Raw genomic sequence first — 56,207 nt, 5'->3', positions numbered from 1 at the left:
GCTCGGCGTGTGCACCGTCATCGGCGTGCTCGTGTTCGGCGCGATGTTCGTCGCCATGTTCCGCTTCCGCAAATCGCGCGGCGCGGTGGCCGAGAAGTGGTCGCACAACACCATGCTCGAAGTGGTCTGGACCACCATTCCGGTGATCATCCTGATCGTGCTGGCCTGGATGTCCACCGGCGGCCTGGTCTCCTTCGCCGACACCACCGGCTCGCAGATGACCGTCAAGGTCACCGGCTACCAGTGGAAGTGGCGCTATGACTACGTCGACTACCAGGGTAAGGCGATCGACGGCGTCGGCTTCATGTCCAAGCTCGACGACCAGAGCAACGAGACCCGCCAGCTCGATTCGGGCCTTGATCCGAAGTCGGTCAAGGTCGGTGACGAGAACACCTACCTGCTCAACGTCGACAAGCCGCTGGTGCTGCCGGTCGACACCAAGGTGCGCTTCGTGATCACCGCCGGCGACGTCATCCATTCCTGGTGGGTGCCGGCGCTGGGCTGGAAGATCGACGCCATCCCGGGCATCGTCAACGCGGCCTGGACCAACATCAAGGTGCCGGGCACCTACCGCGGCCAGTGTGCCGAGCTGTGCGGCCAGGACCACGGCTTCATGCCGATCGTGGTGAAGGCGGTCTCCAAGGCCGAGTTCGCCCAGTGGCTGGCGCAGCAGGAGGCCGCCGGCAAGGCGCCGCCGGCTACCCCCGCGACACCGGCCGTTCCGGCACCGGCGTCGACCGCCGCTGCCCCGGCATCCGCTTCGACCACGGCCGCCCCGGCAGCCAAGACGCCGGGCAAGCAGGGCTGAGGCCCATCCAGCCCATCCGCTTTTCAAGTATTCGCATTAGGTAGAGGTGCAAGGCCATGGCCCACGCAGCCACCCACGATCACCACGACGAGCATCACGGCGCGCCGTCGAACTTCTTCACGCGCTGGTTCATGTCCACGAACCACAAGGACATCGGCACGCTGTACCTGGTCTTCTCGCTGCTGATGTTCTTCATCGGCGGCAGCTTCGCGATGGTGATCCGCGCGGAGCTGTTCAAGCCGGGCATGCAGCTGGTGCAGCCGTACTTCTTCAACGAGATGACCACCATGCACGCGCTGGTGATGATCTTCGGCGCGATCATGCCGGCCTTCGTGGGCCTGGGTAACTGGATGATCCCGTTGATGGTCGGCGCGCCGGACATGGCGCTGCCCCGCATGAACAATCTCTCGTTCTGGATCCTGCCGTTCGCCTTCGCGCTGATGCTGTCGACCCTGTTCATGCAGGGTGGCGGCCCGGCCGGCGGCTGGACCATGTACCCGCCGCTGTCGCTGCAGAGCGATTCGGTCGCCTATGTGGTGTTCGCGATCCACCTGATGGGCATCAGCTCGATCATGGGCGCGATCAACATCATCGCGACCATCCTCAACATGCGCGCGCCGGGGATGGACCTTCTGAAGATGCCTGTGTTCGTGTGGAGCTGGCTGATCACCGCGTTCCTGCTGATCGCCGTGATGCCGGTACTGGCCGGCGCGGTGACCATGCTGCTGACCGACAAGTACTTCGGCACCAGCTTCTTCAACGCCGCCGGCGGCGGCGACCCGGTGCTGTACCAGCACGTGTTCTGGTTCTTCGGTCACCCCGAGGTCTACATCATGATCCTGCCGGCGTTCGGGATCATCTCGGAGATCGTGCCGACCTTCTCGCGCAAGCCGATCTTCGGCTACAAGGCGATGGTGTTCGCGATCGCGGCGATCGCCTTCCTGTCGTTCATCGTGTGGGCGCACCACATGTTCGCGGTGGGCCTGCCGCTGGGCGCCGAGATCTTCTTCATGTACGCCACCATGCTCATCTCGGTGCCCACCGGCATCAAGGTGTTCAACTGGGTGAGCACGATGTGGGGCGGCTCGCTGACGTTCGAGACGCCGATGCTGTTCGCCATCGCCTTCATCATCCTGTTCACCATCGGCGGCTTCTCCGGCCTGATGCTGGCGCTGGTGCCGGCGGACTTCCAGTACCACGACACCTACTTCGTGGTGGCGCACTTCCACTACGTGCTGGTGACCGGCGCTGCCTTCGCCATCATGGCCGCCACGTACTACTGGCTGCCCAAGTGGACCGGTCACATGTACAGCGAGTTCTGGGGCAAGGTGCACTTCTGGTGCTCGGTGGTGTTCGTGAACGTGCTGTTCTTCCCGCAGCACTTCCTGGGCCTGGCCGGCATGCCACGCCGTATTCCCGACTACAACGTGGCCTTCGCCGACTTCAACATGATCAGCTCGATCGGCGGCTTCCTGTTCGGCGCCTCGCAGCTGATCTTCCTGGGCGTGATCGTGCATTGCGCGTTCTTCTCCAGGAAGAAGGCGGCCGACCGGGTGTGGGAAGGCGCGCGTGGTCTGGAGTGGACGGTGCCCTCGCCGGCCCCGCACCACACCTTCGCACTGCCGCCGGTGATCCACGACGACGAGCTGGCCCACGGTCACGTGGATGATTGATGCAACGGGTGCGCCGGCCCTGGCCGGTGCACCGGATGGGCGCAGGGTGATGAACGGGCAGGGCAACGATGGGGAGCTGGCACGCCGGAAGGGCGTACGGCGCACCCTCTGGATCACCGGGACGATCGCGGTGGTGCTGTTCCTGCTCTCGATCCTCAGTATGGTGAAGATCGGCTAGCGTCAGATATTCCCCGGGTCCGTCGCGGCGGCCCGGCAAGCAGTTCCCCGCGCAACATGGCGGGGATGGAAGCAAACAAAGAGATATCCACGGGGATCACTCATGGGTCAGCAGCAAGCGTATTTCGTACCGGCCAAGAGCCATTGGCCGATCGTGGCCGCGGTGGTCATGTTTCTCACCGTGTTCGGTGCCGCGCATTGGTTGAATGCCGCGCCGGGCGAGGCGGGCTTCGGCAAGACGATCATCACGATCGGCTTCATCGGCATCCTGCTGATGTTCTTCGGCTGGTTCCGCTCGGTGATCCACGAGTCGCTGGCCGGCAAGTACGACGCCCAGGTCGACCGCTCCTTCCGCATGGGCATGATGTGGTTCATCTTTTCCGAGGTGATGTTCTTCGCCGCGTTCTTCGGCGCGCTGTTCTACACCCGCATGTTCTCCGTACCGTGGCTCGGTGGCGAGGGCCATGGCGTGCTGACCCACCAGTTCCTGTGGAGCGAGTACGCGGCAGCCTGGGGTGCTGGCGGCGGCAATGGCCCGGCCAACATCGGCGGTGATTTCCAGACGGTGGCGCCGTGGGGTCTGCCGCTGCTCAACACCCTGATCCTGCTTACTTCCAGCGTCACCGTGACCATCGCGCACCATGCGCTGAAGGCGGGCCACCGCGGCAAGATCCTGGTGTTCCTGGGCCTGACCGTGCTGCTGGGCGCAACGTTCGTGTATGCCCAGGCGCACGAGTACATCGAGGCCTACAAGGAACTCAACCTCACGCTGCACACCGGCGTGTACGGCTCGACTTTCTTCATGCTGACCGGTTTCCACGGCCTGCACGTGACGCTGGGCACGATCATGCTGGCGATCATCTGGCTGCGCGTGCTCAAGGGCCATTTCAGCCCGGATCACCATTTCGGCTTCGAGGCGGTGGCCTGGTACTGGCACTTCGTCGACGTGGTGTGGCTGGGCCTGTTCATGTTCGTCTACATCCTCTGAGACCAGCCCGCGCCGCACGAAAAAGCCCGCCGAACGGCGGGCTTTTCTTTTGCTCGAACCCGCTTGCGGGTGATGCTTCGAATGGCCTCGATGGGAGAGCATCGCCCGCAAGCGGGCACCTGCAGATATCCGAAGGCGTGCGCTAAATGTCGCGCTGGCAGGCTTCGCCCGCGCCGGACCGCTACAATTAGCGGCCGACGCCGTGGGGCTGCAGCCAGCCCATCCAGATGCCCAGCATGATCATGGCGATCAGCACGATCGACAGGCCGATGCGCCGGGTCAGCGCCCAGGCGGTGCGTTTGCTGCCGTCCTTGTCGGTCATCATGTAGTACAGCGCCTGGCCGAGGTTGAACACCACGACCAGGAACATGATCACCAGCGCGACTTTGTAGATGGTTTCCACGTGAGCGGTCCGATCAACTTGCGAGCCGGCAGTATAGCCACCGCTGACGGTGCCTCCGCGTGACACGTTGGCGCAGGCCTGCCTGGTGGAGCGTGCTGCTGACCGTGGCTGCCGCGGCGCTGTTCGTGCGCCTCGGTCTATGGCAGCTGGACCGGGCGGCCTACAAGGACAGCCTGGTGCGGCGTTACGCCGCTGCGGCCGTCGCATCGCCGATACCCTTCGGGAAGGTGGCGGCGACCCCGCCGGCCGATGCCTTTCCACGGGTGGCCGTGCGCGGAAGCTGGCTGACCGACCGGGTCTACCTGCTCGACAACCCGCATCACGACGCACGTGGCGGGGTGGAGGTCTACGTACCGCTGGCGCTGCCCGGCGATTCGCGCCTGTTGCTGGTGGACCTTGGCTTCCTGCCAACGGCGCGCGAACAGGCGCCGGCGCTGCCGTCGCTGCCGGCTGGCGAGGTCGACCTGCATGGACTCTACCTGCCGCCGCCGGGCGTGGGCCTGGAGCTGGGCGGCGATGCGCTGGCTGGCCAGGCGCACTGGCCCAAGACGACCATCTATCTTGATCTCGGACAGGTGGCAAAAGACCTCGGCCGCCCGTTGTACCCGCGGGTGCTCGCGCTCGACGCCAACCCGGCCGCCCGCTACCAGCGCGAGCACCCGTTCGATTTTTCCTCGATGCCGCCGTCGCGGCACCGGGCCTATGCCTTCCAGTGGTTCAGCTTTGCGGTCGCGGTGGTGGTGATCTTCCTGGTCCTGCACCGCAAGCGCCGCCCCCGACGCACGGACATCCGATGAATACTCCCGCGCCTCCCTCCCTCAAGGCCAGCCGTGCCAAGTTGCTGGCGATCATGGCGGTCTTCGCGCTGCCGATCATCGCCGCCGGCGTGCTGACCTTCACCGGCTGGCAGCCCAGCGGCAAGGGCTACGGTCAGCCGATCCAGCCGCAGCGCAACTTTGTCGATGAGCACCTGCGCGTGACCCTCGCCGACGGTGGCGACTACGCCTGGCGCGATCCCGAAGAGCCGCGCATGACGCTGGTCGCGCTGGCCGGCCCGGGCTGCGCCGCGCGTTGCTTCGAGACGCTTACCGGCATGGCCAAGGCCTGGGTCACGCTCAACCGCAACCAGAAGCGCCTGCGCCTGCTGTACGTAGGCGAGCCGCCGGCCGATGCGGGTCGGCTGGAGGCGATGAAGTCGTTCTGGACGCTGGGTCGTGACGCGGGCGGCAAGCTGGGCGCCTTCCGTCCGCAGGCGTCCGACAGCGTGAGTGCGCTGCTGGTGGAGTCCAACGGCACGGCGCTGGCGTACTACCCGGCGGGCTTCGATGGCACGGGGCTGCTGCGCGACATGCACAAGGTGATCAAATGAACGGCGAGGGTGGCGGCCGCATGCAGGCCTCGAACGTAACGGCATCGGTCCGGGCGCGACGTGTCATGCGCTGGCTCGCGGTGTGCGCAGCGGTGTTCGCCTTCGGCGTGGTGATGTTCGGCGCGTTCGTGCGCCTGTCCAATGCGGGGCTGTCCTGCCCGGACTGGCCCACTTGCTACGGCCAGGTGACCTGGCCCCACCACGAGCAGGCGGTGGCGCGTGCCGATGCGGCCTTCCCGGATCGCCCTTACGAGGCGACCAAGGCCTGGCGCGAACAGGTCCACCGCTTCCTCGCCGGCACGCTGGGCGTGCTGGTGCTGGCGTTGGCGATGATCGCCGCCGGGCGCCCGCGCTGGGCGCGCGTGGCGGTGATCCTGGGCGCCGTCTTTGCTGCCGGCGGCGTCTCGCTGTACATGCGAGGGGAACATGCCTGGTCGTCGTTGCTGGCCGTGGTGGCGATCGCGCTGCCGCTGGCTGCCGCGATCCGATTGCGCAGCCCCGGCGCGTGGCGGATCGCCGTGCTGGCGCTGGCGGTGATCATCTTCCAGGCGATGCTGGGCATGTGGACCGTCACTCTGCTGCTCAAGCCGATCGTCGTGATGGGCCATCTGCTCGGCGGCATCACGACGTTCGCGTTGCTGGCCTATGCGGCCTTGCGCTTCGCCGGGATCGGCGCCCCCGACGCACGCCACGCGCCGCTGCGCCGCTGGATCGTGCTCGGCATCGTGCTGCTGGTGGGGCAGATCGCGCTGGGCGGCTGGACCTCTTCCAACTACGCCGCGCTCGCCTGCGGCACCGGGCCGGACGCGTTCCCCAAGTGCCTAGGCCAATGGATGCCGCCGACCGACTTCAAGGAAGGGTTCGTGCTATGGCGCGGCATCGGTGTGAACTACGAGGGCGGCGTCCTGGACATGGCCGCGCGCAGCGCGATCCAGATCGCACACCGCTTCGGCGCGCTGGTGGTGTTCATCTACCTGATGTGGCTGGGCCATCGGGTGGCCCGGCGCGGCCTGCGCCTGGCGGGTGCGGCGATCGGAACGGTGCTCGTGGCCCAGGTGCTGCTGGGCATCAGCAATGTGCACTTCGGCCTGCCGCTGCCGGTGGCCACCGCGCACAACGGCGTGGCGGCACTGCTGTTGTTCACCCTGCTGGCGACACTGGCGCGCACGCAGCCGCAAACGGATGATGCACCGATGCGGTCCCCGGAGTCCGGACGATGAGCGCGCACCTGCGCGAATACCTGCAACTGACCAAGCCGCGCGTGGTCGCGCTGCTGGTGTTCTGCGCCGTGATCGGGATGTTCCTGGCGGTGCCGGGTATCCCGCCGTGGCGCGCGCTGGTATTCGGCACGCTGGGAATCTGGATGGCCTCCGGCTCGGCCGCGGCCTTCAATCATCTGATCGACGAGCGCATCGACAAGCTGATGGCACGCACGCAGCGGCGGCCGTTGGCCACCGGCGCGCTCAAGCCGCGTCAGGTGCTGTTGTTCGCCATCGCGCTCGGCATCGCCTCGATGCTGGTGCTGGCGCTGCTGGTCAACCCGCTGACCGCGTGGCTGACCTTTGGCGGCCTGATCGGTTACGCGCTGGTCTACACCGCCTACCTCAAGCGCGCCACGCCGCAGAACATCGTGATCGGCGGCCTGGCGGGCGCGATCCCGCCGGTGCTGGGCTGGACCGCCGTCACCGGACAGCTGCACGCCTTTGCGCTGCAGCTGTGCCTGATCATCTTCGTGTGGACGCCGCCGCATTTCTGGGCGCTGGCGATCTTCCGCCGCGAGGACTACGCGCGCGCGGAGATCCCGATGCTCCCGGTCACCCACGGCGTCACCTACACGCGCTGGCACGTGTTGTTCTACACCGTGCTGCTGGTGCTGGTGACCCTGCTGCCGGCGCTGACCGGCTTCAGCGGCGGCGTGTACTTAGGTGGCGCGGTGGTGCTGGGTGCGGGCTTCCTCTACTACGCCATCCGCCTGATGAACCCGCCGGACGAGTTCTTCGCCATGCGCGTGTTCAAGTACTCGATCGTGTACCTGATGGCGTTGTTTGCGTTCCTGCTTGCCGACCACTGGCTGATCGGGCCGGTGCAGGACGCCGGCGTCGTACTGCAGCGAGCCGCCTGACCTGTTGCCTGCTTGACAGGCAAGGGTTCGCAAAACAGAATGCGCGCGCCGTCCGGCGCGCTGCGCCGCGGCATTCCCCGAGACCTTCCAAGGCTTATGGACGTCTACCCTAGTCGCAACGTCGACATCCGCTCGCATCGGGTGCCGGCGTCGCATTACAAACTGAACGCCTGGGGCGACCGCCTGCGGTCGGCCGGCGCTTTCCTCGACTAGGAAACGCCCGGCCCACTCCCGCGGTGCCGCCGGCACCGTTACGAGGAGTCGGGTCATGAACCTGCTTCGCGATGTTTCGTGGCTGCGCCTGTGGCGCCGCCTTGCCATCGACCGCCGCCGTGTAACGCGGCCGGTCTACACCGTTACCGTTCCCGCGCCGCTGGCCGCTGCGGGCGTGACCGGAGGGCACCATCCCGTGGTGGTGACCCAGGCGGTGCCATTGCCGCACGTGGTGAAAGGGTGAGTCTGCATCGGGTGCACAACAGCTGGCCTCCGCCAGGTCGGCACCCGGTCCGGCCGTCCAGACGTCCGGATCTTCGGTAGCCGCGCGCGCCTGATCGAAGCGCGCGCCGGTCGATCAGGCGACAGACGGAAGCGGACCCGATGATCAGGCACACCCTCCACAGCGCGGCGGCCCGGGCGACCGGCAGGAGCGCGTCCCCCGCACGCGTGACGGCGGCCGACTACGCGCGGCTGCGCAACGACGACCTGCTGGCCCGCATGGATACCGGCACGAGCGGCCTGGATGCCGAACGCATCGCCGCGCGCCTGCACCGCGACGGCACCAACGAGGTCTCGCACGAGAAGCCGCCGCACTGGTCGCGCCAGCTGCTGCGCGCCTGCCGCAACCCGTTCATCGCGGTACTGGTGCTGCTGGCCATCGTCCAGCTTGCGACCGATCGCGAGGATCTCACCGGGCCGCTGATCATCGCCGTGATGGTCGGCATCAGCGTGCTGCTCAGCTTCACCCAGGAATACCGCTCCTCGCGCGCCGCCGAGCAACTCAAGGCGATGGTGCGCAACACCGCTAGCGTGACCCGCCGCGCGGCCGACGGCCACAGCGAGCGCATCGAGGTGCCGGTCGGCGAATTGGTCGCCGGCGACATCGTTCACCTGGCCGCGGGCGACATGGTGCCCGCGGACCTGCGGCTGCTCTCGGCCAAGGACCTGTTCATCAGCCAGGCCATCCTGACCGGCGAATCGCTGCCGGTGGAGAAGGCAGCGCCGATGACGCGCGACCTGGCCGAGGGCAACGCCAATCCGCTCGACTTGCCCGGCATCTGCTACATGGGTACCAACGTGGTCAGCGGCACCGCGACCGCCGTGGTGGTGGCGACCGGTTCCCGCAGCTATCTGGGTTCGCTGGCGCACACGCTCTCCGGCCAGCGCGTGCAGACCAGCTTCGACCGCGGCGTGCGCTCGGTCAGTTGGCTGCTGATCCGCTTCATGGCGGTGATGGTGCCGGTGGTGTTCGCCATCAACGGGCTGGACAAGCACGACTGGCTGCAGGCCTTCCTGTTCGCGCTCTCCGTGGCGGTGGGCCTGACGCCGGAGATGCTGCCGCTGATCGTCACCGCGAACCTGGGCAAGGGCGCGATGGCGATGTCGCGCCGCAAGGTGGTGGTCAAGCGCCTCAACGCGATCCAGAACTTCGGTGCGATGGACGTGCTGTGCACCGACAAGACCGGCACGCTGACGCTCGACCGGATCGTGCTCGAGCGCCACCTGGACCTGCACGGCGAGGCTTCGGACGAGGCGCTGGAATTCGGCTACCTCAACAGCCGCTTCCAGACCGGACTGAAGAACCTGATGGACAAGGCGGTGCTCGCGCACCGCAACCTCGAGCCGATGGCCGCGCGCTTCCGGCTGGTCGACGAGATCCCGTTCGACTTCCAGCGCCGGCGCATGTCCGTGGTGCTCGCCGGCGACGACGGTCAGCACCTGCTGGTGTGTAAGGGCGCGGTCGAGGAAATGCTCGCCATCTGCACCGCTGCGCGGCTGGATGGCGTCGACACCACGCTGGACGACGCACAACGCGCGGAGATCCGCGCAATGACCCGCCGGCTCAACGAGGACGGCCTGCGCGTGCTGGTGGTGGCGGTCAAACGACAGGACCCGAGCGGGCGCGCCTATGGCCTGGCCGACGAGGCGGGTCTGACGGCGATCGGCTGCCTGGCCTTCCTCGATCCACCGAAGGACTCGGCCGCCACCGCCATCGCCGCGCTGCGCGAACACGGCGTGGCGGTGAAGGTGATCACCGGCGACAACGAAGCGGTGACCCGCAAGATCTGCCGCGAGGTCGGGCTGGAAGTCACCCATTCCGCGCAAGGCCGCGACATCGAGCCGCTGGATGAACCGGCGCTCGACGCGCTGGTCGCGCGCACCACCGTGTTCGCCAAGATGTCGCCGCTGCAGAAGGCGCGCGTGGTCAGCTCGCTGCAGCGCCAGGGCCACACCGTCGGCTTCCTCGGCGATGGCATCAACGACGCGCCCGCGCTGCGCGAGGCCGACGTGGGCATCTCGGTGGACAGCGCCACCGACATCGCCAAGGAATCGGCCGACATCATCCTGCTGGAAAAGAACCTGATGGTGCTGGAGGAGGGCGTGATCGAGGGACGCGTCACCTTCGGCAACGTCATGAAGTACATCAAGATGACCGCCAGCTCGAACTTCGGCAACGTGTTCAGCGTGCTGGTGGCCAGCGCCTTCCTGCCGTTCCTGCCGATGCTGCCGCTGCAGCTGCTGGTGCAGAACCTGCTCTACGACATCTCGCAGCTGGCGATCCCGTTCGATCGCATGGACGAGGAGTACCTGAAGTCGCCGCGGCAGTGGGATGCCAGCGACATCGGCCGCTTCATGGCCTGGGTGGGGCCGGTCAGCTCGATCTTCGACCTCACCACGTTCTGGCTGCTGTGGCACGTGTTCGGCGCAAACGACGTGGCACACCAGGGGTTGTTCCAGTCCGGCTGGTTCGTCGAGGGCCTGCTGTCGCAGACCTTGATCGTGCACATGATCCGTACGCGGCGGATTCCGTTCGTGCAGAGCATTGCCGCGGCGCCCGTGCTGGCGCTGACGCTCGCGATCGGCGTGATCGGCCTGCTCGTCCCCTACAGCGGTCTGGGCGCCAAGCTCGGGATGACCGGCTTGCCGATGGCCTACTTCGGCTGGCTGGCGTTGACGCTGCTTTGCTACGCCGCACTGACGCAGCTGGTCAAGCGCGTGTACATCCGGCGCTACGGCCGCTGGCTATGAACATGCCGGGAATTTTTCCTACGAATTTTGGCGATACCGCCGCCATCGGTCGAGGGCTATAAAACCTGTCGGGGGAATCCTTGCCAACGTGTAGGGGTTCATATGCATGCAAGGTTCTCGCTGGCTCGCGCGCTGATGTTCGCGGGCCTGGGATGCTGCGGTCTTCCGGCCGTGTCGGCCGCCGCGGCGCTGCCTGACCACCAGGAATTCGAGGCGTCGCTGCAGGTGCCGTTCCAGGCGACCGCCGGCCGGCCGGTGGCGCTGCACTTCGCCTATCCGGGCGCCGCGGTCGGCACGCCGGTCGCCTGGGAGGTCGCGCTGCTCGACCGCGACGGCCGCGTGCTGCGCGCGTGGGAGGGACACAGCACGCTGCACGCGCGCACTGCCACGGCCCGCCTGCGCTGGGACGGCAAGGGCGGCCACGGCGAAGCCCTGCCGGCCGGTTACTACACGGTGCGCCTGCGCGCGATCGCGCTGGACGAAGCCAGCATCCGCCAGCTGGGAACCGGCCTGCCCGGGCACGCGCTGGCCCTGGCCGTCGATCGCGCGCCCGGGCGCATCGAGGAGCAGCGCTACGACATCCAGGTCGGTCACGTGGCGCCCGCGCGCGTGCCGGCGTTCCGCGCGCTGCCGCGCCACGGCCAGACGCTGCAGGCGCAGTCGGTGAGTGCCGGCTCGCTGCCCTACACGATCTACTACGGCAACCTGCACAGCCAGACCAACCACAGCGACGGCGGCGGCGACCTGGCCACCTGCGACAGCGAACAGGCGCCGCAGAGCAGCGCCTACGGTCCGGCCGACGCCTACCAGTACGCGATGAACCGCGGGCTGGACATGCTCATGACCTCCGAACACAACCACATGTTCGACGGTTCCACCGGCACCAACACCTCGGCCGATCCGGCCACCGCGAAAAGCCTGTTCGCCTCCGGCCTGCAGGCGGCCAGCGCGTTCCGTGCCGCGCACCCCAACTTCCTCGCCGTGTACGGCCAGGAGTGGGGCGTGATCAGCAATGGCGGCCACATGAACATCATCAACGCCGACGGCCTGATCGAGTGGGAGAAGAACAGTGCCGGCCAGGTGATCGGCGACTACTACATCGCCAAGGGCGACTACGCCTCGCTGTACACGCTGATGCGCCAGCACGGCTGGATCGGCCAGTTCAACCATCCCGCGTCCAGCGGCCAGTTCGTGGTCAACGGCACCAACTTCGGCTACACGGCCGACGGCGACGCGGTGATGGTGCTGGCCGAGGTACTCAACAGCTCCGCGTTCTCGGCCAACACCAGCGAGACCGAGACCTCGCGGCCGAACTACGAGACCGCCTTCAATACCATCCTGGAGCGCGGCTACCACGTGGCGCCCAGTTCGGACCAGGACAACCACTGCGCCAATTGGGGAGCGAGCTACACCAATCGCACCGGCGTGCTCATCCCCGCCGGCACTGCCCTCAGCCTGAGCAGCTTCCTCGATGCGCTGCGCGCGCGCCGCGTGTTCGCCACCGAGGACAAGACCGACCAGATCGTGCTCACCGCCAACGGCCATGTCATGGGCGAGCGCTTCAGCAACTCGGGGTCGCTCACGCTGACCGTGAACTACGCCAGCACATCCGGCGACAGTGCGCAGCGCGTGCAGGTGTTCCAGGGCGTGCCCGGCAGCAATGGCACGGTCACGCAGCTGTCCGACACCGCCACCACCACCATCACGCCAGCCGCAGGCGAGCACTTCTACTACGCCAAAATCACCCAGGCCGACGGCAACCGGCTGTGGTCGGCGCCAGTCTGGGTGAGCCAGGGCAGCGGCGGTGGCGGCGGCGATACCACGCCGCCGACGGTCAGTGCCTCCGAAAGCGGCAGCGCGGGCACCATCACGCTGGCCGCCACGGCGAGCGACAACGTCGGCGTCAGCCGCGTGGAGTTCCATGTCGATGGCGCGCTCAAGGCCACCGACAGCAGCTCGCCCTACCAGGCCAGCCTCGACTCGACCACGCTCATCGATGGTTCGCACACGCTGGTTGCCAAGGCCTATGACGCGGCCGGCAATGTCGGCAGCAGCACCGGCGTGGGCTTCAGCGTCGCCAACGGCAGCGGTGGCGGCAGCAGCCAGTTGCTGAGCAACGGCGGCTTCGAGAGCGGCGCCACCGCCTGGACGCAGACCAGCGGGGTGATGACCAGCGACAGCAGCGAGGCAGCCCACGCCGGCAGCTGGAAGGCCTGGCTGGACGGCTACGGCAGCAGCCACACCGACTACGTGCGGCAGAAGGTGAGCATTCCCTCGATGGTGACAAGCGCGACGCTGGACTTCTACCTGCACGTCGACAGCGCCGAGGGTACCGGCACGGCCTACGACACGCTGCAGGTGCAGGTGATCACCTCCACCGGCAAGTACATCACGCTGGCCACCTACTCCAACAAGGACGCCGCCGGCGGCTACCAGCACCACACCCTCAGCCTGAATGGTTACAAGGGCCAGACGGTGCAGGTGAACTTCTACGGGGTGGAGGACGGTAGCCTGCAGACCTCGTTCGTGGTGGACGACGTGGCGGTCAAGACCCAGTAAGCGCAAGGCCTGTAGGAGCCCGCTTGCGGGCGACGCCCTTCCAGCCGGACCGTAGCGAGGCATCGCCCCAAGTGGGCTCCTACAGGGGCGGCCGCGCCTTGGCATACCGGCGCGCCAGTACCGCGCACACCATCAGCTGCAGCTGATGGAAGATCATCAGCGGCAGCAGCAGCGCGCCCAGTCCACCGGCCTGGGAGGCGAACAGGATCTTGGCCATCGGCACGCCGCTCGCGAGACTCTTCTTCGATCCGCAGAACACCAGCGTGATGCGGTCGGCGCGGGCGAAACCGAACAGTCGCCCGGCCATGCTGGTGCACAGCAGCGCCAGTGCCAGCAACAACGCGCCCACGCCGAGCGTGGCCAGCAGGGCCAGCGGCGCGGTGGCGCGCCACAGGCCCCCGACCACCGCCTCGCCGAACGCGGCGTAGACCACCAGCAGGATCGTGCCGCGGTCGGTGAACCCCAGCAGCGGCCGATGGCGATCGACCCAGTGGCCAATCCATGGGCGCAGCAGGTGCCCGACCGCGAATGGCAGCAGCAACAGCCTGACGATCTGCCACACGCCCTCGGCGCCGGGCGCATGCCCGCCATGCGTGGCCAGCAGCAGCTCGACCAGCAGCGGCGTCAGCACGATTCCGATCAGGCTCGACAGCGACGCGCTCACCACCGCAGCCGGCACGTTGCCGCCGGCGATCGAAGTGAACGCGATCGACGATTGCACCGTCGACGGCAGCGTGCAGACGAACAGCATGCCCATGGCCAGCGACGGCGTCAGCAGCGCGTGCGAGAACGGTGCCAGCAGCAGGCCCAGCAGCGGAAACAGCACGAACGTGCTGGCGAACACCGCCAGGTGCAGTCGCCAGTGCGTCAGGCCGCCAACGATCGCCGCGCGCGAGAGCTTCGCCCCGTGCAGAAAGAACAGCAGCATGATCGCCGCGTCGGTGATGCGGTCCAGCCCGACCGCGGCGCTGCCGCGGCACGGCAACACCGTCGCCAGGGCGACCGCGGCGAGCAGGGCGAGGGTGAAGCCGTCGGGAAGCAGACGACGCAACGGGGCAAGGCGCATGGGACTCGGGCGAAAGACGCGTGCAGCGCCAATTGTAACGGGCAGGCTCAGTCGTCCATGCCGCAGCGCGCGTGCCGGCGTCGGCGCCAGCACAGCACCAGTCCCGCCACCGCCAGCAGCCCGGCGAGGATCCAGATGCCGTGCTTCCCGCGGCCGATCCACATCGCCAGCCACTCGCGGTTGTTCGCGCCGAAGTAACCGAGGTAGACCCACACCGGCACGCTGATCAGCGCGGCCAGCCCGTCGAGCAGGAAGAAGCGCAGGAACGACACCCGGTGCGTGGCGCCCGCCGTCACGTACACCGCCGTGCGCATGCCGGGCAGGAAACGCGCCAGGAACAGCAGACGGTTGCCATAGCGGGCGAACTTCTCCTGCACCCGGCCATAGCGTTCGGGCGTGAGCAGGCGCGCCACCAGCGGCCACTGCATGATGCGTGCGCCGTGCCGGTGCCCGAGCAGGAACATGGCCGCGTCGCCGGCGAGCACGCCGACCAGCGCGACCGCGGCCATCACGTGCACGTTGGCGAAGCCCAGCCCGGCGATCACTCCACCGGCCACCAGTGTGATGTCCTCCGGCAAGGGCGCGCCCGCACCGCACAGCAGCAGCGCGGCGAACACCGCCAGGTAGCCGCTTTCGGCAAACAGCAGGATCAGGCGTTCAAGCAGCGTCATGGGTGCTTCCGCCCCGGGGCGCGCGTCGATCGGGAATGGCGCACGCGCCAGCAAACACACTGCATGGATCAGCCCTGCGCCTGGGTCGGGCGGCGGGCCGCCAGCAGTTCGCGCAGCTCGGCCTTTTCGGCGCTGGTCAGCGTGCCTTCGCGATGCCGGGCGGTAAGCGCTTCGCGGCGAAGCGCGGTGGCCTGTTCGTCCATCCGCGCCAGCGCGCCCAGGAATTCCTCGCGCTGGGTCTCCGGCTCGCCGACCACCATCGCGGCCATCAGTTTCTGCAGCGACGGATATTCGGGTCGCTCGGCGAAGTGCTCGACCAGCATCGCCGGATTGATGCCCGGCCGCGCGCGGCACAGGTCGATCAGCTCGGCGAGCAGCCCCACGCCCGGCTTGTCCAGGCGCAGGAAGCGGTAGGGCGCCTCGACCAGATCGGCCAGCCCTGGCTGCGCCAGCAGCAGCGCGATGGCGCTGCGCACCAGCGAGCGCTGCACCGCCACCGGCCGCTGCACCGCGCGGCGCGCGGCCGGTTCGGCCGGGACGTTGGCGCGGGCGCCGGTGCGCTTCTCCAGCTCCTGCGCCATCAGGTCGCGAAAGGCGCCGTCGGGAAGCTTGGCGATCAGCGGACGCGCGCGCTCGGCCAGCCGCGCGCGGCCGTCGAGGCTGGCGGTGTCGACATCGTGCGAGAGTTCGCCAAAGAAATAGTCCGACAGCGGCGTGGCCTCCTTCAGGCGCTTCTCGAAGCCGTCCTTGCCCTCCTTGCGTACCAGTGAATCCGGGTCCTCGCCCTCGGGCAGGAACAGGAAGTACGCCTGGCGGCCGTCGCGCAGCCGCGGCAGCGCGGCGTCGAGCGCCTTCCAGGCGGCGGCGCGGCCTGCGCGGTCGCCGTCGAAACAGAACACCACATCCGGTGCGGCGCGGAACAGCACCTCGGTGTGCTCGGGCGTGGTCGCGGTACCGAGCGTGGCCACGGCGATCGGCAGGCCGGCCTGGTGCAGCGCGATCACGTCCATGTAGCCCTCGACCACCACGATGCGCTGCAGGTTGCTGTTCGCCTGCTTGACCTGCCACAGCGCGAACAGCTCGCGGCCCTTGTGGAAGAGCGGGGTCTCCGGGGAGTTGAGGTACTTCGGGCCCTGGTCCGGACTGAGCACCCGGCCGCCGAAGGCGATCACCCGGCCGCGGCGATCGAGGATGGGGAACATCAATCGCTCGCGGAAGCGGTCGTAGCGGTGGCCGCGCTCGCCGCTGGCAACCATGCCTGCCTCGGTCAGCAACTGCATGCGCCGGTCGCTGCCGCCGAGTGCCTTGATCAGGCCGTCGTAACCGGCCGGAGCCCAGCCCAGCCGGAAGCGCGCGATGGTATCGGCGTCCAGTCCACGCTTGCGGCAATACGATTGCACTTCGGCGTTCTTCGGCAGCTCGCCCTCATACCAACGCGCGGCGCTGTCGAGCAGCGCGTAGAGGTCGGTCTTGTCCTCGCGCGGCGCCGCCTCGCGCCCGCCCTCGCGCGGCACGGTGAGGCCGACCGCCTGGGCCAGCTCCTCCACGGCGTCCGGGAACTCCAGCCGCTCGTAGTCCATCAGGAATTTCACGGCGCTGCCGTGCGCGCCGCAACCGAAACAGTGAAAGAACTGCTTGGCGGGACTGACGTAGAACGAGGGCGTGCGCTCGTTGTGGAACGGGCAGCAGGCGGTCCACTCGCGCCCGGCCTTCTTCAACGGCACGCGCCGCTCGATCACGTCGACGATGTCGACGCGGGCAAGCAGTTCGTCGATGAAGCTGTCAGGAATACGGCCGCGCATAGACGGCCTAGTCTAGGGCTTGCGCGCGCGCTGCGGGACGCCTGCGACGCCATGTAGGGCGGCGGCGGCAGGGTGGACTTGGTCCATCATCCGCGTTGCGGCGCGGACGATGGGCCGGAGCCCACTCTGCGTGCGCCTACAGGATGTGGAACACCCCGATCACCGCCAGCAGGGCGATGATGAACAGGATCACGAAGATCACGAACAGCACCTTGGCGATCGTCGCAGCGATGCCGGAAATCCCGCCGAAACCGAGCCAGCCGGCGACCAGCGAGATAATGGCGAAGATGATGGCCCACTTGAGCATGCGGCTTCTCCCTCGCCGCGCGGCCGGAGGCGGGGGCCTCCGATCAGGCGACGCCGCGCTGTTGTAGGCGATGGGGCGTGAAGGGTGCGCATCAGCTCGCTGTGCGGGGCGTGATGCGGACTGGCTTTGCTCTTCTCAGGGGAGGCGATCTTTGCGCCCTCTCACCGCCGGGGAGAGGGCTGCTCTCGCGACGGAGCAGGTCGGAGCGCGGCTTTGATCGGGTTTCCTGCGAGCCCCGGCCGCTCACCTCGGTCCGTTGCCCGGAGGGGGGAGGAGGCCAAGGCAAAAAAGCCGTACCAGCGGGGCTCAGCCGCCCAGGCGTGCCTTGATGCGGGCGGACACCTGCGCCATGTCGGCGCGTCCGGCAGCCTGCTGCTTGACCACGCCGACCACCTTGCCCATGTCGCGCGGCGAGCTGGCGCCGGTCTGCGTGATGGCCGCGTCGATGAGTGTGTCGACCTCGGTCTCGCTGAGCTTGGCCGGCAGGTAGGCCTCGATCACCACCATCTCGGCGCGCTCGACGTCGGCCAGGTCCACGCGACCGGCCGCGTCGTACTGCACGATCGAGTCGCGCCGCTGCTTGAGCATCTTCTCCAGCACGCCGAGCACCTGCGTCTCGTCCAGCTCGATACGCTCGTCCACCTCGCGCTGCTTGATCGCGGCCAGGATCAGGCGGATCACCGCCAGCCGATCCTTCTCGCCGCCGCGCATGGCGGCCTTCATGTCGTCGGTGATGCGCTGCTTGAGGCTCATGGGCTTGTCTCCGGAAACGCGAAAGGCCGGTGTCGCCTTGGGGCAACACCGGCCTCGGGATGTCAGAACACCGTGCCGCGCGCTACGCAGCGGCAGCGGGGATCAATACATCCGGGTCTTGCGCGATACGTCGCGCGAGAGGCGGCGCAGGTGGCGCTTCACCGCGGCGGCACGCTTGCGCTTGCGCTCCTGGGTCGGCTTCTCGTAGAACTCGCGCTTGCGGGTCTCGGCCAGGACGCCGGCCTTTTCGCAGGTACGCTTGAAGCGGCGCAGGGCAAGCTCGAACGGCTCGTTCTCGCGGACTTTGACGCTGGGCATGAAAACTCCGAGTGGTAAACTGGCCCGCCAACCTGGCGCGCCTGTGGAATAGGGCGAGCCGCGAATTATAGCGTGGACAAAAAAGAAATTTCAAACCCGCCTGTCAAGCCCGTCCTCGGCGTGGAAACCTCCTGCGACGAGACCGGCGTGGCGCTGCTGCGCTGGGAGCCCGAGGCACCTGGCCGGGGCCTGCTGGCGCATACGCTGTACAGCCAGATCAAGCTGCATGCCGACTACGGCGGCGTGGTCCCCGAACTGGCCAGCCGCGACCACGTGCGCAAGCTGCTCCCGCTGGTGCGCGAGGCGCTGGCGCAGGCAGGCATGACCCCGGCCGACCTCGGCGGCGTGGCCTACACCGCCGGGCCCGGCCTGGTCGGCGCACTGCTGGTTGGCGCGGCGGCGGCGCGGGCGATGGCCTGGGCACTGGATGTGCCGGCGATCGGCGTGCACCACATGGAAGGCCACCTGCTGGCGCCGCTGCTGGAACCGGATCCGCCCGAGCCGCCGTTCTTGGCGCTGCTGGTCTCCGGCGGCCATTCGATGCTGGTGGAGGTGCGTGCGATCGGCCAGTACCGTCTGCTCGGCGACACCCTGGACGACGCGGCGGGGGAGGCGTTCGACAAGACCGCCAAGCTGATGGGCCTGCCCTACCCGGGCGGCCCGGCGCTGGCCAAGCTGGCCGAGCAGGGCCGGCCCGGCGCGTTCCGCTTCTCCCGTCCGATGACCGACCGGCCCGGGCTGGACTTCAGCTTCTCGGGCCTGAAGACCCAGGTGCTGCTGGCCTGGAAACAGTCCGACCAGTCCGAACAGACCCGCGCCGACGTCGCGCGCGGCTTCGAGGAAGCCATCGTCGATACGCTGGTGATCAAGTGCCGCCGCGCGCTGGAAGCCACCGGCACGCACCGGCTCGTGATCGCCGGCGGCGTCGGCGCCAACAAGCGCCTGCGCGAGACGCTGGCGGCCGCCGGCGAGAAAGACGGCTTCCGCACCTACTTCCCGCGGCTGCAGTTCTGCACCGACAACGGCGCCATGATCGCCCTGGCCGGCGCGATCCGGCTGGCCGCCGGCCAGGGCCAGGACGAGGCGGTGCGCGTGTCGCCACGCTGGGACCTGGAGTCCTTGCCGGGAATCGGGAATGGTTGATAGGGAATGGGCAAGCCGTTTCCGCTGAGGGGTGAGGGCGGCAGGAGCCCGCACGACTCCTGCCTTCGTCGGGCGAGTGGGACATGGACAAACCCGTTATCCTCGGGAAACGGCAGCGCGTGACGCTCACGACGATTCCCCATTCACGATTCCCTATTTGCCCTCCATGGACACCGTTTTCATCGAAGACCTGCGCATCGACGCGGTGATCGGCATCTACGACTGGGAGCGGCGCGTGCGCCAGACGCTCGCGTTCGACATCGAGATGGCCTTTGACAACACCGTGCCGGCCGCCAGCGACGACATCGCGCACACGCTCAACTACAAGGACGTCTCCAAGCGGCTGATCGACTACGTCGGCAGCTCCCGCTTCGGCCTGGTCGAGACGCTGGCCGAGCGTTGCGCGGCGATCATCCGCGAGGAATTCGGCGTGGCCTGGGTGCGCCTGAAGCTGTCCAAGCCCGGCGCCGTGCGCGGTGCGAAATCGGTCGGCGTGCGCATCGAGCGCGGCACCCGCCCGCAGTAAACCCATCGGCGGCGCCGCGCAGGCGCCGTCCGCCGCGGCCGTGGCATGTCGCGCGCGACCGGCCCCGAAAGGAGACCGCATGCCTTCCCTGTCCGAACTGATCGACCTTCCCTGGATGCACACCCTGCTGGGCGTGCTGGCCGTGCTGGTGCTGGCGTGGCTGGCCGGCGAGCTGTGCCGGCGGCTGCTGCTGCGTCTGGTCCTTGGCCTGGCCAGGCGCACGGCCTGGCACTGGGACGATGCGCTGCTGCAGCACGGTGTCTTCCGCTGGCTGGCGCGGCTGGTGCCGCCGCTGGCGCTTTCCTACGGCATCGCGCTGGTACCCGGTGTGCCCGACGCGGCCGAGGCCGCGGTCGCCAAGGCCATGCTGGCACTGGTGGTGCTGTGCGTGGTGATGGCGCTCAACGCGGCCTTGTCGGCCGCCGAAGACGTGTACCGGCAGACGCCCGCCGGGCAGCAGCGCTCGATCAAGGGCGCAGTGCAGCTGACCAAGCTGGGCCTGTGCCTGGTCGGCGCGCTGGTGGTGATCGCGGCGGTGACCGGCAAGCAGGTGGGCCTGCTGCTGTCGGGCCTGGGCGCGATGTCGGCGGTGCTGATGCTGATCTTCAAGGACACCATCCTGGGCTTCGTCGCCGGCGTGCAGCTGTCGTCCAACGACCTGCTGCGGGTGGGCGACTGGATCGAGATGCCGCAGCTGCATGCCGACGGCGACGTGATCGACATCGCCCTGCACACGATCAAGGTGCGCAACTGGGACAAGACCGTCACCAGTATCCCGAGCTGGCGGTTGATGTCCGAGCCGTACAAGAACTGGCGCGGGATGCAGGAAACCGGCGGCCGGCGGATCAAGCGCGCGCTGACCATCGACGCCGCCAGCGTGCATTTCCTGGACGAGGCGCAGCTGGCGCGGCTGGCGCGGTTGCGCCTGCTGGCCGACTACCTGCCGCCGAAGACCCGCGACGTGGCGCAGTGGAACCATGCGCTGGGCGAGGACGCCGCGGTGCCGGGCAATCGGCGCCGGCTGACCAACCTGGGCACGTTCCGCGCCTACGTGCAGGCCTATCTGGACGGCCATCCGCACATCCACCACGGCCTGTTCTGCCTGGTGCGCCAGCTTGCCAGCGGGCCGCAGGGCATTCCGCTGGAGTTGTACTGCTTCACCAATACGGTGGCATGGGCCGAGTACGAGGGCATCCAGGCGGACATCTTCGACCACCTGTTCGCGCTGTTGCCCGAGTTCGGCCTGGCGCTGTACCAGCAGCCGTCCGGGCAGGACGTGCGCGCGGCACTCGGCCTCGCTGGCGAGGCGCCCTCACGCGCCGTGGCGCGGGCCGGGGCCTGAGGCCATGGGCCGCGCCTACCTGAGCCTGGGTTCCAACCTGGAGCCGCAGCGCCACCTGCGCGCGGCACTGGACGAACTGCGCGCACGCTTCGGCGCGATCGACGTATCGCCGGCCTACCGCAGCCGCGCGGTCGGCTTCGAGGGCAGCGATTTCGTCAACCTCGCGGTGGCGCTCGAGACCGAACTCGAACCCGAACCGCTGAACGACTGGCTGCACGCGCTGGAAGACCGCCACGGCCGCCGCCGCGACGTGCCGCGCTATTCGGACCGCACGCTGGACGTGGACATTGTGCTCTATGACCAGTACGTGCTCGACGGCCCCGGGCATCTGCAGATCCCGCGCAAGGAGCTGCGCCACGCCTTCGTCCTGAAACCCCTGGTCGACATCGCGCCCGACCTGCGCCACCCGCTGGATGGGCGCAGCATGGCCGAGCTGTGGGCGGCCTTCCCGCACGACAGCGAGCCGCTGGAGCTACTGTCGCTGTAGGCAATGCCCGGATCGGCCAGACGCCTGTAGGAGCGCACCCTGTGCGCGACCGCGCAGCCGGTTCCGCGATTGCATCGCGGTCGCGCACAGGGTGCGCTCCTACAAGGGAGCGTCGGAACCCCTTGAAATGCGGTCGGTCACTGTCGTTACCGCGGAGCGAGTGCTAGAAAGGCGCCGGCATTCACGGATCGACGGGGGAGTCGCATGGCCGGCAAGTTTGCGCGCAGTTGGGGATTGATGAAGGCGAGCGCCGCGGTGCTGCGGTCGGACAAGGCGTTGCTGGCCTTTCCGCTGCTGTCCGGGTTGTGTTCGCTGGTGGTGGCGGCGAGCTTCCTCGTGCCGGTGGCGCTGGCGGCCATCGCCAGCGACGGGCGCACGCTCGATCGCGGGCACTGGTCCGCGGCCACGTGGCTGCTGATGTTCGCCTTCTACCTGGTGCAGTACTTCGTCATCGTGTTCTTCAACACCGCGCTGGCCGGGTGCGCGCTGCGCCACCTGCGTGGCGAGCCGACCCGCCTGTCCGACGGCCTCGCGCTGGCCGGTTCGCGTTGGGCCAGCATCCTGGGCTACGCGCTGATCGCCGCCACGGTGGGCCTGTTCCTGCGCGCGCTGCAGGAGCGGCTGGGCCTGGTCGGCCGGCTGGTGGCCGGCCTGCTCGGCCTGGCCTGGACGGTGGCGACGTTCCTGGTGGTGCCGGTGCTGGCGAGCCAGGCGGTGGGGCCGGTCGATGCGGTCAAGCGCAGCGTGGAGCTGCTCAAGCGGACCTGGGGCGAGAACCTGATCGGTACCGTGGGGCTGGGCGCCGCGTTCGGGCTGATGACCTTCCTGGCCGTGCTGCTGGGGGCGTTGTTGATCGGCGGCGCGTTCGCGCTGCATTCGATGCCGGCCGTGGTGGCCGCCGTCATCGTGGTGGTCGTTGCGCTGGTGTTGCTGAGCCTGGTGCAGGCCTCGCTGCAGGGTATCTACGCGGCCGCGCTCTACCGCTATGCCGAAGCCGGCGAGGGCGGCGCGGGCTTCGAACCGGCGCTGCTGCAGGGGGCTTTCCGCCCGAAGAAATAGCGCGGGTCCCTTGTAGGAGCCCACTTGTGGGCGATGCTCCTGGCCCGGTCTGGCGCCCAAGAAAAGCATCGCCCACAAGTGGGCTCCTACGAGAGGCAACGGCTATACGGGCAACGTGCGGCCGCCATCCACGCGGATGATCTGTCCGGTGACGAACGGTGCATCGCGCAGCAGCCAGAGCACCGCGGAGGCGGCGTCCTCCGGCGTGCCCGCGCGCTGGAGCGGCGTGCGCGCCAGCAGTGTCGCGCGATCGTCGTAGTTCTTGCCGTCGGAGGGCCACAGCACCGCGCCGGGGGCCACGCCGTTGACGCGCACTTCGGGCGCCAGGTCCTGCGCGAGCGTGCGTGTCATCGCAGCGAGCGCGGCCTTGGCCATCACGTAGATCGGGTGTTCGGCCAGCGCGCGCTCGGCGTAGATGTCGACCAGGTTGACGATTGCCCCGCGCGCCTCGCGCAGTGCCGGCCACGCCGCCTGGGCGAGGAAGAACGGGGCTCGTGCGTTGGATGCGAAGAGCTCGTCCCACTGTGCCGGCGTGGCGCTGCCGACCGGGGTGGGAAAGAACGCCGATGCGTTGTTGACCAGTGCGTCCAGCTGCCCGAAACGGGTCAGCACCTGGTCCACCAGCGCGGGCAGGCGGTCGACCGCGGCCAGGTCGGCCTGTAGCGCCAGCGTGCTGCCGGCGCGTGCGCGCTCCAGTTCCGCCAGCAGCGCGGCGGCCTCCCCGGCGGAGTGGCGGTAGTGCAGGGCCAGGTCGTAGCCGGCGGCGTGCAACGTGCGGGCGATGCTGGCGCCGACGCGGCGGGCGCCGCCGGTGACCAGTGCGACAGGACGGGGATGCGGGTGGCTCATCCGTCGAGCTTGCCGCAAAGCGCGCGGGCCGTCACGGCGGGGGCGGATCTTCCGGCACGACGGCCTCGTCGGGCACCGCCAGCGGCTCGGTGCGCACCAGGCTGCCGCTGCCGAACAGCTCGATCGCGGTGCGCGCCACGCTGCGGGTGTCGTACCAGGCGTAGGCTCCCACCCCCGCGGCGCCGATCACCGGCAGCCAGCGCGAGATCCCGGCGCCCACCGTGCGCTGGGTCAGGCTGATCCCGATCCGCCGGGCCACGCGCTCGGCCAGCGTGGCCGACAGCTGGCGGAACAGCAGCCGGTCGCCCATGCGCACCACCAGGTCACGGAACGCCTGCGCCGCGGTGTGGCGGAACAGGCACCACAGCATCTGTTCGCGACCCAGGCTGGCGTGCTGGCCGAAGGCGGCCGCGATGTCGCTGACCATCTGCCCCTGGATCCGCCAGATCGCCACCAGCTCGGGCAGCACCGTAAGCCAGCCCAGCGGCCCGGGCGGCAGCGCCAGCGAGCCGGCGGTTAGCGCTGCCTTGCGCGCGGCCTGGGAGGCCAGCTCACGCGCCTTCGCCTCCGGATGCAGCCCCCGGTGCACCCGGCTGTCGGGAATCTGGCTGGCGAAGTCGAGGATCGCCGCGGCAATGCGTCCGTGCTCGACCGGGGCGGGCACGGCGGGGACCTGGGTCGGTGAATCAGCCATGGCGACTCCTGCGAATGGGCAGGCCAGTGTCGGTGACTGGCCGTGAATGGCGCATGCGACCCGGGCGTGACTTTCGACCCGTGGCGGGTGCCGGGTGGGATTGTTACGTTATAACATTAAGCCCAGCGACCCAGGAAACCGCCCGACGATGCCCCGCACCCTGCTTGCCTTCAGCCTTGCCTGCGCCCTCGGCCCGGCCTTCGCCGTGCCGGCGACGGATACCACGGTCGGCGACGCCACGGCACCACCCCCCCCGCCGCAGGTGCGCCAGCTCGACACGGTCGACGTCAGCGCCGCGCTGGACCTGTCGCGCAACGCGCTCTCGCCCGACACCGGCTCCAGCCAGTATGTGATCGACCGGCAGGCCATCGCGCAACTGCCGCTGGGCGCTTCCACGCCGGTCAACCAGGTGCTGCTGCAGGCGCCGGGCGTGGTGCAGGACGCCTACGGCGGGCTGCACGTGCGCGGCGACCACGGCAACCTGCAATACCGCATCAACGGCGTGATCGTTCCGGAGTCCATCTCCGGCTTCGGCCAGACGCTGGACGCGCGCACGATCCAGAGCATGAAGCTGCTCGACGGCGCGCTCCCGGCACAGTACGGCTTGCGTACCGCCGCGGTGGTCGACATCACCACCCGGGGCGGCCACCAACTGGGCAACGGCGGCAGCGTGGGCGTCACCGGCGGCTCGTTCGGGACACTCAATCCGAACCTTGCGTTGTGGGGCAGCAGCGACCGCTGGAGCAGCTTCTTCACCGCCAGCTATCAGCAAAGCGATGTGGGCATCGAGAACCCCACCGCCAGCCGCAAGCCGGTCCACGACCACACGAACCAGCTCAAGAGCTTCGGTGACGTCAGCTACCTGCTCGGCGCCGACACGCGGTTGAGCTTCCTGTTCGGCACGGCCGACAACCGCTTCGAGATTCCCAACGTGCCGGGCCAGCAGCCGCGGTTCGGCTACCTCGACCGCACGAGCTTCGACTCGTCACGGCTCGATGCCCGCCAGCGGGAGGACACCCGCTTCGGCGTGCTCGCGCTGCAAGGCAAGCTGGGCCACACCGATTACCAGGTCTCGCTCGGCCAGCGCTACACCGACGTGGACTACAGCCCCGACCGGATCGGCGAGCTGATGTTCAACGGGGTCGCCTCGGCGGTCACCCGCAGCAACCGCGCCAGCACGTTGCAGGCGGATTTCGCCACGCCGCTGGGCGACGTCCACACCTTGCGCTACGGCCTCTACGGCAGCTTCGAGCGCGCCGGCAGCGGCAACGATGCCTGGGTGTTCCCGGCCGATGCCGAGGGTGCACAGGCCAGCACCGCGCCGCTGGAGATCCGCGCCGCCGGCCGCCTTACCGCCAGGACCTGGTCCGCCTACGTGCAGGACGAATGGAGCCTTGGCGAGGCCTGGACCCTCAACCTGGGCCTGCGCGGCGACCGCTACCAACTGCAGCGCACAGAAAGCCAGCTCAGCCCGCGCGTCGGCCTGGTCTGGCAGGCCGGCGGCAACACGGTGGTGCACGCCGGTTACGCACGCTACTTCACGCCGCCGGCGACCGAGATGATCACCAGCGAGAACATCGCCCGTTTCGAGGGCACCACCAATGCGGTGCCAGACCTGGGCAACAACACGCCGCTGGCCGAGCGCTCGGACTACTTCGACGCCGGCGTGCAACAGACGCTGGGAGCGTGGACGCTGGGCGTGGACGCCTACTACCGAAAGGTCCACCGGTTGCAGGACGAGGGCCAGTTCGGCGCCGCGCTGGTCTATTCGACCTTCAACCTCGCCCAGGGCAGGGTCAAGGGCGTGGAGTTCACGGCCGACTACCGCGCCGGTCCGCTGTCGGCGTACGTCAATGTCGCGGCTAGCCAGGCGATCGGCAAAGGCATCATCACCAGCCAGTACAACTTCGATCCGGACGACCTGGCCTACGTCGCCCAGCACTACATCCACCTCGACCACGACCAGACGCTGGCCTCCTCCGGCGGCATCAGCTACGTGCTCGGCGAGCGCACGCGGGTTGGCGCGGACTATCTCTTCGGCAGCGGCCTGCGGCGCGACGGTGCGGTGCCCAATGGCGATCACCTGCCGGCGTACTTCCAGCTGAACCTGAGTGTCGCGCACGACTTCAGCGTGGGCCGCTTCGGCGATTTGCATACCCAACTGGCGATGATCAACGCGCTGGACCGCAGCTACCAGCTGCGCGACGGCAGCGGCATCGGCGTGGGCGCGCCGCAGTTCGGACCCCGACGCGGGGTCTACCTGAGCCTGCAGAAGGACTTCTGAGTGAGGGCGCTTGGCGTTCTCGCGAAAGAGGGCAGGCTTCCGTGATGCGCGCCCTCTCCCGGGCCCCGCCGGGAGAGAGGGCTGCGGACAGGGGAGGCCATTTCGACACCCCGACGGGCTCGCAACATCCCATCGGCTAACCTTCACCTTTTGCACATCATCACGCCATGGCCTCACGACTCCCCGATCCCGGCCCCGACGAGCGCGCCCACTCCGATCGCCTGCTGCAGCTCCTGCGCGAGCAGATCGCCTCGCACGGACCGATGCCGTTCGCCCAGTACATGGAGCGCTGCCTGTACGCGCCTGGCCTGGGCTACTACAGCGCCGGCAAAACCAAGTTCGGCGAGGCCGGCGATTTCATCACCGCGCCGGAGCTGGGCGGCCTGTTCGCGCAGTGCGTGGCCAACGCGGTGCAGCCGGTGCTGGCGATGCTGGGTGACCGGGCCGACTTCCTCGAACTGGGCGGCGGCAGCGGCGCCTTCGCCGAGGCCGTGCTGAAGGCTTCCGCCGACGCAGGCACCTTGCCGCGTCGCTACCTGATCCTGGAACCGAGCGCCGACCTGCGCGAGCGCCAGCGCGATCGGCTTGCCGCCGCGCTGCCGGCCGACCTCAACGCACGCTTGGCCTGGCTGGACCGCCCGCCGGAAGAGAACTGGCGCGGCGTGCTGTTCGCCAACGAGGTGGTCGACGCGCTGCCGACCACGCGCTTCACACTGCGTGCGGGCGAGGTCTACGAGGAACACGTCACGCTCGACGGCGAAGGCCGGCTGATGCGCACCGACCGCCCGGCCGACGCGCTGGTCGCCGGCGCGGTGCGCCACCTGGAACGCGACCTGGGCCGGCCCTTCGAGGACGGCTACCGCTCCGAAGTGCTGCCGCAGCTGCCGTACTGGGTGCAGGCGGTCGCCGGCACGCTCGAGGCGGGACTGATGCTGTTCATCGACTACGGCTACGTGCGCCGCGAGTTCTACCTGCCCGAGCGCAGCGACGGCACGCTGATGGCGCACTACCGCCATCACGCGCACGCCGATCCGTTGCATCTGCCGGGCCTGAACGACCTCACCGCCTCGGTGGATTTCACCGCGCTGGCCGAGGCCGGCAACAGCGCCGGCTTCGGCGTCGCGGCCTACCTGCCGCAGGCGCAGTTCCTGCTCGCCAGCGGGCTGCAGGCGGCCTTCGAACAGGCCTACGCGCAGGCCGGCGACGACCTCGCCCGCCAGCGCCTGGCACAGCAGGTACGTCGGCTGACCCTGCCCGAGCAGATGGGTGAACGCTTCCAGGCGATGCTGTTCGCGCGCGGACTGCCAGCGCTGCCGCTGGCCGCCGAGCTGCTTGCCGCCGACCAGGGCGGGCGGCTGTGAACGCGCTGGCGCAGGAGGCCGCGCCGTTGCGCTGGCGGCGCGGCTGGGCCGTGCTGGGCGTGCTGCTGATGGCCGCCACGGCTGCCATTGCGCTGCTGCCGGCGACCCGTCGCCTCACCGCGATGGCATTGGCCCTGCCGGCGGGCGACAAGCTGCTGCACATGCTCGCCTTTGCCGCGTTGATGGGCTGGTGGGGCAATCTCTACCACCGGCCGCGCCCCCGCCTGGGCGTGGCCGCCGCCTGCCTGCTGTTCGGCCTGCTGATCGAGCTGGCGCAATGGCCGCACAACCCCAGGGATGCGAGCGTGTGGGATCTGGCGGCCGATGCACTCGGCCTGGGCCTGGGCGCGCTGTTGCTGCGCACGCCATTGGCCGGTGTGCTCGCGTGCATCGAGCGCGTGCTTGGCCTGCAACCGGAACGCCGCTGACGCAGATCCTTCCCGGTTCACGGCGGAAGGTGCCCGGAGGCCTTGCGAAGGGCTGACCGTGCTTTCGCCCAGGAGCGCCCCTCCGCCTGTTGTCAGCTTCCCCCACGTTCGCGGGGAAGGCTCGATACAAACGCCGCTACGAGTCGAAGCCCGGCCACCCCTGTGTGTGCCGGCGGATGATCGCCGCCAGGCTTGCCACCTGTTCGGGCGAGTCATTGAGCGCGGGAATGTAGCGCAGCGCGTCGCCACCGGCTTCGAGGAAGAAATCGCGGTTTTGCATGGCGATTTCCTCCAGCGTCTCCAGGCAATCCACGGCAAAGCCGGGACAGGCCACGTCCAGCCGCTTGACGCCTTCGCTGGCAAGTCGGCGCACGGTGGCGTCGGTATAGGGCTGCAGCCACGTCTCGCGGCCCACGCGCGACTGGAAACTCAGCAGCAACTGGCTCTCGTCCAGGCCCAGCCGCGCGCGCAGCCGCGCGGTGGTGGCCTGGCACTGCGCCAGGTACGGATCGCCCAGGCGCACGTAGCGCTCCGGGATACCGTGGAAGGACAGCAGCAGCTTCTCGCCGCGGCCGTTGGCCTCCCACCAGCGTTCGATGCGGCTGGCCAGTGCCTCGATGTGGGTCGGATCGTCGTGGTAGGTGTTGACCAGCCGCAGCTCCGGCGGCCAGCGCAGGCGCTTGAGCGTATCGGCCACCGCATCGATCACCGAACCGGTGGAGGTCGCCGAATACTGCGGATACAGCGGCAGCACCAGCAGCCGCTGCACGCCGGCGGCCTGCAGCTCGGCGATTTTTGCAGCCACTGATGGCGCCCCGTAGCGCATCGCCAGCGCGACGTGCGCCTGGTCACCGAGTTCGGCCTGCAGTGCCGTGGCCAACGCCTCGCTCAGCACGCGCAGCGGCGAGCCGGCGTCGGTCCAGATCCGCGCATAGGCGTGCGCCGATCGACGCGGGCGGATCGCCAGGATGACCTGCAGGATCGGCCACCACTTCCAGCGCGGGTAGTCGATCACGCGACGGTCGGAGAGAAACTCGGCCAGGTAGGGCCGGAGCGCGCGCGCGGTCGGCGCTTCGGGCGTGCCCAGGTTGACCAGCAGCACGCCGGTCGCACGCGCGCCTGCCTGAACGTTCCGGTCAGGGGCGTGGTCTGAAGGGCCGGTATAGTGGTCGCGCTGTGGCATCGAAGGCATCGGCGGCAGGCAGGCGGTGGAGTCTGCCACAAGCCGCCCGACCGGCCTCCGGGCGCGGTGCCGCACCCCCATTCCCTTGCAAGGAGTTCACCCATGTTCAAGGCATTGCGTCGTTGCTCGCTGATCGCGCTGGCCCTGTTGCTGCCGTCGATGGCGGCCCATGCCGAGGATCCGCCGCTGGTGCGCGCGCAGAACGCGGTGCGCGTGCTGCACGAGGTCATGCAGGCGCCGGACAAGGCGATTCCGAAGGAACTGCTTGAAAACGCCAAGGCGATCGCGGTGATCCCCGACATGGTCAAGGCCGGCTTCATCTTCGGCGGCCGTCGCGGCGAAGGGCTGATCTCGGTGCGCAGCCCGGATGGCACCTGGTCCAACCCGAGCTTCATCACCCTGACCGGCGGCAGCGTGGGCTTCCAGGCGGGGGTGTCCTCCACCGACGTGGTGCTGGTGTTCCGCACCCGGCGCGGGGTCGATTCGATCGTCAACGGCAAGTTCACCGTCGGCGCCGATGCCGCCGCCGCCGCCGGCCCGGTAGGCCGCACCGCCAGCGCCGCCACGGACGCGCAGATGAAGGCGGAGATCTACTCCTACTCGCGCTCGCGCGGGCTGTTCGCCGGCGTGGCGCTGGACGGCTCGGTGCTGCGCATCGACTACGACGCCAACGAGGCGATCTACGGCCCCGGCATTACGCCGCGCCGCATCTTCGAAGGCGGCGTCAGCAACGTGCCCGGCCCGGTCGTGGACTTCCGCGACCAGCTTGAGGAGTACACTGCGCGTTGATCCCGTTGCTGGCATAGCGCTTGGCAACACAACGGTTTTCGGCACAGTCCGTCAGAGGTTTGAAGTCATGGGTCTGGACAGTTTTTGGCATTGGATCATCCTGCTGATCGTGGTGCTGGTGATCTTCGGCACCGGCAAGCTGGCGAAGATGGGCCCGGACCTGGGCAACGCCGTGCGTGGCTTCAAGAAAGCCATGCAGGGCGACGAGGACGACGAAGAGGCCAAGCGCAAGGCGCAGGAACAGCTGCGCGCCGACCCGCCGGCCTCGGACGCCACCGCCAGCAAGGCGCGCGACACCAGCGAAACCAAGTAAGCGCGCGGTGGCGCGACGATGATCGAGATCAGCTTCGGCAAGATGCTGCTGCTGGCGCTTATTGCGCTGCTGGTGCTCGGGCCTGAAAAGCTTCCCGGTGCGGCACGCACCGCCGGTGCGTTGGTACGCCGCGTGCGCAACACCTGGGACAGCGTGCGCGCCGAGGTCGAGCGCGAGCTGGAGATCGAGGAGATCAAGCGGACTGCCCGCGAGGCCGCCGCGCGCGCCGAGGCGGCGCAGGCGCAGATGAACGCCACCGCCCGCGAAGTGCGCGAGGTGGTCGGCTCGGTGGCGGCGGCGCCCGCCCCAGCGATGTCGTCCGGATCCGGACCGGAGGCGCGGTTGGCCAGCGACGTGGCGGATGGGACCAACGAGGGCGACGAGACCGCGCCCGAACGCGACACGCTCACCGGCGACCTGTTCGCCGACGATCCCAAGCACGCGCCGGTGAAGGAACCTCCGCATGGCATCGCCTGAGCCCGAGCCGCAGGTCGACCTGCAGCAGGGTCTGTTTTCCCACCTGATCGAACTGCGCTCGCGCCTGCTCAAGGCATGCGCGATGGTGCTGCTCGTACTGCTGGCGCTGATTCCCTTCGCCAACCGGCTCTACACCCTGCTGGCCGCGCCACTGGTGGCGCACCTGCCGCAGGGCGCGCACCTGATCGCGACCGAGGTGGCCAGTCCGTTCATCACGCCGCTCAAGCTCGCCTTCTACACCGCGCTGTTCATCAGCATGCCGGTGATCCTCTATCAGCTGTGGGCCTTCGTCAGCCCCGGCCTGTACAGGCACGAGAAGCGGCTGGCGCGGCCGCTGCTGCTGGCGGCGCTGGCGCTGTTCTACATCGGCTGCGCGTTCGCCTATTTCCTGGTGCTGCCGGCGGCGTTCCGCTTCCTCACCGCGGTGACGCCCGCGGGCGTGGAGATGATGACCGACATCACGCATTACCTGGATTTCGTGATGCTGATGTTCTTCGCCTTCGGCCTGTGCTTCGAGGTGCCGGTGGCGGTGGTGATCCTGGCCGCCGTGGGCGTGGTCGATGTCGCCAAGCTGCGCGCCGTGCGCCGGTACGCCATCGTGGGTGCGTTCGCCATCGCTGCGGTGATCACGCCGCCTGATATCACCTCGATGATCATGCTGGCCGTGCCCATGTGCCTGCTCTACGAGCTGGGCGTGCTGGCCGTGCGTTGGCTGGTCAAGCCGCGCGACGTGGCTTCGGAGTAACTCGCGCTCAGCTCCGTCTCCCCGCAGGGGAGAGGGAGCAAGGCGCTCGCGTGCCGTGGTGGCAGTCGGCATGCAGAGAGGGCTGCCGATGATGTTGAGCGCAGGGTGTGCGGGTCTCTGCGAGCAGACCAGCTTCTGGCTCCCTCTCCCCTCCGGGGAGAGGGTTGGGGTGAGGGGCCGGGGCTCGCCCGGCGGTTGCATGGAGCGGTTGCTCTTCGCCGCAAAGGCGCGGCTCGCCGCATTCCACCCAAACTTTCCCCGTTCAGTCCCGCCCTCTCCCCGAGAGGTGGGGAGCAAGCCGCAAGGTGGAAGCGCTACTTCACGGCGTCCGCGCGATGCCCCAGCGCCAGCCCCTTGAGGATGTTCAGCGCCTGCGCCAGCGTGTAGTCCTGGGTGGCCAGCTTGGCGTTCTCCGCACTGCCGTCGTTGTCGATGTCCTGCATGGCGGCCGTGTTTTCGTTGGCCAGGTGGTGCTTGAGGTCGGCCTCCGAGTTGATCAGCTCCGGCTGGCTGTCCGCCTGGTTGACGGTGAGTTCGGCCAGCGCGATGTCCGGCTTGATGCCTTCGGCCTGGATCGAGGTGCCGTTGGGGGTGTAGTAGCGGGCGGTGGTGAGCTTGACCGCGTGGTCGGCATCCAGCGGCAGCACGGTCTGCACCACGCCCTTGCCGAAGGTGCGCCGGCCCACGATCAGTGCACGATGGTTGTCCTTGAGCGCGCCGGCGACGATCTCTGCCGCCGAGGCGGTGCCGTTGTCAGCCAGCAGCACCATCGGCGCGCCCTGCAGCAGATCGCCCGGGTGCGCGTCGAACTTCATATTGGCGTCAGCCAGCCGTCCGCGCGTGCTGACGATGCCGCCTGCGTCGAGGAAATCGTCGCTGACCGCCACCGCCGAGGTGAGCAGGCCGCCGGGATTGGAGCGCAGGTCGAGCACGGCACCCTTGGGCTGGCCGTGCTTGGTCACATAGGCGGCGAACTTGCGCTCCAGGTCGTCGGCGGTGTCTTCCTGGAATTGGCTGACGCGGATGTAGGTGTAGCCGGGCTGCAGCTCGCGCAGCTTCACGCTGGTCACCGAGATCTGCTCGCGCACCAGGTGCATGTCGATCGGCTGGTCGCTGTTCTCGTGCAGGATCGAAAGCGTGACCTTGCTGCCCGGTTCGCCGCGCAGCAGCTTGAACATGTCGTCCACGTTTTCCGGATCGACCGGCTTGCCGTTGATCTTGGCGATGGTATCGCCGGGCTTGATGCCGGCGCGCGCGGCCGGGGTGTCGTCGATCGGGGCGATGATGCGCAGCGTGCCGTCCACTTCCAGCACCTCGATGCCCAGGCCGCTGTACTGGCCGGTGGTGTCTTCGGAAAGCTGCTGCAGGCCCTGTTTGTCCAGGTATTCGCTGTGCGGGTCCAGGCCGCTCAGCATGCCGCTGATCGCCGCCTTCATCAGCGTTTTGTTGTCCACCGGCTCGACGTAGGCCTGGCGGATCACTTCATACACGCGACTGAAGTTGCGCACGTCGTCCAGGTCGACCGGATCGGGGGCGCTGGCGGCCTTGGCCGGTGTCGCCGAGCTTGCGGCGCTGGCCGGAGCCTGCTGTGCATGCAGCGGCGCGAACGCCAGCGCGGCGGTCACGGCGCAGGCCAGGGCACGGGGGATCGGATGCATGCAAAGACTCCTGGGTATCCGGCGTATTTCGACCGCGCGGCAGCGTGGTCGTTCCAAAGTTAGCGTGCGGTGCGCGGCAGGGGGCGTCAACGGCGCCTGGCGAGCCAGCCGCGCGGGTCGACCGGCTTGTTCTTGTGACGCAGTTCGAAATACACGCCGGTGTTGACGCCGGTGGTGGGACTGGCGGTGGCGATCGCTTCGCCCGCGTCGACCTGGTCGCCCACGGTGTGCAGCACGCTTTCGTTGTTGCCGTACATGCTCAGCCAGCCATCGCCGTGGTTGAGGATCACCAGCAGGCCGTAGCCGCGCAGGAAGGCGGCGTAGACCACCCGGCCGCGCGCCACCGCGTGCACGTCGCTGCCACCTTCGGCCTTGATCAGCACGCCATTGCCGTAGTTCACCACGGCGCCGGATGCGGGCCAGGGCAGGTTGCCGCGGATGTCGGCCTTGCCCCCGGCCCGGTTGGGCGCGGCGGGGCTGGCGCGCTCGTTGCGCGCCGCTTCGCGGGCGGCTTCGTCGATCGCTCGCTGCAGCTGGTCGACCAGATGGTCCAGCGACTGCGCGTTCTGCTTCATCGCGGCCAGGCGCTGGCCCTCGTCCTTGTACTTGGCGTTGGCCTGGGCGACCAGCTTCTGTTGCGCGGCACGCTGGGCGGCGAGCGCCTGGGCCTTGTCGGCGCGCTCGGCACGGGTGGCGGCCAGGGCCTGCTGTTCGGCGGTGATGTCGGCCTCCAGCTGTTGCAGGCGGCCGAGTTCGTTCATCAGTGCGGCCACGCGTGCGGCCCGGTCCTGCTGGAAATACTTCGAGTAGGCCAGCGCGCGGGCGATCTGCGCGAGGTCCTGGTCGCCCAGGAGCAGGCGCAGGTCGGTGCCCCTGCCGAGGGTGTAGGTGGCGCGCAGCAGGTCGGCGATGGCCGCGCGCTGGCCGGCCAGGCGTTGATCCAGTTCGCTGCGCTGCTGTTGCAACCGTTCCAGTTCCTGCTGCTTGGCCGCCAGCGCGGCGTCGGCCTCGCGCAGCGCGCGGGCGGCCTCGGCCAGTGCGTTGGCCTGGCGCGCCAGCAGGGCGTTGGCGCTGTCGCGTCGGGCGGCGGTCTGTGCCTGCTCACGGGCCAGCGCCTCCATCTTGCTGCGCAGTTCGGCCAGTTGCTGCCTGGCCTGGGTCTGCTTGTGCACGGAGGCGTCCTGCGCGATGGCCGGCACGGCGGCGGCCAGTGCGATGAAGGTCAGCAGGCGGGCGAGGGCACGAAGGGTGGGTCGACGCATGGGGACCGATTATCCCCGAAGCGGACGCGTCGTAGGGCGTGGGGTGGGGCTTGAGCCCACCGGCGCTGGCCGGAAGGGTCGGTGGCTGAAACCGACCCTGCGCCCGCCCGCGCCAGCGGCGACGGCGCCTGCACGGGCGGCCGCTACCATGGCCGTTCGTCAGCGGACAGGTGCGTCGATGGGCAAGCGTCGAACGTGGATCGCGATCGCGGTGGCCGGCTGGCCACTGGCGCTCGCGGCGCAGGCCGTCACCGACCTGCCTCCGGTGCCGGTGCAGGCGGTGCGGCTGGACATTCCGCCGTTCGACCTGCCGGCCGCGCTGTCCGTCGTTCCCGTGGCCACCCGCGCCAGCGGCAAGCCGGGCGTGAACCTTTCCGAGGCGCTGGTCGGCGTACCCGGCGTGCTGGCACGCGACCGGCAGAACTACGCGCAGGACGAGCAGCTCTCGATCCGCGGCTTCGGCGCGCGGGCCAGCTTCGGCGTGCGCGGCGTGCGGCTGTACGTCGACGGCATCCCCGCCACGATGCCGGACGGGCAGGGGCAGCTCTCGCACATCGCGCTGGCCGCGGCCGATCGCGTGGAAGTGTTGCGCGGGCCGTTTTCGGCGCTGTACGGCAACTCGTCCGGCGGCGTGGTGCAGGTGTGGACGGCCGCCGGCGGGCCGGTGCCGGTGCGCACGCTGGAAGCGTTCGCCGGCGCCGATGCCAGCTGGCACCTGGATGCCGCAGCGCGGGGCATGGCCGGCCCACTCGACTACAACGTGGCGTTGGGCCAGTTCCGCACCAACGGCTACCGTGCGCACAGTCGTGCGCAACGCACCTCCGGCAACGCACGGCTGGGATTCGACCTGGGCAACGGACGGACGCTCACCGTCGTACTCAACACGCTGGCGCAGCCGTGGACGCAGGACCCGTTGGGCCTCACCCGCGCGCAGTGGCGGGCCGATCCACGCCAGTCGGTCGACGCCGCCACCGCCTTCGACACCCGCAAGCGCGTGCAGCAACAGCAGCTGGGTGCGACCTGGCGCGCCGAGGGCGAGCACGATGGCGTGCGCCTGATGGGCTACGCCGGCCAGCGCGCGGTGGACCAGGTGCTGTCGATCCCGCCGGTGGCGCAGCAGAGCCCGCTCAGCGCTGGCGGAGTGATCGACCTGGCGGGCGTCTACGGTGGCGCCGACGCGCGCTGGACCCATCGCGGACAGGCGCTGGGGCGCCCGCTGGAAGCGGTGCTGGGCGCGAGCTGGGACGCGCAGGACCAGCATCGCCGCGGCTACGAGAATTTCGTCGGCGACGTCCTCGGCGTGGCGGGCGCGCTGCGTCGCGACGAGCGCGACCGCGTGCAGGCGTTCGATCAGTACGCGCAGCTGTACTGGCACGTCGCCGAGCGCTGGGCCCTGCTGCTCGGCGCGCGCCACAGCGAGGTCGCCTTCCGCACGCGCGACCGCTACGTCACCCCCGGCAACCCCGACGACAGCGGTCGCGTGCGTTACCGCGCGACGACGCCGGTGGCCGGACTCGATTACCGGCCCGGCGCACACCTGCGCCTGTACGCCAGCTACGGCGAGGGCTTCGAGACGCCCACCTTCAACGAGCTCGGTTACCGCAACGATGGCGGCGCGGGCCTGGCGCTCGACCTTGCGCCGGTGCGCAGCCGCAACGGCGAAGTGGGCCTGAAGTGGCGGCCGCACGACGAGCTCGGCGTCGAACTGGCGCTGTTCCGCGCGGACAGCCGCGACGAACTGGCGGTGGCGAGCAGCCACGACGGACGCTCGACGTATCGCAACGTGGGGCGCAGCCGTCGGCAGGGCGCGGAACTGTCGGTCGACGGCGAGCTCGGCGCCGGCTGGAGGCTGCGCCTGGGGCTGACCTGGCTGGATGCGCGTTTCCGCAGCGGGTTCCTGGCCTGTGCCGACACGCCCTGCCTCGCACCGGACCTGCGGGTACCGGCGGGCACGCGCATCCCCGGCGTGCCTCGGCGCTACGGCGCGTTGCGGCTGGAGCGCGGCAGCGACCTGGGATGGCGCGGCGGCCTTGAACTCGAAGGCGTGGGCGCGGTGCCGGTGGACGACCGCAACAGCGCCACCGCGCCCGGCTACCTGCGCACGGGCCTGGACCTGGGCTACGGCCTGGCGCTTGGCGGCACCCGGCTGCACGTCTCCGCGCGAGTGGACAACCTGTTCGACCGCCGCATCACCGGTTCGGTGATCGTCAACGATGGCAACGGCCGCTACTACGAACCGGCACCGGGCCGGAGCGTAACGCTCGGCATGCGTCTGGAGCTGTGAGGGTATGGCGGTATAGGCGTCTACGACGGCAAGCGCCTGGCGGCCCCGAAACGACCGTGGCACAAGGCATACAACGTGCCAACAGCTGCTCCGTGCCGGTTTCGCCACGCGTGGTTAATTGCTTGTAAGCACCTTCGGAAAGTGGAAGACTGCGCTCGCGCAATTCCCCTCGCCTGCAGTGCTGGCGGTGCGCACAACACACCACCAGTCCTCGGGCGCATTGCGCACCCCACAACCGAGGATTGAGTCATGAAGCCGAACAAGCTCGCTACGGCGTTGCTTTGCTGTTGACGCCTCTAGGTTCTGTTTACGCCCAGACCACCCCGCCTGCGGACACCCCCGTGCCTGCGCCGCCACCGCAGGACCAGCAGGCCAACCCCCAACAGGCGCAGCAACTGCAGACGATCACCGTCACCGGCTCGGCGATCCCGCGCATCGACGTGGAGACGCCTTCGCCAGTCACGGTGATCACCGCCGCGCAGATCGAGCGCAGCGGCCTGAAGACGGTCAGCGACGTCGTGCGCGCGATCTCCGCCGACAACAGCGGTTCGATCCCGACCGCCTTCACTGCCGGTTTCGCGGCGGGCTCCGCCGGCGTCGCCCTGCGCGGCCTGACGGTCAACTCGACGCTTGTGCTGGTCGACGGCCGCCGCTCGACCAATTACCCGCTGGCGGACGACGGCCAGCGCACCTTCGTCGACCTCAACACGATCCCGGTCAACGCGATCGAACGCATCGACGTGCTCAAGGATGGCGCCTCGTCGCTTTACGGCGCCGACGCGATTGCCGGCGTGGTCAACATCATCCTCAAGCTCGACTACAAGGGCCTGGAGGGAACCGCCGAGATCGGTACTTCCCAGCGTGGTGGCGGCACCACGCGCCGCGTCACCCTGCTGTTCGGCGGCGGCGACCTGCAGAAGAACGGCTGGAACGCCTACGGCAGCATCGAGGCGCAGAAGGACGACCGCATCTGGGCCCGCGACCGCGATTATCCGTACAACACCACCGACCTCAGTCCGGGCGGCGGGAGCGATCTCAACTGGGGCCAGCCGGGATTCAACAACGGCTCCATCTGGGGCATGGTGCAGCCCGCCGTGCCGGGCGTGCCGGGACCGGGCGGCCAGCAGACCGGCACCGCGGTCGACGGTTCGCTGTGGCAACCGCTGCGCCCGTGCGGACCGGGCTCCACCCTGGTGACCAACGAACTGGGCAGCGGGTGCGAGCAGAACCAGATCGCCGACTACATCGACCTGGCACCCAAGCAGGAACGCGCGGGCGTCTACGGCCGGCTGACCGTGAAGGTCGGCGACAACAGCGAGGCCTACGTCAGCGGCAGCTACTACCACAACAAGGTGGAAGCCGCGGCCACGCCGCCGCAGATCCGTGCCGGCACGCCGGTGGACACCCGCTCGATCGTGCTGCCGGCGACCCTGCCGGACGGTTCGGACAATCCGAACAACCCGTTCCCCGGCCAGCCGGCGCTGATCACCTACGCCTTCGGCGACATCCAGGGCGGTGCCAGGACCGTCAACGACAACCTGCGCATGGTCGGCGGCATCCACGGCCTGTGGGGCGAGTGGAACTACGACAGCGCGCTGGTGCTCAACCACAGCTTGCTGGACGTGGACAACTACGGCTTCCTCAACTACGCCGCGCTGATCAGTGCCGTGAACAACGGCACGTACAACTTCATCGACCCGTCGCAGAACTCGTCCGAGCTGCTCGCCCAGCTCGCGCCGGTGCTGCACAAGAAGTCGACCACCGACCTGCAGTCGCTGGGCTTCCACCTCACCCGCCTGTTGATGGATCTGCCGGGCGGTTCGCTGGGCCTGGCCACCGGCATCGATCTGCGCCGGGAGAAGCAGTCCGATCCGGACCTCAATCCCGGCCTGTCGGCCCAGGGTCTGGGCGTGGCGCACACCTTCGGCAAGCGCACGGTCAAGGGCGTCTATGCCGAGCTGGACGCGCCGCTCCTGGAATCGCTGGAGGTGGACGTGTCCGGCCGCTACGACCGCTATTCCGACTTCGGCGGCAATTTCTCGCCGAAGGCCGGCCTCAAGTGGAAGCCGATCGAATCGCTGGCGATCCGCGGCACCTGGTCGAAGGGCTTCCGTGCACCGAGCTTCGCCGAGAACGGATCGAGCGAGTCGGAGGGTTTCGCTACCTACAACCTGCCGGACGACTACGTGGCGGCGCATCGCAGCGATGCCTACACCCGTCCCTACGGCCTGGCCTACGACACCATCGGCAACCCCGATATCCAGCCGGAAAAATCCAAGAGCTGGACCTTCGGCGTGCTGTGGCAGCCGACCGGGCAGTTCAGCGCGTCGGTGGACTACTACGACATCAAGAAGACCGGGGTGATCGGCCAGTTCGATCCGCAGGCGGTGCTCGATGCCTACTTCGCCGGCCAGCCGCTGCCGCCGGGCTCGGCAATCATTCCCGACGTGCCCGACCCGGAGCACCCGACGCTGTTGCCCAAGCCGGTGGTGGTACAGGCCCCCTACGTCAACCAGAACGCGTTGCAGACCAAGGGCGTGGACCTGGACCTGATCGGCAACTTCGACTTCGGCGGCGTGAAGCTGCGCAGCGAGTTCAGTGCCACGCGCATCTTCGAGTGGAACCTCACCCTGCAGGACGGCACGGTGCAGCGCTTCGTCGGCACGCACGGCGTGTACGCCGTGTCCTCCGGCGCCGGTACGCCACGTGACCGCGCGACCTGGTCGAACAGCTTCGTGTTCGGCCCGGCGACGATCACCGGCACGCTGTACTACACCAGCGGCATCAGCATGGAGTCGCCGGACGCGGGCGAGGGTTGCATCTCCACCGACGACAACGGCGATCCGTTCCCGCCGAGCTGCCACGTGGGCGCCTGGACGCAGTTCGACCTCACCGGCAACTACGACTTCAACGACCACTTCTCGGTCTATGCGTCGGTCCTCAACGCGTTCGATCGCCGCGCGCCGTTCGATCCGGCGAACTACGCCGGCGTCAACTACAACCCGACCTGGTCGCAGATGGGCATGGTCGGGCGGTTCTACACGGTGGGCGTGAAGTACAAGATGTAAACCCGCGCATGCGGGTCTTCGGGGCGCGCCGCCATCGGCGCGCCTCTTTTGTCGGCGACAATAGTCCCTCCCCATGGGCCCGAGCCGACCATGTGCCTGATCGCTTTCGCCTGGAACATCCACCCGCGCTGGCGGCTGGTGCTGGCGGGCAACCGCGACGAGTACCACGCCCGTCCCAGCGCGCCGCTGGACCGCTGGAACGACATGCCGGTGATCGCCGGGCGCGACCTGGAGGCCGGCGGCACCTGGCTCGGGGTCAGTCCACTCGGACGATGCGGCGTGGTCACCAACGTGCGCGACCCGCGCCTGCCGCAGACCGGGCGCTCGCGCGGCCTGCTGGTCACCGACTGGCTGGCGGGCAAGGCGGACGCTCCCGCGCACGCGCGCGCGCTGTGCCGGGATGCAGCCCGCTATCGCCCGTTCAACCTGCTCACCTTCGATGCGCAGGCGGCCTTCTACCTCGGCAACCGGCCGGAGCCGCGCCTGCAGGCGGTGACGCCCGGTGTGCACGGGCTGTCCAACGCCGACTTCAACACGCCCTGGCCCAAGACGCGCCAGTTGATGGCGCGCCTGCAGGCATGGCTGGACGAAGGCGCAGAAGACGTCGCGCCGCTGTTCGCGGCCCTGGCCGACGAGCAGCCCGCCCTCGACCACGAACTTCCCGATACCGGCGTCGGCCGCGAGCGGGAACGCTGGCTCTCGCCCGCGTTCATCCGCGGGCGCGAATACGGCACGCGCGCGAGCACGCTGGTGCTGATCGATCGCACCGGTGGCGGGCGGATCATCGAGCGCCGGTTCGGGCCGGAAGGACGCCCGGACGGCCAGAGCGACATGGTCTGGTGAACGACCCGCGACGATCGCGCCGCCGGCCGGGCACATCCGTATCGTGCACGATCCGGGCCCTCTCTGCGCCGGGGAGAGGGTTGGGTGAGGGCCGGGCTCGCCTGAAACCCCACCGTTCCCTCCGCAATCGCCCCACCGCCCGATCGGGCGCGCCCTACGCAATCCGTCGCCCCGCCGCCACTGCGCCGATGCCCGGCGCACCGCTACCGTGTCGGACCGGCTACCCACGAGGGAATGTTCGATGCGACATGGATGGCGCTGGTGGCTGCTGGCCGCCTGCCTGCTGATCAGACCCTGTCTGGCCACTTGTCCCGCGTGGGATGCACCGCGCGCCACGCACGAGCTGCAGGCCCTGCACGACCAGCTCGACCGCTGGAACCACGCCTACCGCACCGACGGCCGCTCGCCCGTCGACGACGCGATCTACGACCAGGCCCTCGCCCGCTATGAAAGCTGGCGCGCCTGCTTTCCCGGACAGGCGCCGCCGGCGCTGGCGCACCTGGCCGACGCGACCGGCCCCGTGCGCGCGCCGATCGCCCAGACCGGCCTGGCCAAGCTTCCCGACGCGGCAGCCGTGCAGGCGTGGATGCACGCGCGCGGCGACCGCGACCTGTGGGCGCAGCCCAAGGCCGACGGCGTCGCGGTGACGCTGCTGTACGTCGACGGCGAACTGCGCCAGGCGGTGAGTCGTGGCGATGGCCTGCACGGTTCCGACTGGACCGCGCAGGTGGCGAAAATCGCGGCGGTTGCCAAACACCTGGCGCACGCACCACCGCGCGTGGTGCTGCAGGGCGAGCTGGTCTGGCGCCTTCCCGGGCACCGGCAGGCCACCGAGGGCGGCGTGCGCGCGCGTGCCGATGTCGCCGGTGCACTGGCGCGCGATCCATTCGATGCCGGGGCCGCCGCACACATCGGCCTGTTCGTGTGGGACTGGCCGAGCGGGCCGGCCGACATGCGCGCGCGCCTGGCGGGCCTCCAGGCCATGGGCTTCGGCGCCAGCGCGGCGCTGACCCAGCCGGTGACCAGCCTCGCGCAGGTTCGCCGCTGGCGCGAACGCTGGTACCGCCAGGCGCTTCCCTTCGCCACCGATGGCACCGTGCTGCGCCAGGGCCGGCGCCCGCGCGGCACGGCGTGGCAGCCCGCGCCACCGGACTGGGCGGTCGCCTGGAAATACCCGCCCGCCAGGGCGCTGGCCACGGTGCGCGCGGTCGACTTCCGTCGTGGGCGGCGCGGCCGCATCAGCGTGGTGCTCACGTTGGAGCCGGTGGTGCTGGACGACCGCACGGTGCGACGCGTGAGCGTCGGCTCGCTGGAGCGCTGGCGCAAGCTCGATGCGCGACCGGGTGATCAGGTCGCGCTCTCGCTGGCGGGACTGACCATCCCGCGTCTGGACGGCGTGGTGTGGCGCACCCGCGAGCGCGCAGCGGTGACCGTCCCGACGGAAGCGACGCGAGACGGCCTGGACTGCTGGCATCCCGATGCCGGCTGTGAACGCCAGTTCCTGGCGCGGCTGGTGTGGCTCGGCGGCCGGCAGGGGGTGCGCATCGACGGGATCGGCGAGACCACCTGGCGCGCCCTGGTCGATGCCGGGTTGCTGCACGGCGTGCTGGACTGGTTGTCGCTCACGCCCGCGCAGCTGGCGGCCGTGCCGGGCATCGGTGCGGCCCGTGGCGCGAAGCTGTCCCAGGCCTTCGCACATGCGCGCGCGGCCGGGTTCGGCTCCTGGCTGCGTGCGTTGGGCATGCCGCCAGCGGGGGATGCTGCTCTACCTGCCTGGGGGGTGCTGGTGGCGCGGGACGCGTCGGCATGGGAGAAGCAGCCGGGTGTCGGTCCCGCGGGTGCCGCGCGGCTGCAGGCGTTCTTTCGCCACCCGGAGGTGGGCCGCCTCGCCGCGCGGCTGCATGCGGCGGGCATTGCCGGGTTTTGATCGACGTGGAAGCTGCAGGAGCGAATCTGTGCGCGACCGCGCGCCTCCATTGCGTGACCGCCTATCGCGGTCACGCACAGGTCGCTCCGGCAGCGTTCACCCCAGCGAACAGGCGAGCCGGCGCTAGGCCAGGATCTCGCCGTCCACGTAATACCAGCGGCCGTCCTCGCGCAGGAACCGGCTCACCTCGTGCAGGCGTTGTGCCCGCCCGCCGCCGTAGCGCAGCCGCGCGACGAACTCGACCACCGCCTTGACAGCGCCATCCTCGTGGCGCTTTACCGACAGCCCGAGCCAGCTTGGTGCCGGCTGCTGTGCGGCGAGCTTCAGGTGCGCCGGGCGCGTACTCGGATGCCAGGTGGCCAGCAGGTAGTCCTCGCGTTTCAACACGTACGCGCTGTAGCGCGAACGCATCAGCGCTTCGGCGTCCGGCGCGGCGCGCCCCTCATGCAGCGGCCCGCAGCAGTGCGCGTAGCCGGCGGGATTGCCGCAAGGGCAGGGCGTAAGGATGTCGACGGCGCGCACGTTGTGCAGGATCCCGGAAGTGGCTTCCGGTCATCCTGACGGCTGGGACGGAAAATGCAACGCGCCGAGCGATCAGTCGGTCCGCTGGCGCGAAACCAGCAGCGGCGCCAGGTCATAGCCCATGCGGCGCGGGATCGCCTTGAGCTCCTCGAACAGGTGGTAATCCATGCGCGGTTCGCGGCCAAGGATCCACAGGTAGCGCCGCCGCGGTTCGCCGACCACGGCCCAGCGGTAGTCCGCATCCAGGGCGATCACCCAATGCTCGTTCCACACGAAGCGCAGGCGGTGCAACCAGGCCGGTGCGAAACGCAGCTGCAGCCGTGCCGGTTCGCGCAACGGTTCGGATTGGCGCAGCACGCCATGCGCTTCGCTCAGCCGGCCCGCCTCGTCGCGGCAGGCGCTGACCACCGCGACCAGGCCATCGTCGCGTGGCACGTATTCCAGCGTGAGTTCGCCCGAACAGCGGCGCTGGAACGGCAGTGGCAGCCAGGCCAGGCCGTGCCATCGCCCGATGTAGCGTTCGAGGTCCAGCCATGGCACGGCCTCCACGCCACGCGTGGCGCCGCCGTTGCTGCGCGCCGGCCGTTGCGACGATCGCCTGCCTGTGTGCTGTTGCATGGGCTCCCCGAATGACGAAAGCCCCTTCATGAAGCACGCCGGGCGATCAACCCGGCGTCAAGCGTGCGCGATCCGCCGAAGGTCGGCTGGTGTTACGCACCACCTTGCCGGCGCCATACGCGGCAGCGGTTGTTGGCTGGCATCGCACGGTCCTCGAGCAACGCGAAACCGGCGGCGCGCGCCAGCGCGTCCACTGCCTCCGCATCGCGCAGGCCCATGTCCGGGTCGCGCAGCTTCAGCGAGCGGTCGAACGCCGCGTTGCTTTCGCTGGTGTAGCGGCCCTCGTAGTTGAACGGGCCATAGATCACCAGCACCGCGCCATCGGTAGTGACGGCGGGCAGGTGCGCGAACAGCTGACCGACCTCCGCCCAGCCCATGATGTGCAACGTGTTGGCGCTGAACACCGCGTCGTAGCGTGCGCGGGGCCAGGCGCCTGCGACGTCCAGTTGGACCGGTGCCGGCGTGTTCGGCAGTGCGGCCTCATCAAGCCAGGCGCGAATGCCGGGCAGATACTCGGCGCGGTCGGAACACTGCCAGTTCAGCCACGGCATCGCCGCGGCGAAATGCACCGCGTGCTGGCCGGTGCCGCTGCCGATTTCCAGCACGCGCGTGCATCCGGCGAAGGCCTCGCGCAGTACGTCCAGGATCGGCTCGCGGTTGCGTTCGCAGGCCGGCGCGAACGGCTTGTCCATCTCAGGCCGGGCGGCCGCGCAGCACGCGGGCAGGCAGCATCAGCAGCGCGCCGAGGAAGGCAAACAACGCGTGCAGGGTGATCCCCACCAGCCGGAACGGCAGCGAGATCAACCAGACGATCGGCCACAGCACCAGCGCCAGCAGCGCCAGCGGCCAGCAGAACACGAGCAGCAGCAACCAGAGCAGGAAACCGACCATGGCCGTACCTCGGGTGGTGGGAAGGAAAAGACTCTAGCGCGGCCGGTTGCCGGCGCGTAGATGACTGGCGGCACCCGTCAGTGCATGCCAGCCATCGGGTCGACCCCGATCAGCCAGCCGTGCAGCCAGAACGCGAACAGGCACCAGGCGACGATGCCGATCACCACCGCGACCGCATCGCCGCGCAGCGTGCCGGCGGGGTAGACGATGCCTTCCAGCCGGTCGCGCTGGCGCAACCAGATCGCCATCGGCAACGCCCAGGACAGGAACGCGCCGAACAGCACCACGTCGTGCAGCAGGCCGGTGGCGAGCAGGTGGCCCGACGCCCACACCACGACGCCCAGCAGCATGGGCTGGCCCAGCGCCGACTTGATGTGGTTGCGCGGCACGTAGGCGGCGACCACCAGCACGAAGGCCACCAGGGTGAACAGCGCGTTGAGGTGATCCATCGACGGCGGCGGCGCGTAGAGCACCAGCGGCAACCGCCGCGCCTGGCCGAACCCGATGCAGATCAGCACCAGGCCGGCCAGCGCCACCAGGGCAAACACGCCCTTCCAGGCGCGCTCGCCGAACCGGTCGATCTGCCGGCGGCGCCAGCGCGGAAACACCAGCGGCACCACGTGGATGCCGAGGAAAACGAACAGGCCGTAGATCATCAGCTGCATCGCGCTTCTCCCCGGGTTCGACATCGATCATAGGCACGCCGCGGCGAGCCTTCGTGACGATGGCATCACGGCACGGCGGCTGGCTCAGCCGACCGGCAGCACGTCCACCGCGAGCACGACGCTGCCGGGTGCCAGCCGCAGGTGTGCCGGGGGCGTCGCCGCCTGCAGCCACGCATCGCCCGGTCCCAGCATGTCGTCATCCAGTTCCAGCCGGCCGCGTGCGCAGAACAGCAACACCGTCTCCGCCCGGGGTCGGGCCTGATCGGGCCCGCGCCAGACCGCAACGCGGCCGCACGCGCGATCGCGGCGGACCATCAGGTTGAAGTCCCGGGTGGCGCCGCCGGCCAGCGTGATGGTCACCTGTGTCTCGCCTGCAAACGCGAACGGTACGAACGGTTCGGTCAGGGCATGCACGCGGCCGTCGTCGAGCGTCATGGCGAAGCCTTCGCCCTCCAGCAGCACGATGGTGCGGTCGATCCCGGGAAAGGCGGAGAAGGGCGCGGCGCTGTCGACCTCGGCCACGCTCACGCGCCAGAGGAAGTCGTCCATGCCGGCGCCCGGCGGTGCGACGGCCAGTTCGCGGGTGCGGCCCAGGCCATTCTTCCAGGGGCGGGCGGGGCAGTCGTGCAGGCGCAGGAGGGGCATGGCTGCATTGTAGGGTGAGTGTCGGCGCGACGCCGCGCGCCCACGCTCAGCACGAACGGTCGTGAAAGAGGGATTGCCCCGTCAGCCGCACGCCCGTCAGCGGATGGAAAGCTACAGCCGCTCGGCCAGCAGCTTTTCCAGTTGCCGCTGGTCCGCCGCGAACTTGCGGATGCCCTCGGCCAGTTTGTCGCTCGCCATCGCATCCTCGTTCATGCCCCAGCGGAAGCGCGCCTCGTCGATCGCCGGCGGACGTTCGGTGCGGATGCCGTCGTCGGACAGGCGGCGCGGCAACGGTTCGTCCGACGCATCCAGCTGTTCCATCAGCTCGGGGCTGATGGTCAGTCGATCGCAGCCCGCCAGGGCCTGGATCTGGCCCACGTTACGGAAGCTGGCGCCCATCACCACGGTGTCGTAGCCGTGGGTCTTGTAGTAGCGGTAGATGCGCCGCACCGACTGCACGCCCGGATCCTCGTCCGGCGCGTACTGCTTGACCCCGGTGTTGGCCACGTACCAGTCCATGATGCGGCCGACGAACGGCGAGATCAGGAACACGCCCATCTCGGCGCTGGCCACGGCCTGTTCGAAGGCGAACAGCAGCGTCATGTTGCACTGGATGCCGCGGCGCTCCAGTTCGCGCGCCGCACGCACGCCTTCCCAGGTGGAGGCCAGCTTGATCAGCACGCGGTCGCGCTTGATGCCGGCATCTTCGTACAAGCCGATCAGCCGCTCCGCCTTGGCGATGCTGGCGTCGGTGTCGAACGACAACCGCGCGTCCACCTCGGTGGAGACGCGTCCGGGGACCAGCTCCAGGATCTTGCGCCCGACCGCCACCGCCAGGTGGTCGCCGGCGTCGACCAGCTGCTGTTCGCGCGAGTGGCTCTTGCCGCGCGCCCAGGCGAGCGATTCCTCCAGCAGCGGTGCGAAGCTGCTCTGCGTGACCACCTTGAGCAGCAGCGAGGGATTGGTGGTGGCGTCGACCGGCCGCCAGCGGGCGATCGCGTCAATGTCGCCGGTGTCGGCGACCACGGTGGTGTACTGGCGCAGTTGTTCGAGTTGGGAAGGCACGATGGGTTCCGAAAGCTTAGGGAGAGTCGGCAGGGCGTTCGTCCGCGGTGGGTATGTCGTCCGCGTCGGCACCGGTGACGATGCGGGCGGAACGCTCGTAGGTCCAGTAGGCCCAGGCCCAGTCCAGCAGCACCACCAGCCGGTTGCGGAAGCCGATCAGGAAGTAGATGTGGGCGACGAGCCAGACCCACCACGCCGGCGGGCCGGACAGCCGCAGCCGTCCGAATTGTGCCACCGCGGCCATGCGCCCGATGGTGGCGAGCGCACCTTGGTCACGGTAGTGGAACGGAGCGGGCGTCGAATCGGCGTCGACGCGCGCGCGAATGCGACCGGCCACATGCTTGCCCATCTGCTTGGCCGCCGGCGCCACGCCTGGCACCAGCGAGCCGTCGGCGCGCTCGACGCAGGCCAGGTCGCCGATCACGAACACCTCCGGATGCGCCGGCAGGCTCAGGTCCGCCGCCACGCGCACGCGGCCGGCGCGGTCCAGCGGGGTGTCGAGCTGTCGTCCAAGCGGCGAGGCGGCCACGCCCGCGGCCCACAACACGGTATAGGCGGGCAGGGGTGCCTCGCCCAGGCACACGCCGGCGCCGTCGATCGCGGTGACGGCGGTACCGGTGCGCACCTCCACGCCCAGGCGTTCGAGCTGGCGCTGTGCCTTGGCCGACAGTACCGGATCGAACGCCGCCAGCAGCCGCGGCCCGGCCTCGACCAGCACCACCCGCGCGCTGTGCGGGTTGCTGCGGCGGAACTCGCGCGGCAGCGTGTGCCGGGCGATCTCGGCCAGCGTGCCGGCCAGTTCCACGCCGGTCGGGCCGCCGCCGACCACCACGAAGTTGAGCCAGGCGCGGCGCTCGGCCGGGTCGTTCTCGCGCTCGGCACGCTCGAAGGCGAGCAGCACGCGGCGGCGGATCGCGAAGGCGTCGTCCAGCGTCTTCAGCCCGGGCGCCCAGCGTGCCCATGCGTCGTGGCCGAAGTAGGCGTGGGTGGCGCCGGTGGCGACGACCAGGAAGTCGTAGTCGAGCGTCTCGTGGGCGAAGCGCACGCGACGCTCCTGGAGATCCACGTCCAGCGCCTCGTCCAGCAGCACGGTGAGGTTGTCCTGCCGGCGCAGGATCTGCCGCAGCGGCGCGGCGATCGAGGGCGCGGAGAGGCCGGCGGTGGCGACCTGATAGAGCAGCGGCTGGAACAGGTGATGGTTGCGCCGGTCGACCAGGGTGATACGTACCGAGGCGCCGGCGAGGCCGCGAGCGGCGGTCAGTCCGCCAAAACCGCCGCCGAGGATCACGACGTGGGGAAGCGTCGGGGCATCGTCCATGGGCTTACCTTGCGCAGGAAAGGGCGCACGCCATTGTCTCACGCCCCGCAGGCCCTTGTAGGCGCGCCCTTGGGCGCGACCGCCATGCCCGGGTCTGCTCGGGCGGCAAGAAGTGCAGTCGCGCCCAAGGGCGCTCCTGCCAAACGCGGATGACCATCTAGTAAAGGTCGATCGGGTCGACGTCGAGCGACCAGCGCACCTTGCGCACTGACGGCAGCGCCGCCAGCGCGTGCTGCCAGGGCCGCAGCGCGGCGTGCAACGGCCCACGGGTGTCGGCTTCCACCAGCAACTGCCCGCGATGGCGGCCGGCGCGCAGCGGCATCGGCGCGGGCATGGGTCCGGCGATGCGCAGCGCCGGATCGTCCGGCAGCGCGGCATGTGCCTCGCCGAGAAAGGCGTCCACGTCCGCGCGCTGGTGCGCTTCCACGCGCAGCAGGGCCTGGTGGCTGAAAGGCGGCAGCAGCGCCTCGCGCCGCTCGGCCAGCAGTTCGCGCGCGGCCGCGGCATAACCCTGGGCGAGCAGGCCGCGCAGCAGCGGGTGGTCCGGGTGGTGAGTCTGCAGCAACACGCGGCCGGGCTTGCGCGCGCGCCCGGCGCGTCCGGCCACCTGCACCACCAGCTGGGCGAGCCGCTCGCCGGCGCGGAAATCGACGCTGTGCAGGCCCTCGTCCACGCCCACGATCGCGACCAGCGTGAGGTTGGGCAGGTCATGGCCCTTGGCCAGCATCTGCGTGCCGACCAGGATGGCCGGCGCATCGTCCCGCAGGCCATCGAGCAACTGTTCGAAGGCGTCGCGGCGACGCGTGGTTTCGCGGTCGATGCGCAGTACCGGTACGTCGTCGAAGCGCGCGGTGAGGGCTTCCTCCAGCCGCTCGGTGCCCTGGCCCTGGGGCTTGAGTTCGACGCTGCCGCAGGCGGGGCAGGCCGATGGCACGGCCGCGTGCCGGTCGCAGTGGTGGCACGCCAGCGTGCGGCGCTGCGCGTGCAGGGTCATCGGGTGTTCGCAGCGCGGGCACTCGGCGTGCCAGCCACAGGCATGGCACAGCAGCACCGGCGCATAGCCGCGACGGTTGCGGAACACCAGCGCCTGTTCGCCACGACCGGCGGCCTCGGCCACCGCCGCCAGCAGCGCCGGCGACAGGCCGTGGTCCAGCCGCTGCGCGCGCATGTCCACGATCTGCACCTGCGGCGGGCGCGCCGCGCCGGGTCGCGCGCGCAGGTGCAGCGCGCGGTAGCGGCCCGCCTCCACGTTGGCCAACGTTTCCAGCGACGGCGTGGCCGAACCCAGCAGCACCGGTACGCCCAGTGCGCGGGCGCGCACCAGCGCCAGGTCGCGCGCGTGGTAGCGGAAGCCTTCCTGCTGCTTGTAGGCGCCGTCATGCTCCTCGTCGACCACAATCAGGCCGGCCTGCGGCAGGGGCGTGAACACCGCCGAGCGGGTGCCCAGCACCACCCGCGCCTCGCCGTTGCGCGCGCGCAGCCAGGCGCGCGCGCGTTCGCCCTCGGCCAGGTTCGAATGGATCACTTCCACCGGCACGCCCAGCCGCTCGCGCAGGCGGCGCACGGTCTGCGGCGCCAGGCCGATCTCCGGCACCAGCATCAACGCCTGTTTTCCCGCGGCCAGCGCCTGCGCGATCAGCGCCAGGTAGACCTCGGTCTTGCCGCTGCCGGTGACGCCATCGAGCAGGAACGGCTGGAAACGATCGAAAGCGCCGGCGACCGCCGCCACGGCGGCGTCCTGCTCGGCATTCAGCGGCGGAGCCGCCGAAGGGGTTGGTGGCAAAGGGTCGGGCACGCGTTGTTCGATCAGCCCCGCGTCCCGCAGCCGCTTTGCGGCCGGGCGCCAGCCGGGCAGGGCGAGGTCCAGTTCGGCCGCCCCGAGCGGCGCGGCGAGGAGCAGGTCGAGCAGTCTGCGGCTGGACCCGCGCCGGCTGCCCGCGTCGCGCGCACTCTGCCCGGCGACGGTGAGCGCGTAGCAGGGCTCGGTGGTTTCCGGCAGCGGCCGCGGTTCGCGCAGCGCCAGCGGCAGCGCATTGGCGTAGGCCTCGCCCGGCGCCGCCAGCCAGTAGTCCGCGGCCCAGGCCAGGGTCTGCATCAGCTCGGCGTCGAGCAGCGGCCCGTCGTCCAGCACGGACAGCACCGCCTTGAGCCGCCCGCCGGCCACCGCCGCCTCGACCCCGCTCGCCACGACCACGCCAACCAGCTTCTTGCGTCCGAACGGCACCAGCACCCGGCTCCCGACCGCCACCCCGCCGGCGGGCGGCAGGTAGTCGAACAGGCGGGCGAGCGGAACCGGCAGGGCGACGCGGACGACGGCGGGCATGGACACCTCGTGGGCGGGCCAGTGTAGCGGCTCGCCCACGGTGCTCTGCGGGCGCGCAGGGGAGTGCTGCCCGGTCATCTAGGAATCTTTCCTAAGTGGCTCTGCCCCGGGAGAAAATTCCCTTATCCACAAAGCCTGTGGATAAGTCTGTGGACGGGCCGGGGAGAGCGCTGTCAAAGCCCCGTCACGGTGGCTTCGGGCACGCCCTGGGCAAAAAATAACCAGCAAATTTAGCAACGAAGAATCAATAACTTGGAAGACGTCGTGTGACGCTGTTCACGTGCCGCTCATGCGGCAGGAACCGGCCTTGACAGGTTCATGACGCTGTGCACAACCGCTATGACAGGCATTCCGGACCGCGGTCGCTTCAGTGGCTGGCGCCCATGACCCCCGCCACCAGCAGCACCACGCAAAGCAGCCAGAAATAGCACCAGCCCACGCACCAGTATTTGAGCAGCGTCATGGCCCATCCCTGGCGGTAGACGCGCTTCTGCATCACCAGCAGGTAGGCGGGCATCCACAGGAAAACGGCCGTCTGCAGGTAGTTCACGCCACGGCTGGCCCAGGCCGCGTGCGGTAGCAGCCAACCCGAGAGCATGCCCAGCAGGGTGGCCAGCAGCAGGGCCAGGAACAGGAAGGCGTGGCTGTGCAGGGCCACGATCAGGTGCTCCATGTAGAGCCGGCGCCGGAATACGTAGAACAGCTTCAGCAGCAGGGCGAAGAGCGGGATCATCACGACCATCGCCTGCGGCAGCACCGAGAAGACGCCCGTGATCAGGCGGTCGCGTGCCGTTTGCCGAACCGTTGCGTCGCGGTTGCCCAGCTCCTTGAGGTTGGCCACCGTGCGCTGGATGTAGGTGTTCATCCGCTCGTTCGCGAAAGCCGGCAGCCAGGCAAACTCGATCTTCTCGCCGTCCAGTTTGCTGTTGACCTGGATCGGGCCATCCCCGCCCGCGGAGGGCTTCGCGGGCGCCGCGACGCTGGCACCCGTGGCCGGCACGGCGCCCGGGGCAAGCGGGACGGCGCCCAGCGCGACCAGCCGCTTGTCCGCCAACGCCCGAAGCTGCCGCTCGCTCGCATCCAGCGCGGGGTATGCCACCGCCGGGGTCACCTTGCGGGAAATAGCCAGGCCGTGCAGCTGTTCGGCCAGTTGCGCGCGCACCTCTTGCGGGGTGTCGGCGCCGGCGAAGGCGTCCTCGTTCACGTGCGGCGCATCGACCAGGTTCACGCCGTGGCCTTCGATCACCCGGTTCACGGCCAGGTGCATGGCAAAGAAGGCCAGCAGGCACAGGACGAACATGAGCCGGAAGGGCGCCACGTAGCGCTGCCGGCGGCCCGAGAAGTACTCCAGGGTGAGGAAGCCCGGCTTGCCCAGCAGCGGCGGTACCGTATGGAAGATGCGCCCGTCCACGTGCAGGAACATGTCCATGCTGTCCTCGAGCATGTGGTGCACGGGCTTGAGCACGCTGTGCACGGACTGGCCGCAGTGGTGGCAGAACTCGCCCTCCAGCGGCGTGGCGCAATTGGCGCAGTGCAGTTTGCCGGCTTCGATCAGCTCGTTCATCGGTAGGCCGCCCCTGGGAAAGCGTGCGATCTTGGCACAGCGCGTCGCCCCGGGCAGCCCTGGCGACTGGACTAGAATGCCTCGCCCTCTCCGGACCCAAGAGCCATGAAGACGATCGACCGCGCGCGTGTCGTGCACGAGGTCGGCGCCACCGTGCGCCTGGCCCTGCCGCTGGTGCTCGCGCAACTGGCAGCGGTCGGCACCAACGTGGTCGACGCGCTGCTCTCCGGCCATTTCAGCGCGCACGTGCTGGGCGCGGTGGCGGTCGGCACCAGCGTGTGGTCGCTGGCGATCGTCAGCGGCATCGGCGTGATGATGGCGGTGCCACCGTCGGTGGCGCAGCTCGATGGCGCCAACCGGCGCCACGAGGTGGGCGCGGTGTTCCGCCAGGCGCTGTGGCTGGCGGCCATGCTCGGCCTGTTGCTGTGGTTCGGCGTGCGCCACGCCGAACCATTGGTCAACCTGATCGGCGTGACGCCCAGCCTGCGCCAGGACGTCAACGCGTTCCTGCACGCGATCAGCTGGGGCGCGCCGGCGCTGGCCTGCTACTTCACCCTGCGCGGGCTGTCGGAGGGGCTGTCGCTGACGCGGCCGTCGATGCTGTTCAGCCTCGGCGGCCTGGCCATCCTGGCGCCGCTGGGCTACGTGTTCATGTTCGGCAAGCTGGGCCTGCCGCCGCAGGGCGCGCGCGGCTGCGGCATCGCCACGGCGCTGGTGCTGTGGCTGGAGATGCTGGGTTTCCTCATCTACGTGTCGTGCCACCGCAACTACCGCGGCCTCAACCTTTTCGAGCGGTTCGAGTGGCCCAACTGGCGGCGCATCGGCGCGCTGCTGCACATCGGCCTGCCGATGGCGGTGACGCTGCTGGCCGAGGCCGGGCTGTTCGTGGCCACCGCGCTGTTGATCGGCACGATGGGCGAGGACGTGGTGGCCAGCCACCAGGTGGCGATCAACGTCGCCTCGGTGTTCTTCATGATCCCGCTGGGCGTGGCGATGGCGATCACCGTGCGCGTGGGCAACGCGGTGGGCCGCGACGATGCGCGCGGCGTGCGCTACGCCGGTTTCTGCGGCATCGGCCTGGCGCTGGTCACCCAGCTGGTGTCGGCCGGGGTGATGCTGGGGCTGCCGCACGCGATCGCCTCGCTCTACACCGGCAACGCCACGGTCATCGCGCTGGCCGCGCAACTGCTGGTGCTGGCCGGATTGTTCCAGTTCTCCGACGGCATCCAGGTCGCCTCCAACGGCGCGCTCAGGGGCCTGAAGGACACCCGCGTGCCGATGGCGATCACCCTGTTCGCCTACTGGGGCGTGGGCATGCCGGTGGGCTGGTGGCTCGCCTTCCGCCAGGGCTACGGTGCGCGCGGCATGTGGATGGGGCTGATCGCGGGCCTGAGCGTGGCCGCGGTGCTGCTGTTCGCGCGCTTCTGGCGTAGCGCCTGGCGGCATCGCTGGCAGGCGGCTCCCCCGGAAGACACCATGACGGTGCGCGCCCAAGCGGTTACGCTCAACGACCATCTCTAGCATCAGCGACAACCACCCATGAGCACCCCGCCGCCCCTGCGCCGCCCGAACGGATTCTGGGCCTTCCTTTGCGTGATCGGCCGCGGCTTCAACGTGGTGCGGCTGGTGATCCTCAACCTGGTGTTCTTCGTGCTGCTGTTCTTCGTGTTGTTGCTACTGGTCGGCGTGACGACGGGCAGCCGCCTGGCGCACACCATCAAGGACGCCAGCGTGCTGGTGCTCCAGCCCAAGGGCGAGTTGGTCGAGCAGTACAGCATCGAGCCGCTGCAGCGTGCGCTGGAAAGTCTCTCCGGCGAGCCACCGAAACAGGTGCAGATGCGCGACCTGGTCGGCGCCATCGACGCGGCGGCCAAGGACAAGCGCATCAGCCGCATCCTGCTTCTGCCGGACGAGCTCAAGGGCGGCGGCTTCGCTTCGCTGCGCGAGGTCGGCGCGGCGCTGGACCGCTTCCGCGCCAGCGGCAAGCCGGTGATCGTGTGGGGGGTGAACTTCGACCAGGGCCAGTACTACCTGGCCGCGCATGCCGACCGCATCCTGCTCGATCCGCAGGGCGGGGTGATGATCACCGGCCTGGCCAGCTACCGGCTGTTCTACAAGGATCTGCTCGACAAGCTCGGCGTGGACGTGCACCTGTTCCGCGTCGGCCGCTACAAGAGTGCCGCCGAGCCGTACATCCTCGACCATGCCTCGGATGACTCCAAGGCGGCCGACCGCTTCTGGATGGGCGGGCTGTGGGACGAATACATCGCTGAGGTAGCGAAGCTGCGCGGGCTGGAGCCGGCCACCTTCCGCGCAGACATCGACAACCTGCCGCAGGCGATCGAGCGTACCCAGGGCGACCTTGCGCAGCTGGCCCAGGACGAACACCTGATCGACGGCACCGCCACCCGCGCCGAGCTGGACGCGATGATGCGCAAGGCCGGCGTGCCGGCGGGCGACAAGCCGCAGGAAGGTTTCCGCCAGGTCGACCTCTCGCGCTACGTCGCCAACATCGAGCACGACAGCCCGTTCGCCGCGGGCGTGGCGGTGGTGGTGGCCGAGGGCGAGATCGTCGGTGGCAAACAGCCGCAGGGCAGCGTCGGCGGCGACTCGACCGCGGCGCTGATCCGCGCCGCGCGGCATGACCGCCGCACCAAGGCACTGGTGCTTCGGGTCAACTCGCCCGGCGGGGAGGTCTATGCCGCCGAGCAGATCCGCCGCGAGGTCGAGCTCACCCGCAAGGCCGGCATCCCGGTCGTGGTCTCGATGGGCAACGTGGCCGCCAGCGGCGGCTACTGGATCGCGATGAACGCCGATCGCATCTACGCCGATCCGAACACCATCACCGGTTCGATCGGCATCTTCGGCATGTACTACGCGGTACCGGGCGCGCTGGAGAAAATCGGCATCCACAGCGACGGCGTGGGGACCGGGCCGATGGCCGGCGCCTTCGACATCACCCGGCCGCTCGACCCGCAGGCGGGCCAGGTGATCCAGGCGATCATCAACAAGGGTTACCGCGATTTCGTCGGCAAGGTCGCCAAGGCGCGCGGCAAGAGCTTCGAGGCGATCGACGCGATTGCACAGGGCCGCGTGTGGACCGGCCGCCAGGCGCTCGAGCGCGGCCTGGTCGACCAGCTCGGCGGCCTGGATGCCGCACTCGATGACGCCGCGACGCTGGCAAAGCTGGGCAAGGGCTACCGCGTGCACTACGTCGAGGCGCCGCTGGGCGGCTTCGAGCAATTCCTGGTGGGCATGAACCAGAGCGCCATGCTGAAGGTGGCCCAGGGCTACGGACTGCGCCTGCCCTCATGGCTGGCCGAACTGCCGCAGCTGGCCCCTGAGCTCAAGCTGCTGCGCCATGCGCAGGCCGGTCGCCCGAACGTCTACGCCTACTGCTTCTGCGCCCCGCGCTGAAACGTCGATTCCTTCCCTCGCGTTCGCGGAGGAAGGATCCGATCGCGGGGCGCTGCCGCGCCGTGCGCAGTCCGGTCGCCTCAAGCGTGTCCGCTTGCCGCCTCTGCGCGCCGCGCCAAGGTTTGATGCCTTCCCCCGTTTACGGGGGAAGCAACTGTGTTGCCGGTCAAGTGCTGTGGAGGGCCGGATCGAAGC

General features: G+C 69.3%; 51 protein-coding genes (1 of these 51 running past the window's edge). 29 read left to right on the top strand and 22 right to left on the bottom strand.

All coding sequences use genetic code 11. The annotated features are described in order from the left end of the window. From coxB to J7I44_RS08535, 4 genes are all read left to right on the top strand, one after another. A protein-coding gene (gene coxB / locus J7I44_RS08550; RefSeq protein WP_209618949.1) for a cytochrome c oxidase subunit II crosses the window boundary here: on the top strand, positions 1–808 show its 3' portion. It extends 158 nt beyond the left edge of the window; 808 of the gene's 966 nt are visible here — the last part of the coding sequence; its start codon lies off the left edge, out of view; its stop codon occupies positions 806–808. A 56-nt stretch (positions 809–864) separates the two neighbouring features. Further along, positions 865–2,481 carry a cytochrome c oxidase subunit I gene (gene ctaD / locus J7I44_RS08545; protein WP_209618948.1) on the top strand — a complete coding sequence of 539 codons (1,617 nt, stop codon included), beginning with the start codon at positions 865–867 and terminating at the stop codon, positions 2,479–2,481. Next, positions 2,474–2,659 carry a hypothetical protein gene (locus tag J7I44_RS08540; protein WP_209618947.1) on the top strand — a complete coding sequence of 62 codons (186 nt, stop codon included), beginning with the start codon at positions 2,474–2,476 and terminating at the stop codon, positions 2,657–2,659. Before ctaD ends, J7I44_RS08540 begins: the two co-directional genes overlap by 8 nt. A 102-nt stretch (positions 2,660–2,761) precedes the next feature. Then, on the top strand, positions 2,762–3,646 hold the full coding sequence (locus tag J7I44_RS08535) for a cytochrome c oxidase subunit 3 (protein ID WP_209618946.1): 885 nt from the start codon (positions 2,762–2,764) through the stop codon (positions 3,644–3,646). Between the two features lie 187 nt (positions 3,647–3,833). On the opposite strand, the gene J7I44_RS08530 is transcribed toward J7I44_RS08535, so the two are convergent. Then, a complete protein-coding gene (locus tag J7I44_RS08530; RefSeq protein WP_209618944.1) occupies positions 3,834–4,049 on the bottom strand; it encodes a twin transmembrane helix small protein in 216 nt (71 codons plus the stop codon). A gap of 59 nt (positions 4,050–4,108) precedes the next feature. On the opposite strand from J7I44_RS08530, the gene J7I44_RS08525 reads away from it, so the two are divergent. From J7I44_RS08525 to J7I44_RS08495, 7 genes are all read left to right on the top strand, one after another. Further along, positions 4,109–4,846 carry an SURF1 family protein gene (locus J7I44_RS08525; RefSeq protein WP_209618942.1) on the top strand — a complete coding sequence of 246 codons (738 nt, stop codon included), beginning with the start codon at positions 4,109–4,111 and terminating at the stop codon, positions 4,844–4,846. After that, entirely contained in the window at positions 4,843–5,418 is a 576-nt protein-coding gene (locus tag J7I44_RS08520; protein ID WP_209618940.1) for a hypothetical protein, read from the top strand. The genes J7I44_RS08525 and J7I44_RS08520 overlap by 4 nt, the downstream gene beginning before the upstream one ends. Before the next feature lie 65 nt (positions 5,419–5,483). Next, positions 5,484–6,638 carry a COX15/CtaA family protein gene (locus J7I44_RS08515; protein ID WP_209618928.1) on the top strand — a complete coding sequence of 385 codons (1,155 nt, stop codon included), beginning with the start codon at positions 5,484–5,486 and terminating at the stop codon, positions 6,636–6,638. Continuing rightward, positions 6,635–7,540, top strand: a complete 906-nt coding sequence (gene cyoE / locus J7I44_RS08510; RefSeq protein WP_209618926.1) for a heme o synthase — start codon at positions 6,635–6,637, stop codon at positions 7,538–7,540. Before J7I44_RS08515 ends, cyoE begins: the two co-directional genes overlap by 4 nt. A gap of 268 nt (positions 7,541–7,808) precedes the next feature. Further along, positions 7,809–7,997 carry a hypothetical protein gene (locus tag J7I44_RS08505; RefSeq protein WP_209618925.1) on the top strand — a complete coding sequence of 63 codons (189 nt, stop codon included), beginning with the start codon at positions 7,809–7,811 and terminating at the stop codon, positions 7,995–7,997. A gap of 140 nt (positions 7,998–8,137) precedes the next feature. After that, positions 8,138–10,786: a magnesium-translocating P-type ATPase gene (gene mgtA / locus J7I44_RS08500; protein WP_209618923.1), complete on the top strand. Its 2,649-nt coding sequence runs from the start codon at positions 8,138–8,140 to the stop codon at positions 10,784–10,786. A gap of 102 nt (positions 10,787–10,888) precedes the next feature. Then, on the top strand, positions 10,889–13,345 hold the full coding sequence (locus J7I44_RS08495) for a CehA/McbA family metallohydrolase (RefSeq protein ID WP_209618921.1): 2,457 nt from the start codon (positions 10,889–10,891) through the stop codon (positions 13,343–13,345). A 79-nt stretch (positions 13,346–13,424) separates the two neighbouring features. On the opposite strand, the gene J7I44_RS08490 is transcribed toward J7I44_RS08495, so the two are convergent. The 6 genes from J7I44_RS08490 to rpsU form a co-directional block, all read right to left on the bottom strand. Next, a complete protein-coding gene (locus tag J7I44_RS08490) occupies positions 13,425–14,411 on the bottom strand; it encodes a bile acid:sodium symporter family protein (RefSeq protein WP_209618904.1) in 987 nt (328 codons plus the stop codon). Positions 14,412–14,458: 47 nt separating this feature from the next. After that, on the bottom strand, positions 14,459–15,082 hold the full coding sequence (locus J7I44_RS08485; RefSeq protein WP_209618901.1) for a DedA family protein: 624 nt from the start codon (positions 15,080–15,082) through the stop codon (positions 14,459–14,461). A 68-nt stretch (positions 15,083–15,150) separates the two neighbouring features. Then, positions 15,151–16,884: a DNA primase gene (gene dnaG, locus J7I44_RS08480; RefSeq protein WP_209618898.1), complete on the bottom strand. Its 1,734-nt coding sequence runs from the start codon at positions 16,882–16,884 to the stop codon at positions 15,151–15,153. 136 nt (positions 16,885–17,020) lie between these two features. Then, positions 17,021–17,191, bottom strand: coding sequence for a DUF1328 domain-containing protein (locus J7I44_RS08475; RefSeq protein ID WP_209618895.1), 171 nt, complete (start codon positions 17,189–17,191; stop codon positions 17,021–17,023). Positions 17,192–17,497: 306 nt separating this feature from the next. Further along, entirely contained in the window at positions 17,498–17,944 is a 447-nt protein-coding gene (locus tag J7I44_RS08470; protein ID WP_209618892.1) for a GatB/YqeY domain-containing protein, read from the bottom strand. A 102-nt stretch (positions 17,945–18,046) separates the two neighbouring features. Beyond that, entirely contained in the window at positions 18,047–18,262 is a 216-nt protein-coding gene (gene rpsU / locus J7I44_RS08465) for a 30S ribosomal protein S21 (protein ID WP_055999514.1), read from the bottom strand. A gap of 72 nt (positions 18,263–18,334) precedes the next feature. Between rpsU and tsaD the strand changes: the two genes are divergently transcribed. From tsaD to J7I44_RS08440, 5 genes are all read left to right on the top strand, one after another. After that, positions 18,335–19,405: a tRNA (adenosine(37)-N6)-threonylcarbamoyltransferase complex transferase subunit TsaD gene (gene tsaD, locus J7I44_RS08460; protein ID WP_342451886.1), complete on the top strand. Its 1,071-nt coding sequence runs from the start codon at positions 18,335–18,337 to the stop codon at positions 19,403–19,405. 166 nt (positions 19,406–19,571) lie between these two features. After that, positions 19,572–19,931, top strand: coding sequence for a dihydroneopterin aldolase (gene folB / locus J7I44_RS08455; protein ID WP_209618887.1), 360 nt, complete (start codon positions 19,572–19,574; stop codon positions 19,929–19,931). Positions 19,932–20,010: 79 nt separating this feature from the next. Beyond that, positions 20,011–21,273: a mechanosensitive ion channel family protein gene (locus J7I44_RS08450; RefSeq protein WP_209618875.1), complete on the top strand. Its 1,263-nt coding sequence runs from the start codon at positions 20,011–20,013 to the stop codon at positions 21,271–21,273. A gap of 4 nt (positions 21,274–21,277) precedes the next feature. Further along, positions 21,278–21,760 carry a 2-amino-4-hydroxy-6-hydroxymethyldihydropteridine diphosphokinase gene (folK, locus tag J7I44_RS08445; protein ID WP_209618873.1) on the top strand — a complete coding sequence of 161 codons (483 nt, stop codon included), beginning with the start codon at positions 21,278–21,280 and terminating at the stop codon, positions 21,758–21,760. Between the two features lie 204 nt (positions 21,761–21,964). Beyond that, positions 21,965–22,819 carry a DUF6159 family protein gene (locus J7I44_RS08440; RefSeq protein ID WP_209618871.1) on the top strand — a complete coding sequence of 285 codons (855 nt, stop codon included), beginning with the start codon at positions 21,965–21,967 and terminating at the stop codon, positions 22,817–22,819. A 102-nt stretch (positions 22,820–22,921) separates the two neighbouring features. Here the strand turns inward: J7I44_RS08440 and J7I44_RS08435 are convergent, their stop codons facing one another. Both J7I44_RS08435 and J7I44_RS08430 read right to left on the bottom strand, forming a co-directional pair. Further along, complete coding sequence (locus J7I44_RS08435; RefSeq protein ID WP_209618868.1) at positions 22,922–23,668, bottom strand: pteridine reductase; 747 nt, start codon at positions 23,666–23,668, stop codon at positions 22,922–22,924. Positions 23,669–23,699: 31 nt separating this feature from the next. Further along, positions 23,700–24,362, bottom strand: a complete 663-nt coding sequence (locus J7I44_RS08430; protein WP_209618865.1) for a hypothetical protein — start codon at positions 24,360–24,362, stop codon at positions 23,700–23,702. 148 nt (positions 24,363–24,510) lie between these two features. Between J7I44_RS08430 and J7I44_RS08425 the strand changes: the two genes are divergently transcribed. The 3 genes from J7I44_RS08425 (at position 24,511) to J7I44_RS08415 (ending at position 28,435) form a co-directional block, all read left to right on the top strand. Next, on the top strand, positions 24,511–26,646 hold the full coding sequence (locus J7I44_RS08425) for a TonB-dependent receptor (RefSeq protein WP_209618862.1): 2,136 nt from the start codon (positions 24,511–24,513) through the stop codon (positions 26,644–26,646). Positions 26,647–26,813: 167 nt separating this feature from the next. Next, positions 26,814–28,007 (top strand): class I SAM-dependent methyltransferase, encoded by a 1,194-nt coding sequence (locus J7I44_RS08420; RefSeq protein WP_209618859.1) that lies wholly within the window; start codon positions 26,814–26,816, stop codon positions 28,005–28,007. Continuing rightward, positions 28,004–28,435, top strand: coding sequence for a VanZ family protein (locus J7I44_RS08415; protein WP_209618856.1), 432 nt, complete (start codon positions 28,004–28,006; stop codon positions 28,433–28,435). Before J7I44_RS08420 ends, J7I44_RS08415 begins: the two co-directional genes overlap by 4 nt. 136 nt (positions 28,436–28,571) lie before the next feature. Here J7I44_RS08415 and hemH read toward each other — a convergent pair whose 3' ends face one another. Continuing rightward, a complete protein-coding gene (hemH, locus tag J7I44_RS08410) occupies positions 28,572–29,618 on the bottom strand; it encodes a ferrochelatase (protein ID WP_209618852.1) in 1,047 nt (348 codons plus the stop codon). A gap of 102 nt (positions 29,619–29,720) precedes the next feature. On the opposite strand from hemH, the gene J7I44_RS08405 reads away from it, so the two are divergent. From J7I44_RS08405 to tatC, 4 genes are all read left to right on the top strand, one after another. After that, complete coding sequence (locus J7I44_RS08405; RefSeq protein WP_209618849.1) at positions 29,721–30,407, top strand: lipid-binding SYLF domain-containing protein; 687 nt, start codon at positions 29,721–29,723, stop codon at positions 30,405–30,407. Between the two features lie 67 nt (positions 30,408–30,474). Beyond that, complete coding sequence (tatA, locus tag J7I44_RS08400; RefSeq protein ID WP_209618847.1) at positions 30,475–30,720, top strand: twin-arginine translocase TatA/TatE family subunit; 246 nt, start codon at positions 30,475–30,477, stop codon at positions 30,718–30,720. Positions 30,721–30,738: 18 nt separating this feature from the next. Further along, positions 30,739–31,197 (top strand): Sec-independent protein translocase protein TatB, encoded by a 459-nt coding sequence (gene tatB / locus J7I44_RS08395; protein ID WP_209618846.1) that lies wholly within the window; start codon positions 30,739–30,741, stop codon positions 31,195–31,197. Beyond that, a complete protein-coding gene (gene tatC / locus J7I44_RS08390) occupies positions 31,184–31,942 on the top strand; it encodes a twin-arginine translocase subunit TatC (RefSeq protein WP_209618843.1) in 759 nt (252 codons plus the stop codon). Before tatB ends, tatC begins: the two co-directional genes overlap by 14 nt. Before the next feature lie 314 nt (positions 31,943–32,256). Here the strand turns inward: tatC and J7I44_RS08385 are convergent, their stop codons facing one another. Both J7I44_RS08385 and J7I44_RS08380 read right to left on the bottom strand, forming a co-directional pair. Further along, positions 32,257–33,600 carry a S41 family peptidase gene (locus tag J7I44_RS08385; RefSeq protein WP_209618840.1) on the bottom strand — a complete coding sequence of 448 codons (1,344 nt, stop codon included), beginning with the start codon at positions 33,598–33,600 and terminating at the stop codon, positions 32,257–32,259. Between the two features lie 86 nt (positions 33,601–33,686). After that, on the bottom strand, positions 33,687–34,862 hold the full coding sequence (locus J7I44_RS08380) for a murein hydrolase activator EnvC family protein (protein WP_209618837.1): 1,176 nt from the start codon (positions 34,860–34,862) through the stop codon (positions 33,687–33,689). A 178-nt stretch (positions 34,863–35,040) separates the two neighbouring features. Between J7I44_RS08380 and J7I44_RS08375 the strand changes: the two genes are divergently transcribed. From J7I44_RS08375 to ligB, 4 genes are all read left to right on the top strand, one after another. Further along, complete coding sequence (locus tag J7I44_RS08375) at positions 35,041–37,146, top strand: TonB-dependent receptor family protein (RefSeq protein ID WP_209618834.1); 2,106 nt, start codon at positions 35,041–35,043, stop codon at positions 37,144–37,146. Between the two features lie 341 nt (positions 37,147–37,487). Then, positions 37,488–40,214, top strand: coding sequence for a TonB-dependent receptor plug domain-containing protein (locus J7I44_RS08370; RefSeq protein ID WP_209618831.1), 2,727 nt, complete (start codon positions 37,488–37,490; stop codon positions 40,212–40,214). Positions 40,215–40,304: 90 nt separating this feature from the next. Next, entirely contained in the window at positions 40,305–41,057 is a 753-nt protein-coding gene (locus J7I44_RS08365) for an NRDE family protein (RefSeq protein ID WP_209618828.1), read from the top strand. 241 nt (positions 41,058–41,298) lie between these two features. Next, positions 41,299–42,984 carry an NAD-dependent DNA ligase LigB gene (gene ligB, locus J7I44_RS08360; protein WP_209618825.1) on the top strand — a complete coding sequence of 562 codons (1,686 nt, stop codon included), beginning with the start codon at positions 41,299–41,301 and terminating at the stop codon, positions 42,982–42,984. A 123-nt stretch (positions 42,985–43,107) separates the two neighbouring features. Here the strand turns inward: ligB and J7I44_RS08355 are convergent, their stop codons facing one another. From J7I44_RS08355 to J7I44_RS08310, 10 genes are all read right to left on the bottom strand, one after another. Continuing rightward, entirely contained in the window at positions 43,108–43,506 is a 399-nt protein-coding gene (locus J7I44_RS08355; RefSeq protein WP_342451885.1) for a YchJ family protein, read from the bottom strand. A 72-nt stretch (positions 43,507–43,578) separates the two neighbouring features. Next, a complete protein-coding gene (locus J7I44_RS08350) occupies positions 43,579–44,124 on the bottom strand; it encodes a lipocalin family protein (RefSeq protein WP_209618822.1) in 546 nt (181 codons plus the stop codon). A 92-nt stretch (positions 44,125–44,216) separates the two neighbouring features. Continuing rightward, entirely contained in the window at positions 44,217–44,816 is a 600-nt protein-coding gene (locus J7I44_RS08345) for a DUF938 domain-containing protein (protein ID WP_209618819.1), read from the bottom strand. 1 nt (position 44,817) lies between these two features. Continuing rightward, the gene (locus J7I44_RS08340; protein WP_209618817.1) at positions 44,818–45,015 is read right to left on the bottom strand and encodes a hypothetical protein; all 198 of its coding nucleotides are present in this window, start codon (positions 45,013–45,015) and stop codon (positions 44,818–44,820) included. 77 nt (positions 45,016–45,092) lie between these two features. Next, the gene (locus tag J7I44_RS08335) at positions 45,093–45,680 is read right to left on the bottom strand and encodes an NnrU family protein (protein ID WP_209618814.1); all 588 of its coding nucleotides are present in this window, start codon (positions 45,678–45,680) and stop codon (positions 45,093–45,095) included. Positions 45,681–45,764: 84 nt separating this feature from the next. After that, entirely contained in the window at positions 45,765–46,325 is a 561-nt protein-coding gene (locus J7I44_RS08330; protein WP_209618811.1) for a HutD/Ves family protein, read from the bottom strand. A gap of 111 nt (positions 46,326–46,436) precedes the next feature. Then, a complete protein-coding gene (gene tal / locus J7I44_RS08325; protein WP_209618809.1) occupies positions 46,437–47,390 on the bottom strand; it encodes a transaldolase in 954 nt (317 codons plus the stop codon). A 16-nt stretch (positions 47,391–47,406) separates the two neighbouring features. Beyond that, positions 47,407–48,708, bottom strand: a complete 1,302-nt coding sequence (locus J7I44_RS08320) for an NAD(P)/FAD-dependent oxidoreductase (RefSeq protein WP_209618807.1) — start codon at positions 48,706–48,708, stop codon at positions 47,407–47,409. Between the two features lie 157 nt (positions 48,709–48,865). Then, positions 48,866–51,031, bottom strand: coding sequence for a primosomal protein N' (locus tag J7I44_RS08315; protein ID WP_209618805.1), 2,166 nt, complete (start codon positions 51,029–51,031; stop codon positions 48,866–48,868). A 367-nt stretch (positions 51,032–51,398) separates the two neighbouring features. Then, the gene (locus J7I44_RS08310) at positions 51,399–52,595 is read right to left on the bottom strand and encodes a DUF3667 domain-containing protein (RefSeq protein WP_209618804.1); all 1,197 of its coding nucleotides are present in this window, start codon (positions 52,593–52,595) and stop codon (positions 51,399–51,401) included. Between the two features lie 105 nt (positions 52,596–52,700). Here J7I44_RS08310 and J7I44_RS08305 point away from each other — a divergent pair, with 105 nt between their 5' ends. Together J7I44_RS08305 and sppA are read left to right on the top strand one after the other, a co-directional pair. Beyond that, the gene (locus J7I44_RS08305; protein ID WP_209618803.1) at positions 52,701–54,116 is read left to right on the top strand and encodes an MATE family efflux transporter; all 1,416 of its coding nucleotides are present in this window, start codon (positions 52,701–52,703) and stop codon (positions 54,114–54,116) included. A gap of 18 nt (positions 54,117–54,134) precedes the next feature. Next, a complete protein-coding gene (sppA, locus tag J7I44_RS08300; RefSeq protein ID WP_209618802.1) occupies positions 54,135–56,012 on the top strand; it encodes a signal peptide peptidase SppA in 1,878 nt (625 codons plus the stop codon). Positions 56,013–56,207: the final 195 nt, after the last annotated feature.

It is taken from the genome of Frateuria flava (assembly GCF_017837635.1).
In the GTDB taxonomy this organism is placed as follows: Bacteria; Pseudomonadota; Gammaproteobacteria; order Xanthomonadales; family Rhodanobacteraceae; genus Frateuria_A; species Frateuria_A flava.
The sequence above is the reverse complement of the archived record's forward strand: the minus strand, read 5'-3'. Positions and strand labels throughout refer to the sequence as shown.

What these genes read in the sequence shown, in the direction of transcription:
- ctaD (WP_209618948.1), top strand. Translation starts at nt 865, where the DNA reads ATGGCCCACGCAGCCACCCACGATCACCACGACGAGCATCACGGCGCG.
- J7I44_RS08540 (WP_209618947.1), top strand. Translation starts at nt 2,474, where the DNA reads ATGATTGATGCAACGGGTGCGCCGGCCCTGGCCGGTGCACCGGATGGG.
- J7I44_RS08535 (WP_209618946.1), top strand. Translation starts at nt 2,762, where the DNA reads ATGGGTCAGCAGCAAGCGTATTTCGTACCGGCCAAGAGCCATTGGCCG.
- J7I44_RS08520 (WP_209618940.1), top strand. Translation starts at nt 4,843, where the DNA reads ATGAATACTCCCGCGCCTCCCTCCCTCAAGGCCAGCCGTGCCAAGTTG.
- J7I44_RS08515 (WP_209618928.1), top strand. Translation starts at nt 5,484, where the DNA reads ATGCGCTGGCTCGCGGTGTGCGCAGCGGTGTTCGCCTTCGGCGTGGTG.
- cyoE (WP_209618926.1), top strand. Translation starts at nt 6,635, where the DNA reads ATGAGCGCGCACCTGCGCGAATACCTGCAACTGACCAAGCCGCGCGTG.
- J7I44_RS08505 (WP_209618925.1), top strand. Translation starts at nt 7,809, where the DNA reads ATGAACCTGCTTCGCGATGTTTCGTGGCTGCGCCTGTGGCGCCGCCTT.
- mgtA (WP_209618923.1), top strand. Translation starts at nt 8,138, where the DNA reads ATGATCAGGCACACCCTCCACAGCGCGGCGGCCCGGGCGACCGGCAGG.
- J7I44_RS08495 (WP_209618921.1), top strand. Translation starts at nt 10,889, where the DNA reads ATGCATGCAAGGTTCTCGCTGGCTCGCGCGCTGATGTTCGCGGGCCTG.
- J7I44_RS08490 (WP_209618904.1), bottom strand. Translation starts at nt 14,411, where the DNA reads ATGCGCCTTGCCCCGTTGCGTCGTCTGCTTCCCGACGGCTTCACCCTC.
- J7I44_RS08485 (WP_209618901.1), bottom strand. Translation starts at nt 15,082, where the DNA reads ATGACGCTGCTTGAACGCCTGATCCTGCTGTTTGCCGAAAGCGGCTAC.
- dnaG (WP_209618898.1), bottom strand. Translation starts at nt 16,884, where the DNA reads ATGCGCGGCCGTATTCCTGACAGCTTCATCGACGAACTGCTTGCCCGC.
- J7I44_RS08475 (WP_209618895.1), bottom strand. Translation starts at nt 17,191, where the DNA reads ATGCTCAAGTGGGCCATCATCTTCGCCATTATCTCGCTGGTCGCCGGC.
- J7I44_RS08470 (WP_209618892.1), bottom strand. Translation starts at nt 17,944, where the DNA reads ATGAGCCTCAAGCAGCGCATCACCGACGACATGAAGGCCGCCATGCGC.
- rpsU (WP_055999514.1), bottom strand. Translation starts at nt 18,262, where the DNA reads ATGCCCAGCGTCAAAGTCCGCGAGAACGAGCCGTTCGAGCTTGCCCTG.
- folB (WP_209618887.1), top strand. Translation starts at nt 19,572, where the DNA reads ATGGACACCGTTTTCATCGAAGACCTGCGCATCGACGCGGTGATCGGC.
- J7I44_RS08450 (WP_209618875.1), top strand. Translation starts at nt 20,011, where the DNA reads ATGCCTTCCCTGTCCGAACTGATCGACCTTCCCTGGATGCACACCCTG.
- folK (WP_209618873.1), top strand. Translation starts at nt 21,278, where the DNA reads ATGGGCCGCGCCTACCTGAGCCTGGGTTCCAACCTGGAGCCGCAGCGC.
- J7I44_RS08440 (WP_209618871.1), top strand. Translation starts at nt 21,965, where the DNA reads ATGGCCGGCAAGTTTGCGCGCAGTTGGGGATTGATGAAGGCGAGCGCC.
- J7I44_RS08435 (WP_209618868.1), bottom strand. Translation starts at nt 23,668, where the DNA reads ATGAGCCACCCGCATCCCCGTCCTGTCGCACTGGTCACCGGCGGCGCC.
- J7I44_RS08430 (WP_209618865.1), bottom strand. Translation starts at nt 24,362, where the DNA reads ATGGCTGATTCACCGACCCAGGTCCCCGCCGTGCCCGCCCCGGTCGAG.
- J7I44_RS08425 (WP_209618862.1), top strand. Translation starts at nt 24,511, where the DNA reads ATGCCCCGCACCCTGCTTGCCTTCAGCCTTGCCTGCGCCCTCGGCCCG.
- J7I44_RS08420 (WP_209618859.1), top strand. Translation starts at nt 26,814, where the DNA reads ATGGCCTCACGACTCCCCGATCCCGGCCCCGACGAGCGCGCCCACTCC.
- hemH (WP_209618852.1), bottom strand. Translation starts at nt 29,618, where the DNA reads ATGCCACAGCGCGACCACTATACCGGCCCTTCAGACCACGCCCCTGAC.
- J7I44_RS08405 (WP_209618849.1), top strand. Translation starts at nt 29,721, where the DNA reads ATGTTCAAGGCATTGCGTCGTTGCTCGCTGATCGCGCTGGCCCTGTTG.
- tatA (WP_209618847.1), top strand. Translation starts at nt 30,475, where the DNA reads ATGGGTCTGGACAGTTTTTGGCATTGGATCATCCTGCTGATCGTGGTG.
- tatB (WP_209618846.1), top strand. Translation starts at nt 30,739, where the DNA reads ATGATCGAGATCAGCTTCGGCAAGATGCTGCTGCTGGCGCTTATTGCG.
- tatC (WP_209618843.1), top strand. Translation starts at nt 31,184, where the DNA reads ATGGCATCGCCTGAGCCCGAGCCGCAGGTCGACCTGCAGCAGGGTCTG.
- J7I44_RS08385 (WP_209618840.1), bottom strand. Translation starts at nt 33,600, where the DNA reads ATGCATCCGATCCCCCGTGCCCTGGCCTGCGCCGTGACCGCCGCGCTG.
- J7I44_RS08380 (WP_209618837.1), bottom strand. Translation starts at nt 34,862, where the DNA reads ATGCGTCGACCCACCCTTCGTGCCCTCGCCCGCCTGCTGACCTTCATC.
- J7I44_RS08375 (WP_209618834.1), top strand. Translation starts at nt 35,041, where the DNA reads ATGGGCAAGCGTCGAACGTGGATCGCGATCGCGGTGGCCGGCTGGCCA.
- J7I44_RS08365 (WP_209618828.1), top strand. Translation starts at nt 40,305, where the DNA reads ATGTGCCTGATCGCTTTCGCCTGGAACATCCACCCGCGCTGGCGGCTG.
- ligB (WP_209618825.1), top strand. Translation starts at nt 41,299, where the DNA reads ATGCGACATGGATGGCGCTGGTGGCTGCTGGCCGCCTGCCTGCTGATC.
- J7I44_RS08350 (WP_209618822.1), bottom strand. Translation starts at nt 44,124, where the DNA reads ATGCAACAGCACACAGGCAGGCGATCGTCGCAACGGCCGGCGCGCAGC.
- J7I44_RS08345 (WP_209618819.1), bottom strand. Translation starts at nt 44,816, where the DNA reads ATGGACAAGCCGTTCGCGCCGGCCTGCGAACGCAACCGCGAGCCGATC.
- J7I44_RS08340 (WP_209618817.1), bottom strand. Translation starts at nt 45,015, where the DNA reads ATGGTCGGTTTCCTGCTCTGGTTGCTGCTGCTCGTGTTCTGCTGGCCG.
- J7I44_RS08335 (WP_209618814.1), bottom strand. Translation starts at nt 45,680, where the DNA reads ATGCAGCTGATGATCTACGGCCTGTTCGTTTTCCTCGGCATCCACGTG.
- J7I44_RS08330 (WP_209618811.1), bottom strand. Translation starts at nt 46,325, where the DNA reads ATGCCCCTCCTGCGCCTGCACGACTGCCCCGCCCGCCCCTGGAAGAAT.
- J7I44_RS08320 (WP_209618807.1), bottom strand. Translation starts at nt 48,708, where the DNA reads ATGGACGATGCCCCGACGCTTCCCCACGTCGTGATCCTCGGCGGCGGT.
- J7I44_RS08315 (WP_209618805.1), bottom strand. Translation starts at nt 51,031, where the DNA reads ATGCCCGCCGTCGTCCGCGTCGCCCTGCCGGTTCCGCTCGCCCGCCTG.
- J7I44_RS08310 (WP_209618804.1), bottom strand. Translation starts at nt 52,595, where the DNA reads ATGAACGAGCTGATCGAAGCCGGCAAACTGCACTGCGCCAATTGCGCC.
- J7I44_RS08305 (WP_209618803.1), top strand. Translation starts at nt 52,701, where the DNA reads ATGAAGACGATCGACCGCGCGCGTGTCGTGCACGAGGTCGGCGCCACC.
- sppA (WP_209618802.1), top strand. Translation starts at nt 54,135, where the DNA reads ATGAGCACCCCGCCGCCCCTGCGCCGCCCGAACGGATTCTGGGCCTTC.